The 57,671-nt window shown below is 43.7% G+C and carries 55 protein-coding genes, 2 tRNA genes and 1 pseudogene (2 of these 58 cut by a window edge); 18 read left to right on the top strand and 40 right to left on the bottom strand.

Features of this window, described 5'->3' with window-relative positions:
• The 11 genes from rbfA to rlmE form a co-directional block, all read right to left on the bottom strand.
• Positions 1-376 carry the 5' portion of a 30S ribosome-binding factor RbfA gene (gene rbfA, locus QS795_RS15800; protein WP_036949056.1) on the bottom strand. It extends 35 nt beyond the left edge of the window, so the window shows 376 of its 411 coding nt (coding positions 1-376); the start codon lies at positions 374-376; its stop codon lies off the left edge, out of view.
• Positions 377-461: 85 nt separating this feature from the next.
• Complete coding sequence (infB, locus tag QS795_RS15805; RefSeq protein WP_132496363.1) at positions 462-3,200, bottom strand: translation initiation factor IF-2; 2,739 nt, start codon at positions 3,198-3,200, stop codon at positions 462-464.
• Between the two features lie 23 nt (positions 3,201-3,223).
• Positions 3,224-4,732 carry a transcription termination factor NusA gene (nusA, locus tag QS795_RS15810; protein WP_154603024.1) on the bottom strand — a complete coding sequence of 503 codons (1,509 nt, stop codon included), beginning with the start codon at positions 4,730-4,732 and terminating at the stop codon, positions 3,224-3,226.
• Between the two features lie 23 nt (positions 4,733-4,755).
• Entirely contained in the window at positions 4,756-5,208 is a 453-nt protein-coding gene (gene rimP, locus QS795_RS15815; protein WP_006662411.1) for a ribosome maturation factor RimP, read from the bottom strand.
• A gap of 213 nt (positions 5,209-5,421) precedes the next feature.
• Positions 5,422-5,498: transfer RNA gene (locus QS795_RS15820), tRNA-Met, on the bottom strand.
• 57 nt (positions 5,499-5,555) lie between these two features.
• A tRNA-Leu gene (locus QS795_RS15825) sits at positions 5,556-5,645 on the bottom strand.
• Positions 5,646-5,751: 106 nt separating this feature from the next.
• Positions 5,752-6,096 (bottom strand): preprotein translocase subunit SecG, encoded by a 345-nt coding sequence (gene secG / locus QS795_RS15830; protein WP_286269949.1) that lies wholly within the window; start codon positions 6,094-6,096, stop codon positions 5,752-5,754.
• A 246-nt stretch (positions 6,097-6,342) separates the two neighbouring features.
• Positions 6,343-7,680, bottom strand: coding sequence for a phosphoglucosamine mutase (gene glmM, locus QS795_RS15835; RefSeq protein WP_036949046.1), 1,338 nt, complete (start codon positions 7,678-7,680; stop codon positions 6,343-6,345).
• Entirely contained in the window at positions 7,673-8,521 is an 849-nt protein-coding gene (gene folP, locus QS795_RS15840; protein ID WP_286269951.1) for a dihydropteroate synthase, read from the bottom strand. Before folP ends, glmM begins: the two co-directional genes overlap by 8 nt.
• 70 nt (positions 8,522-8,591) lie before the next feature.
• The gene (gene ftsH / locus QS795_RS15845) at positions 8,592-10,559 is read right to left on the bottom strand and encodes an ATP-dependent zinc metalloprotease FtsH (RefSeq protein ID WP_286269953.1); all 1,968 of its coding nucleotides are present in this window, start codon (positions 10,557-10,559) and stop codon (positions 8,592-8,594) included.
• A gap of 57 nt (positions 10,560-10,616) precedes the next feature.
• Positions 10,617-11,246 carry a 23S rRNA (uridine(2552)-2'-O)-methyltransferase RlmE gene (gene rlmE, locus QS795_RS15850; RefSeq protein WP_036949039.1) on the bottom strand — a complete coding sequence of 210 codons (630 nt, stop codon included), beginning with the start codon at positions 11,244-11,246 and terminating at the stop codon, positions 10,617-10,619.
• Positions 11,247-11,505: 259 nt separating this feature from the next.
• Between rlmE and yhbY the strand changes: the two genes are divergently transcribed.
• The gene (yhbY, locus tag QS795_RS15855; protein ID WP_154603026.1) at positions 11,506-11,799 is read left to right on the top strand and encodes a ribosome assembly RNA-binding protein YhbY; all 294 of its coding nucleotides are present in this window, start codon (positions 11,506-11,508) and stop codon (positions 11,797-11,799) included.
• Positions 11,800-11,917: 118 nt separating this feature from the next.
• Here the strand turns inward: yhbY and greA are convergent, their stop codons facing one another.
• On the bottom strand, positions 11,918-12,394 hold the full coding sequence (gene greA / locus QS795_RS15860) for a transcription elongation factor GreA (RefSeq protein WP_154628829.1): 477 nt from the start codon (positions 12,392-12,394) through the stop codon (positions 11,918-11,920).
• Positions 12,395-12,649: 255 nt separating this feature from the next.
• Here greA and dacB point away from each other — a divergent pair, with 255 nt between their 5' ends.
• Complete coding sequence (gene dacB / locus QS795_RS15865) at positions 12,650-14,098, top strand: serine-type D-Ala-D-Ala carboxypeptidase (protein ID WP_132496361.1); 1,449 nt, start codon at positions 12,650-12,652, stop codon at positions 14,096-14,098.
• Positions 14,099-14,182: 84 nt separating this feature from the next.
• On the opposite strand, the gene cgtA is transcribed toward dacB, so the two are convergent.
• From cgtA to rplU, 3 genes are all read right to left on the bottom strand, one after another.
• Positions 14,183-15,358 carry an Obg family GTPase CgtA gene (cgtA, locus tag QS795_RS15870; protein WP_154628831.1) on the bottom strand — a complete coding sequence of 392 codons (1,176 nt, stop codon included), beginning with the start codon at positions 15,356-15,358 and terminating at the stop codon, positions 14,183-14,185.
• Positions 15,359-15,490: 132 nt separating this feature from the next.
• A complete protein-coding gene (gene rpmA / locus QS795_RS15875) occupies positions 15,491-15,748 on the bottom strand; it encodes a 50S ribosomal protein L27 (protein ID WP_004905922.1) in 258 nt (85 codons plus the stop codon).
• Between the two features lie 19 nt (positions 15,749-15,767).
• The gene (rplU, locus tag QS795_RS15880) at positions 15,768-16,076 is read right to left on the bottom strand and encodes a 50S ribosomal protein L21 (protein ID WP_006658010.1); all 309 of its coding nucleotides are present in this window, start codon (positions 16,074-16,076) and stop codon (positions 15,768-15,770) included.
• A 334-nt stretch (positions 16,077-16,410) separates the two neighbouring features.
• Here rplU and ispB point away from each other — a divergent pair, with 334 nt between their 5' ends.
• Positions 16,411-17,382, top strand: a complete 972-nt coding sequence (ispB, locus tag QS795_RS15885; protein ID WP_036949027.1) for an octaprenyl diphosphate synthase — start codon at positions 16,411-16,413, stop codon at positions 17,380-17,382.
• 62 nt (positions 17,383-17,444) lie between these two features.
• On the opposite strand, the gene QS795_RS15890 is transcribed toward ispB, so the two are convergent.
• A complete protein-coding gene (locus QS795_RS15890) occupies positions 17,445-17,804 on the bottom strand; it encodes a DNA-binding protein (RefSeq protein ID WP_154603030.1) in 360 nt (119 codons plus the stop codon).
• Between the two features lie 100 nt (positions 17,805-17,904).
• Positions 17,905-18,261 carry a DNA-binding protein gene (locus QS795_RS15895; RefSeq protein WP_154603031.1) on the bottom strand — a complete coding sequence of 119 codons (357 nt, stop codon included), beginning with the start codon at positions 18,259-18,261 and terminating at the stop codon, positions 17,905-17,907.
• 556 nt (positions 18,262-18,817) lie between these two features.
• On the opposite strand from QS795_RS15895, the pseudogene QS795_RS15900 reads away from it, so the two are divergent.
• Positions 18,818-19,072 (top strand): annotated as a pseudogene (locus QS795_RS15900) (helix-turn-helix domain-containing protein); the annotation flags it as partial.
• 262 nt (positions 19,073-19,334) lie between these two features.
• On the opposite strand, the gene mdh reads toward QS795_RS15900, so the two are convergent.
• On the bottom strand, positions 19,335-20,273 hold the full coding sequence (gene mdh, locus QS795_RS15905) for a malate dehydrogenase (RefSeq protein WP_154603033.1): 939 nt from the start codon (positions 20,271-20,273) through the stop codon (positions 19,335-19,337).
• A 470-nt stretch (positions 20,274-20,743) separates the two neighbouring features.
• On the opposite strand from mdh, the gene argR reads away from it, so the two are divergent.
• On the top strand, positions 20,744-21,214 hold the full coding sequence (gene argR / locus QS795_RS15910; protein WP_036949013.1) for a transcriptional regulator ArgR: 471 nt from the start codon (positions 20,744-20,746) through the stop codon (positions 21,212-21,214).
• Positions 21,215-21,321: 107 nt separating this feature from the next.
• Positions 21,322-21,732: a DUF6122 family protein gene (locus QS795_RS15915; RefSeq protein WP_286269966.1), complete on the top strand. Its 411-nt coding sequence runs from the start codon at positions 21,322-21,324 to the stop codon at positions 21,730-21,732.
• Positions 21,733-21,796: 64 nt separating this feature from the next.
• Here the strand turns inward: QS795_RS15915 and mpl are convergent, their stop codons facing one another.
• Positions 21,797-23,176: a UDP-N-acetylmuramate:L-alanyl-gamma-D-glutamyl-meso-diaminopimelate ligase gene (gene mpl, locus QS795_RS15920; protein ID WP_154603034.1), complete on the bottom strand. Its 1,380-nt coding sequence runs from the start codon at positions 23,174-23,176 to the stop codon at positions 21,797-21,799.
• 163 nt (positions 23,177-23,339) lie between these two features.
• Between mpl and fbp the strand changes: the two genes are divergently transcribed.
• From fbp to QS795_RS15935, 3 genes are all read left to right on the top strand, one after another.
• Positions 23,340-24,347, top strand: coding sequence for a class 1 fructose-bisphosphatase (fbp, locus tag QS795_RS15925; protein WP_036949007.1), 1,008 nt, complete (start codon positions 23,340-23,342; stop codon positions 24,345-24,347).
• A 138-nt stretch (positions 24,348-24,485) separates the two neighbouring features.
• Positions 24,486-25,016 (top strand): inorganic diphosphatase, encoded by a 531-nt coding sequence (gene ppa / locus QS795_RS15930; RefSeq protein WP_006658000.1) that lies wholly within the window; start codon positions 24,486-24,488, stop codon positions 25,014-25,016.
• 450 nt (positions 25,017-25,466) lie between these two features.
• Complete coding sequence (locus tag QS795_RS15935) at positions 25,467-27,176, top strand: pyridoxal phosphate-dependent decarboxylase family protein (protein ID WP_286269969.1); 1,710 nt, start codon at positions 25,467-25,469, stop codon at positions 27,174-27,176.
• A gap of 78 nt (positions 27,177-27,254) precedes the next feature.
• Here the strand turns inward: QS795_RS15935 and QS795_RS15940 are convergent, their stop codons facing one another.
• Genes QS795_RS15940 through tamA form a run of 3 tightly spaced genes read right to left on the bottom strand, consistent with a single transcriptional unit; the run spans position 27,255 to position 33,115 of the window.
• Positions 27,255-27,602: a gamma-glutamylcyclotransferase family protein gene (locus QS795_RS15940; protein ID WP_154603036.1), complete on the bottom strand. Its 348-nt coding sequence runs from the start codon at positions 27,600-27,602 to the stop codon at positions 27,255-27,257.
• A 3-nt stretch (positions 27,603-27,605) separates the two neighbouring features.
• A complete protein-coding gene (gene tamB, locus QS795_RS15945; protein WP_286269972.1) occupies positions 27,606-31,376 on the bottom strand; it encodes an autotransporter assembly complex protein TamB in 3,771 nt (1,256 codons plus the stop codon).
• On the bottom strand, positions 31,373-33,115 hold the full coding sequence (tamA, locus tag QS795_RS15950) for an autotransporter assembly complex protein TamA (RefSeq protein ID WP_318626630.1): 1,743 nt from the start codon (positions 33,113-33,115) through the stop codon (positions 31,373-31,375). The genes tamB and tamA overlap by 4 nt, the downstream gene beginning before the upstream one ends.
• A 133-nt stretch (positions 33,116-33,248) precedes the next feature.
• Here tamA and msrA point away from each other — a divergent pair, with 133 nt between their 5' ends.
• Positions 33,249-33,878, top strand: a complete 630-nt coding sequence (gene msrA, locus QS795_RS15955; RefSeq protein ID WP_154603039.1) for a peptide-methionine (S)-S-oxide reductase MsrA — start codon at positions 33,249-33,251, stop codon at positions 33,876-33,878.
• A gap of 168 nt (positions 33,879-34,046) precedes the next feature.
• Positions 34,047-35,390, top strand: coding sequence for a polyamine export protein PaeA (gene paeA, locus QS795_RS15960; RefSeq protein ID WP_286269977.1), 1,344 nt, complete (start codon positions 34,047-34,049; stop codon positions 35,388-35,390).
• Between the two features lie 72 nt (positions 35,391-35,462).
• Here the strand turns inward: paeA and QS795_RS15965 are convergent, their stop codons facing one another.
• Positions 35,463-35,669 carry a DUF1107 domain-containing protein gene (locus QS795_RS15965; protein ID WP_224059459.1) on the bottom strand — a complete coding sequence of 69 codons (207 nt, stop codon included), beginning with the start codon at positions 35,667-35,669 and terminating at the stop codon, positions 35,463-35,465.
• Positions 35,670-35,959: 290 nt separating this feature from the next.
• Here QS795_RS15965 and QS795_RS15970 point away from each other — a divergent pair, with 290 nt between their 5' ends.
• Positions 35,960-36,523: a YtfJ family protein gene (locus tag QS795_RS15970; RefSeq protein ID WP_286269979.1), complete on the top strand. Its 564-nt coding sequence runs from the start codon at positions 35,960-35,962 to the stop codon at positions 36,521-36,523.
• 242 nt (positions 36,524-36,765) lie between these two features.
• Here the strand turns inward: QS795_RS15970 and qseC are convergent, their stop codons facing one another.
• Positions 36,766-38,118, bottom strand: coding sequence for a quorum sensing histidine kinase QseC (qseC, locus tag QS795_RS15975; RefSeq protein WP_154603043.1), 1,353 nt, complete (start codon positions 38,116-38,118; stop codon positions 36,766-36,768).
• Entirely contained in the window at positions 38,115-38,777 is a 663-nt protein-coding gene (gene qseB, locus QS795_RS15980) for a quorum sensing response regulator transcription factor QseB (protein ID WP_318626631.1), read from the bottom strand. Before qseB ends, qseC begins: the two co-directional genes overlap by 4 nt.
• A gap of 177 nt (positions 38,778-38,954) precedes the next feature.
• Here qseB and QS795_RS15985 point away from each other — a divergent pair, with 177 nt between their 5' ends.
• The 4 genes from QS795_RS15985 to mqo all read left to right on the top strand — a co-directional run bounded on the left by QS795_RS15985 (position 38,955) and on the right by mqo (position 42,476).
• Positions 38,955-39,368, top strand: coding sequence for a YgiW/YdeI family stress tolerance OB fold protein (locus QS795_RS15985; protein WP_036948980.1), 414 nt, complete (start codon positions 38,955-38,957; stop codon positions 39,366-39,368).
• A gap of 133 nt (positions 39,369-39,501) precedes the next feature.
• Positions 39,502-40,095: an NUDIX domain-containing protein gene (locus QS795_RS15990; RefSeq protein WP_154603044.1), complete on the top strand. Its 594-nt coding sequence runs from the start codon at positions 39,502-39,504 to the stop codon at positions 40,093-40,095.
• 489 nt (positions 40,096-40,584) lie between these two features.
• Entirely contained in the window at positions 40,585-40,974 is a 390-nt protein-coding gene (locus QS795_RS15995) for a cupin domain-containing protein (RefSeq protein ID WP_036948974.1), read from the top strand.
• 8 nt (positions 40,975-40,982) lie between these two features.
• The gene (gene mqo, locus QS795_RS16000) at positions 40,983-42,476 is read left to right on the top strand and encodes a malate dehydrogenase (quinone) (protein WP_154603045.1); all 1,494 of its coding nucleotides are present in this window, start codon (positions 40,983-40,985) and stop codon (positions 42,474-42,476) included.
• Between the two features lie 79 nt (positions 42,477-42,555).
• Here mqo and cysQ read toward each other — a convergent pair whose 3' ends face one another.
• Together cysQ and QS795_RS16010 are read right to left on the bottom strand one after the other, a co-directional pair.
• A complete protein-coding gene (gene cysQ, locus QS795_RS16005; protein ID WP_286269986.1) occupies positions 42,556-43,290 on the bottom strand; it encodes a 3'(2'),5'-bisphosphate nucleotidase CysQ in 735 nt (244 codons plus the stop codon).
• 151 nt (positions 43,291-43,441) lie between these two features.
• Positions 43,442-44,062, bottom strand: a complete 621-nt coding sequence (locus QS795_RS16010) for a peptidylprolyl isomerase (protein ID WP_036949262.1) — start codon at positions 44,060-44,062, stop codon at positions 43,442-43,444.
• A 208-nt stretch (positions 44,063-44,270) separates the two neighbouring features.
• Between QS795_RS16010 and QS795_RS16015 the strand changes: the two genes are divergently transcribed.
• Positions 44,271-44,873: a LysM-like peptidoglycan-binding domain-containing protein gene (locus QS795_RS16015; protein ID WP_286269988.1), complete on the top strand. Its 603-nt coding sequence runs from the start codon at positions 44,271-44,273 to the stop codon at positions 44,871-44,873.
• Between the two features lie 169 nt (positions 44,874-45,042).
• Positions 45,043-45,807 carry a CDP-diacylglycerol diphosphatase gene (locus QS795_RS16020; protein ID WP_286269990.1) on the top strand — a complete coding sequence of 255 codons (765 nt, stop codon included), beginning with the start codon at positions 45,043-45,045 and terminating at the stop codon, positions 45,805-45,807.
• A gap of 93 nt (positions 45,808-45,900) precedes the next feature.
• Here QS795_RS16020 and rplI read toward each other — a convergent pair whose 3' ends face one another.
• From rplI to miaA, 13 genes are all read right to left on the bottom strand, one after another.
• Positions 45,901-46,350 (bottom strand): 50S ribosomal protein L9, encoded by a 450-nt coding sequence (gene rplI, locus QS795_RS16025; RefSeq protein ID WP_036948960.1) that lies wholly within the window; start codon positions 46,348-46,350, stop codon positions 45,901-45,903.
• A gap of 38 nt (positions 46,351-46,388) precedes the next feature.
• Positions 46,389-46,616: a 30S ribosomal protein S18 gene (rpsR, locus tag QS795_RS16030; RefSeq protein WP_000135199.1), complete on the bottom strand. Its 228-nt coding sequence runs from the start codon at positions 46,614-46,616 to the stop codon at positions 46,389-46,391.
• 4 nt (positions 46,617-46,620) lie between these two features.
• The gene (gene priB, locus QS795_RS16035; protein ID WP_036948958.1) at positions 46,621-46,938 is read right to left on the bottom strand and encodes a primosomal replication protein N; all 318 of its coding nucleotides are present in this window, start codon (positions 46,936-46,938) and stop codon (positions 46,621-46,623) included.
• A gap of 8 nt (positions 46,939-46,946) precedes the next feature.
• Positions 46,947-47,342, bottom strand: a complete 396-nt coding sequence (gene rpsF / locus QS795_RS16040) for a 30S ribosomal protein S6 (protein WP_154603049.1) — start codon at positions 47,340-47,342, stop codon at positions 46,947-46,949.
• Positions 47,343-47,507: 165 nt separating this feature from the next.
• Positions 47,508-48,245 (bottom strand): 23S rRNA (guanosine(2251)-2'-O)-methyltransferase RlmB, encoded by a 738-nt coding sequence (rlmB, locus tag QS795_RS16045; protein WP_154603050.1) that lies wholly within the window; start codon positions 48,243-48,245, stop codon positions 47,508-47,510.
• A gap of 83 nt (positions 48,246-48,328) precedes the next feature.
• The gene (rnr, locus tag QS795_RS16050) at positions 48,329-50,809 is read right to left on the bottom strand and encodes a ribonuclease R (RefSeq protein WP_286269993.1); all 2,481 of its coding nucleotides are present in this window, start codon (positions 50,807-50,809) and stop codon (positions 48,329-48,331) included.
• A gap of 41 nt (positions 50,810-50,850) precedes the next feature.
• The gene (gene nsrR / locus QS795_RS16055; RefSeq protein WP_036948950.1) at positions 50,851-51,273 is read right to left on the bottom strand and encodes a nitric oxide-sensing transcriptional repressor NsrR; all 423 of its coding nucleotides are present in this window, start codon (positions 51,271-51,273) and stop codon (positions 50,851-50,853) included.
• A 293-nt stretch (positions 51,274-51,566) separates the two neighbouring features.
• Positions 51,567-52,868 carry an adenylosuccinate synthase gene (locus tag QS795_RS16060; protein WP_286269996.1) on the bottom strand — a complete coding sequence of 434 codons (1,302 nt, stop codon included), beginning with the start codon at positions 52,866-52,868 and terminating at the stop codon, positions 51,567-51,569.
• Between the two features lie 285 nt (positions 52,869-53,153).
• Positions 53,154-54,155, bottom strand: coding sequence for a protease modulator HflC (gene hflC, locus QS795_RS16065; protein WP_154603053.1), 1,002 nt, complete (start codon positions 54,153-54,155; stop codon positions 53,154-53,156).
• Between the two features lie 2 nt (positions 54,156-54,157).
• Complete coding sequence (gene hflK / locus QS795_RS16070) at positions 54,158-55,366, bottom strand: FtsH protease activity modulator HflK (RefSeq protein ID WP_154628847.1); 1,209 nt, start codon at positions 55,364-55,366, stop codon at positions 54,158-54,160.
• 173 nt (positions 55,367-55,539) lie between these two features.
• Entirely contained in the window at positions 55,540-56,820 is a 1,281-nt protein-coding gene (hflX, locus tag QS795_RS16075) for a ribosome rescue GTPase HflX (protein WP_154603055.1), read from the bottom strand.
• A 91-nt stretch (positions 56,821-56,911) separates the two neighbouring features.
• Entirely contained in the window at positions 56,912-57,208 is a 297-nt protein-coding gene (hfq, locus tag QS795_RS16080; protein WP_006662385.1) for an RNA chaperone Hfq, read from the bottom strand.
• A 107-nt stretch (positions 57,209-57,315) separates the two neighbouring features.
• Positions 57,316-57,671, bottom strand: partial view of a tRNA (adenosine(37)-N6)-dimethylallyltransferase MiaA gene (gene miaA / locus QS795_RS16085; RefSeq protein WP_286269998.1) — the final stretch only. It continues 586 nt past the right edge of the window; 356 of the gene's 942 nt are visible here — the last part of the coding sequence; its start codon lies beyond the right edge, outside the window — the gene reads right to left on this strand; it ends in the stop codon at positions 57,316-57,318.

The following is a 57,671-nucleotide window of genomic DNA, read 5'->3' on the forward strand; positions in this document are numbered from 1 at the left end:
GCTCTTCGTCATTACGAATCACGTTCGATACTAAGTTAGACATACGCATACCATCAACTAGTGAGTTGTCATATTCAAACGTTAACTCAGGAATAATACGTAAACGCATTGCTTTCCCCAGTAATGAACGAATGAAACCTGACGCTTCATTTAATGCTTTAATGCCGTCTGCAACCATCTCTTCTTCACTTTTTTCATTCGCAAAGTTGAAGAAAGTGACGAAGACTTTACCGTATGCCAGATCCCGTGACAGCTCTACACCAGAAACGGTTGCCATGCCAATACGGGGATCTTTGATTTCGCGCTGCAAGATAATCGCAATTTCTTTTTGCATTTCTTGAGCTACGCGCTGAGAACGACTGAATTCTTTTGCCATCGTTAATCTCCTGACAATAAAGGGGGCAATAGCCCCCTCATTAATACTATTTTGTCACCACGATACTTCGTGGGTACTCACAAAATTAACCGTCGATTGAACGTTTAACTTCGATAACTTCAAAGACTTCGATCATATCGCCGACACGGACATCGTTGTAGTTCTTAACACCGATACCACATTCCATACCGTTACGAACTTCGCTAACGTCATCTTTAAAGCGACGCAGTGATTCCAGCTCACCTTCGTAGATAACCACGTTATCACGCAGAACGCGGATTGGGTTATTACGCTTGATGGTACCTTCAGTAACCATACAACCAGCAACTGCACCAAATTTCGGTGATTTGAACACATCACGGACTTCTGCAAGACCCATGATTTGCTGTTTGTATTCAGGTGCCAACATACCGCTCATCGCTTGTTTGATTTCATCAATCAGGCTATAGATGACGGAGTAGTAACGTAAATCAACGCTTTCGCTTTCAACTACGCGACGAGCAGATGCATCGGCACGGACGTTAAAGCCAAGAATGATCGCATTAGAAGCTGCAGCCAGAGTTGCATCAGTTTCAGTGATACCACCCACGCCAGAACCGATGATTTTGATTTTAACTTCATCAGTTGACAGTTTCATCAGAGAGTCAGTGATAGCTTCACAGGTACCTTGAACGTCAGTTTTCAGTACGATATTCAGTTCAGAAACTTTACCTTCTTCCATGTTAGCAAACATGTTTTCCAGTTTAGATTTCTGCTGACGAGCTAATTTCACATCACGGAATTTACCTTGACGATACAGGGCAACTTCACGCGCTTTTTTCTCATCACGAACAACTGTCGCTTCATCACCCGCTGAAGGAACGCTGGACAGACCCAGGATCTCAACTGGCATTGAAGGGCCGGCAGACAGAACTTCTTTACCTAATTCGTTGCGCATTGCACGAATACGGCCGTATTCAAATCCACACAGTACGATGTCGCCTTTGTTCAATGTACCTTCTTGAACTAAGATAGTTGCCACTGGGCCACGACCTTTGTCTAGGTAAGATTCAACAACCACACCGCTTGCCATGCCTGCATATACCGCTTTCAGTTCTAAAACTTCAGCTTGCAGCAAGATAGCATCTAACAGTTCATCGATACCGGTACCCACTTTCGCAGACACACCGATAAACTGAGTGTCACCGCCCCACTCTTCAGAAATAACGCCGTACTGAGACAGCTCATTTCTGACGCGATCTGGGTCAGCTTCTGGTTTATCCATTTTGTTGACCGCCACAACGATTGGCACACCTGCTGCTTTCGCATGCTGGATAGCTTCGATTGTTTGTGGCATAACACCATCATCTGCAGCAACAACCAGAACAACGATATCCGTTGCCTGAGCACCACGAGCACGCATTGATGTAAACGCGGCGTGACCTGGGGTGTCTAAGAAGGTGATCATACCTTTGTCAGTTTGAACGTGGTATGCACCGATGTGCTGAGTAATACCACCTGCTTCGCCTGATGCTACTTTCGTTGAACGAATGTAGTCCAGTAAAGAGGTTTTACCGTGGTCAACGTGACCCATGATGGTAACAACTGGCGCGCGAGCTTCTTTAACTGCTGAGCCAGTGTCACGGTCGTTCATTACCGATTCTTCTAACTCATTCTCACGACGCAGAATAACTTTGTGACCCATTTCTTCTGCAACTAATTGTGCAGTTTCTTGGTCAATCACTTGGTTGATGGTTGCCATTGCACCCATTTTCATCATCGTTTTGATGACTTGGGAGCCTTTAACTGCCATCTTGTTAGCTAATTCGCCAACAGTGATAGTTTCGCCGATAACAACGTCACGGTTTACCGCTGCAACTGGTTTGGTGAAGCTTTGTTGTAAAGAGCTTCCTTTACGTTGCTTACCTTTAGTGCGACCTGAGCGGCCAGCAGCGCGTTCTTCTTCGCGATCCGCTTTTTCAGAAAGTTTGTTGCCTTTCTTCTGGCGAGGTGCTTTAGCAGAACGGTTACGTGAACGACGACCTTCTTCTTTCTCATCACTTTCATCTTCCGCCGCACGAGCGTGGGTAGATGTTGTTGTGTGATAGTCGCTATCATCTTCAGATTTGCTATCTGAGTTCCAGTCTTCGCCTTTTTCTTCAGCCATTTTACGGGCTTCTTCAGCAACACGGCGCGCATCAGCTTCAACTTTACGTTGAGTTTCTTCTTCCGCTTTGCGTTTCAGTTCAGCAGCTTCGGCTTCAAGGCGCTGTTTGTCAGCGTTACTTTCAGTTGCCGCTTTGCTTGGTTTTTGATTTTCGCTTTGTTTCACTTTTTCTCTTTCCGCTACTTCGCGCGTAGCTTTATCAGCTGCTTCACGTTTTGCTTTCTCTTCGGCTTCACGTTTTGCGTTAGCTTCTGCGTCACGTTTTGCAGCGTCTTCTGCTGCACGTTTCGCTTCTGCTTCACGTTTTGCCAGTTCCTCAGCTTCGCGCTGTGCTTGCTCTTCCGCTTCACGCTGCGCCTGCTCTTCCGCTTGCGCTTCTTCAGCGTCGCGGTTCACATAAGTGCGTTTTTTGCGGACTTCAACATTTACCGATTTGCTTTTGCCACCGGTGACTGGAACACTCAGCGTACTACGAGTTTTACGCTGCAATGTTAACTTACTTGGCTGCCCCGCTGCTCCGCCTTGTTCACGGTTTAAGTGGTTCAGTAAAGTTTCTTTCTCAGTCTGGCTAACAGAGTCATTCGCACCTTTCGTGATCCCTGCTTCAGCAAATTGCTGTACCAGGCGTTCAACTGTGGTTTGAATTTCCGTTGCCAGTGATTTTACAGTTTCTGTCATGCCGTTCCTTCCTGCTACAGTGTTTACGCATCGTTTCCGAACCAGCAAATATTACGTGCTGCCATAATGAGTTCGCCTGCTTTCTCATTATTCAGACCTTCGATATCAATCAGGTCGTCGATGCCCTGCTCAGCAAGATCTTCCAGTGTACAGATACCGTGAGTAGCCAAATTATAGGCCAGAGTACGATCCATACCATCAAGATTCAACAAATCTTCTGCTGGCTGATTATCACCCAAGCTCTCTTTTTGAGCTAGTTCAATTGTGGTGAGGGCAGCTTTTGCTCTTTCACGTAGAACTTCAACGGTTTCTTCATCAAGACCGTCAATTTCCAGAAGTTCTTTAATAGGCACGTAAGCCAGTTCTTCTAATGTAGAGAAGCCTTCTTCAACAAGTGTTGTAGCAAACTCTTCATCAATATCTAGATGCTTAGTGAATGTTTCAATAGAAGCATGTGCTTCTGCCTGATGTTTTGCATTCAGCTCTTCCGCAGTCATGACATTCAGTTCCCACTTGTCATCACCACGATGGATTTTCAGTAACTGAGCCGCTAAGCGAACGTTTTGTCCATTACGTCCAATTGCTTGGGCTAAGTTGCTGCTTTCAACGGCAACATCCATCGTACAGTTGTCTTCATCAACCACAATAGATGCCACATCAGCCGGAGCCATAGCATTAATAACGAATTGCGCTGGGTTATCATCCCATAACACAATGTCGATTCTCTCGCCGCCTAACTCACTAGAGACAGCTTGAACACGAGCCCCGCGCATACCAACACAAGCACCAACTGGGTCGATACGTTTGTCGTTAGTTTTTACTGCGATTTTTGCACGAGAACCTGGATCGCGAGCTGCTGCTTTAATCTCGATGATCTCTTCGCCAATTTCTGGTACTTCGATGCGGAATAATTCAACCAGCATCTCTGGACGAGAACGGGTAACAAAAAGCTGTGCACCGCGTGCTTCAGGACGAACATCATACAGTACGCCGCGAATACGGTCACCTGGACGGAAGTTTTCGCGTGGTAGCATATCTTCGCGCAGGATCACAGCTTCTGCGTTATTACCTAAATCTAAGGTAATGTTTTCACGGTTAACTTTTTTAACCTGAGCAGTGATGATTTCACCTTGTTGCTCACGGAATTGGTCAACCACCATCGCACGCTCGGCTTCACGTACTTTTTGTACGATAACTTGCTTCGCGGTTTGCGTGGTAATACGGTCAAATACAACAGATTCGATTTGGTCTTCGACGTATTCGCCTAACTGCAATTCAGGATCTTCGAATTGTGCAGCTTCCAGTGTAATTTCACGAGTTGGCATTGTGACTTCGTCAACAATCACCCAACGACGGAAAGTATCAAAATCACCGGATTTACGGTCGATTTCTACGCGAACATCAATCTCTTGCTCATATTTCTTTTTGGTTGCTGTCGCCAGCGCAGTTTCCAGAGCCTCGAAGATTTTTTCACGAGGGAGGGATTTTTCGTTAGAAACCGCTTCAACAACAGCCAGAATTTCTTTGTTCATCCTAGTTGCCTCATTGAACTTAATTAAAAGTGTGGTACCAAGTTAGCTTTCTGGATGTTGCCGAGGGCGAACACCTCATCCTTACCATCTACAGTAACCGTAATCATTTCACCATCAACGGCTTTGATAATACCTTGCCATCTACGACGGTTCTGCATCGCGATACGCAGTGACAGAGCCACCTCCTCACCCATGAAACGCTCATAATGAGCGATGGTGAACAGTGGACGTTCCATACCCGGTGACGATATTTCAAGGTTATAAATCACAGAAATTGGATCTTCGACATCCAATACTGCACTTACTTGATGGCTGACATCAGCACAGTCATCAACAGTGATGCCTTCTTCACTATCAATGAAAATACGCAGTGTCGACGTGCGCCCGCGAACAAATTCTAAGCCTACAAATTCAAAGCCTAGTGCTTCCACTGGTGCAGAAACCATCTCTGTTAATTTTTGCTCTAATGTGGACAAGCCCACCCCCAGACATAAAAAAAGGGCATAAAGCCCAGTTAATTCGATTGTCAAATAACAAAAAACCCCGAAATTCGGGGCTTTTGTAACTGGACCCATAGTACATGGGTTTACCGTGCTCTTAGTATACCTTGAAAATCTAGATAAATCGATGAGAAATTACGATAACGATATCTGATATTGTTGCGACAAGATATGTATGGCTAAGAGAAATGGTTGCGGGAGCTGGATTTGAACCAACGACCTTCGGGTTATGAGCCCGACGAGCTACCATGCTGCTCCATCCCGCGTTCGAAACGTGACTATTTTACACCGACTATTGTGAGTTCACAAGTCGTCTAAAATAATGGTGCCGAGGACGGGACTTGAACCCGTACGCCCGTTTTGTAGGCACTACCACCTCAAGGTAGCGTGTATACCAATTTCACCACCTCGGCACTGAGGCGAGGTTACTAATTTAATAATCAATAACCTCAAATTTTTAACTTCTTACTGCTTTACTACTAATGAAGACATAAAGTCGTCATTCGGAATCTGTCACACTTAACGAGGAATATCGCTCGTTGGTGTTGCTGGTGCTGCCGGAACGTCTGTTGGTTGCTCGACTTTTGCCGGTTCGCTAATGTTTTCCCACTTACTACCTGAACCAGTTCCATATTTATTGGCAGTCATGTTGCCAAGAATTAAACTGATGATGAAAAACACAGCAGCCAAGATTCCAGTCATACGGGTCATGAAGTTACCTGAGCCCGATGAACCAAACAGTGTTGCAGAAGCGCCCGCACCGAATGATGCACCCATGTCAGCACCTTTACCTTGCTGTAACATGACCAGACCAATTAGGCCGATAGCCGCGAGCAAGAAAACAACTAAAAGAGCTATATACATTTGAGTTACCTATTCAGTTACAGCGCATAGCCTATGCTATGACCCTTATACTGCACACCTACTCAAAACATTATTACAGAATTGAGCAGGTGCGAATACTAACCAAAGCTGAGCCGACAAGCAAGTCTATTTTGATTTCATTTAACTATTTGAAGAAAAAAACAGCAAACTATCGAAATAATGCTCAACTCAGTGATTCGCCTCCCTCCAGCGGATTTTTATCCACTAAAGGGAGAATGTAAGACATTAACCCGCTGCTTTAACTGCATCAGCAATACGGTTCGCCATTTCGGTGACAGTTTCTTCGTTCTCACCTTCAACCATGACACGAATCAGCGGTTCAGTACCTGATTTTCTCAGCAATACACGACCTTTACCGGCTAACTCTTTTTCCACTTGCTCATTTGCCGCAATAACAGCATCACTTTGCAGAGGATCGTGTTTGCCTTTAAAGCGTACGTTGACCAGAATTTGAGGTAGAAGCTTCATTCCGCTGCATAAATCATGCAGGCTCATATGGTTACGCACCATGGCACTCAATACTTGCAGACCCGCAACAATACCGTCGCCTGTTGTGGTTTTATCTAATAAAATCACATGACCTGAGTTTTCAGCCCCCATGCGCCAGCCTTTTTCTTGGAGTTTTTCCAGAACATAGCGGTCGCCCACTTTTGCTCGTTCAAATGGAATACCCAGCTGTTTCAGCGCAATTTCTAACCCCATATTGCTCATCAGTGTACCGACAACACCACCTTTTAACTGGCCTTGGCGAAGCGCTTCACGAGCGATGATATACAGAATTTGGTCACCATCGACTTTGTTACCTTGATGGTCAACCATGATAATGCGGTCGCCGTCACCATCAAATGCTAAACCTACATCCGCTTTTTCAGCCAAAACACGCTCTTGCAGCTTACGAACGTCGGTTGCACCACACTCTTCGTTGATGTTGATCCCATTAGGATCGCAACCCATAGTGATGACTTGAGCGCCTAATTCACTAAAGACGTTAGGTGCGATGTGGTAAGTTGCACCGTTAGCACAGTCTAAAACAACTTTGAGGCTATTTAAGCTTTGCTCATTCGGGAAAGTCCCTTTGCAGAATTCAATGTAACGTCCTGCGGCATCGACGATGCGGTTCGCACGACCCAGCTCCGCAGATTCAACGCAAGTGATTGGTTTTTCCATTTCCGCTTCAATGGCTTCTTCAACTTCGTCAGGCAGTTTAGTCCCGTCGATGGAGAAGAATTTGATCCCATTATCATAGTAAGGGTTGTGGGAAGCTGAAATGACGATCCCAGCTTCTGCGCGGAAAGTGCGAGTCAAATAAGCCACTGCTGGCGTTGGCATTGGGCCAGTGAAGGAAGCAGATAACCCTGCGGCAGCTAAGCCAGCTTCTAATGAAGATTCCAGCATGTAGCCAGAAATACGCGTATCTTTACCAATGATAATTTTACGTGAGCCGTGACGAGCCAGTACTTTACCTGCAGCCCAGCCTAATTTTAAAACAAAATCAGGTGTAATTGGGCTATCGCCCACTTTGCCACGGATACCATCAGTACCAAAATATTTACGGTTACTCATACGCTAATTTTTCCTTTTCTGACAGAGTCATCTGAACGACTTGCATTGCTTGTACTGTCTCTTTCACATCATGAACTCGGATAATTTGCGCTCCTTGCATTGCCGCAATAGTGGCACACGCTAAGCTACCCGCTAGACGTTCTTGAGGTGGAACATTTAATAATTGTCCAATCATAGATTTTCGTGACATCCCTGCCAAGAGCGGTAGTCCGAAATCATGAAATTGATCTAAATGCGCTAGTAACTGGTAATTATGCGACAGGTTCTTACCAAAACCAAAGCCTGGATCGAGGATTATTTGCTGTTTATCAATTCCCGCCTTCATGCAGCGCTCAATTTCACGGGCAAGATACTCTTTAACTTCTTTTACTACATTCACATAATCGGGGGCATCTTGCATGGTTCTTGGTTGACCTTGCATGTGCATAATGCAGACGGGCAGCCCTAACTTTGCAGCGACTACAAGGGAGCCATCTTCATGTAACGAGCGAATATCATTGATGATATGCATCCCAGCTTTGGCTGCCTCATCCATTACTTGAGCTTTTGACGTGTCTACAGAGATCCAAACATCAAAACGTTTTGCAATCGCTTCCACAACAGGCACAACACGGTTAAGTTCTTCACTGATAGAAACCTCAGCCGCGCCCGGTCGGGTTGACTCGCCGCCAATATCAATAATCGTAGCCCCTTCTTGTACCATTTTAGCGACATGATCTAGAGCATCATGATAACGATTATGAGTGCCACCATCTGAGAATGAATCAGGAGTAACATTCAAAATCCCCATCACTTGAGGAGTGGATAAGTCAAGGAGGCGACCTCGGGCTTTAATATGCATGATTATTTTTCCTTAACGTAAAAAACCCCAGTGACCTGGGGTTTTTAATTATTCAACTTGTCACGATAGCTTACTGTGGCTTGCTATCATTATTATCGGATGAATTATTTTCATCAGATTTTTCAGTTGGCTCTTCTGGTTGAGTTTCAGCTGGCTTTGCTTCAGGTTTTGATGCGCTAGTTGCAGCACCAAATGAACCTGTCACATTGTTCACTTTTTTATCCTCATCCCAGCCTGCTGGCGCACGTACTGGACGGCGGTTCATCAGGTCGTCAATCATTGGCATATCGATAGTTTCATATTTCAATAATGCATCTTTCATCGCATGCAGAATATCCATATTGTCAGTTAAGGTTTTATGTGCAACCTCATAACCACGGTCGATAATTGCTTTAATTTCTTCATCAATGATGCGTGCAGTTTCATCTGAGTAAGTCGAGCTATGTCCTGAACGACCTAAGAATGCTGGGCCTTCTTCTTCAGAATATAACACTGGACCTAACTTGTCAGAGAAGCCCCACTGAGTCACCATTTTTCTCGCTGTGCTAGTTGCTTGCTGGATATCGCCTGATGCGCCGGTTGAGATCTTGTCATAACCGTAGATCAGTTCTTCCGCAATACGACCGCCGTATGTACTTGCGATATTACCTTCTAACTTCTGACGGCTTGCACTAATTTGGTCGCCTTCAGGTAAGTAGAAAGTTACACCTAATGCACGACCGCGAGGAATAATAGTCACTTTATGAACAGGATCATGCTCTGGCATCAAATAACCGACGATTGCGTGTCCAGCTTCATGATAAGCAGTAGATTCTTTCTGCTCTTCAGTCATCATCAGTGAGCGGTGCTCTGCACCCAGCCACACTTTGTCACGCGCTCTTTCGAATTCCTCCATCGTTACAACGCGTTTATTTTCGCGCGCTGCAAACAGTGCCGCTTCGTTCACTAAGTTAGCCAATTCCGCACCGGAGAAACCAGGTGTTGCACGAGCCAAGATAGTTGTATCAACCGCAGGGTCGATAGGCACACGACGCATATGAACTTTTAAGATTTGCTCACGACCACGAACATCAGGTAAGCCAACCACAACTTGACGGTCAAAACGACCCGGACGCAATAATGCAGGGTCCAGAACGTCAGCACGGTTAGTTGCCGCGATCACGATAATACCTTCGTTACCTTCGAAACCATCCATCTCAACCAGCATCTGGTTCAGTGTCTGCTCACGTTCATCGTGACCACCACCTAAACCGGCACCACGTTGACGACCAACAGCATCGATTTCATCGATAAAGATAATACAAGGCGCCGCTTTTTTTGCTTGCTCGAACATATCACGAACACGTGAAGCACCCACACCCACAAACATTTCCACGAAGTCTGAACCGGAAATGGTAAAGAATGGTACTTTCGCTTCACCAGCAATCGCTTTAGCCAGTAATGTTTTACCTGTACCCGGCGGTCCTACCATCAGGACACCTTTAGGGATTTTACCACCGAGTTTTTGGAAACGAGCAGGTTCACGTAGGAAGTCTACGATCTCCCCCACTTCCTCTTTCGCTTCATCGCAACCCGCAACATCAGCAAATGTTGTTTTGATCTGATCTTCTGTCAGCATACGGGCTTTGCTTTTACCGAATGACATCGCCCCTTTACCGCCACCACCTTGCATTTGGCGCATAAAGAAGATCCAGACACCAATCAACAGCAGCATTGGGAACCAGGAAATGAAAATAGATGTCAGTAAGCTAGGTTCTTCTGGTGGTTCACCGACGACAGTAACATTCTTGTTTAACAAGGTGTCTAACAACTTCTCATCCTGCATAGGAAGATAAGTTGTATAGCGGCTATTATCCGCTTTTCTGACGTTCAATTCACGACCTGTGATACGAACTTCACGTACCTGATCCTGGGCTAACTCATTGATAAACGTTGAATAATCAACTCTGCGACTATTCGAATCGCTTGGGCCAAAACTCTGGAACAAGGACATCAGAACAACTGCGATGACTAACCAGAGAATTAGGTTTTTCGCCATGTCACTCAAGGGATTAACCTCACCTTACAACTGTGTTAACAAATAACGCTCAGGGTACTATAGTTTTAGTCCTGTCGCTACAATGTATACTTCACGCGATCGTGCCCGCGAAGATTCGGGTTTACGAACTTTCACCTTCGTAAACAGGGAGCGGATATCCCTAAGGTATTCGTCAAAGCCTTCTCCCTGAAACACTTTAACGATAAAACTTCCCCCGGGAGCCAATACCGCACGGCACATATCCAATGCTAGTTCAACCAGATACATAGAGCGGGGAATATCCACTGCTGGTGTTCCGCTCATATTTGGGGCCATGTCAGACATAACCACTTGTACTTTTTTATCGCCAACTCGCTCTAACAAAGCAGCCAGTACAGCTTCGTCACGAAAATCCCCTTGGAGGAAATCCACGCCAACGATTGGGTCCATTGGTAATAGGTCACAAGCAATAATACGACCATTGTGACCGATTTGGCCGACAACATATTGCGACCACCCACCAGGAGCAGCCCCTAAATCAACAACGGTCATACCTGGTTTAAAAATCTTATCACTTTGCTGGATTTCATCCAGTTTAAACCATGCACGCGAGCGGAGCCCTTTCTTTTGTGCTTGCTGAACATATTTATCACTAAAATGTTCTTGCAACCAACGACTGGAGCTTGCCGAACGTTTTTTATTGGCCATTGCACTTTCCAACTATACTAATAGAAATACATTTCCCGACATTCTTCAAGTTACAGAGAGTTAGCTTCATTTTTTCTACCCAAGTCACATAAATCGAGCTGTTTATCGGGAAAGAGTTAACGCGCTGCCTACTGGTCACTGGATTACTTTCGGGTAATCATTAGCTGCTTCTTTACCATCGAGTAAGATTAATAGATGGTGATAGTTAACAGATGGCGGTAGAATATGCCATTTTCAATACTAACCAAGCAAAAAATCGATGAATCTTAACAAAAAACAAATTCAACACCTAAAAAGCCTCGCTCATCACTTAAACCCTGTTGTTATGATTGGCAACAATGGTTTAACTGAGGGTGTTTTGGCTGAAATCGAAGTCTCATTAACACATCATGAGCTTATCAAAGTCAAAATCGCTGGCGAAGATCGTGAAACTAAAAATTTGATCGCTGAAGCGATTGTTCGCGAAACAGGTGCAGCAAATGTTCAAGTTATCGGTAAAATTCTTGTCCTCTACCGTCCAACGGCTGAGCGCAAAATTAGTTTACCTAAATAATAACTGCTCATTTATATAAAAATGCCATTGAAAGCATGTTTTATATGACGAAAAAGGCCGCCTGCGGCCTTTCTCTCTAAATCAGTAAAATAATATAACCAATTCAGGGAAATAGGAATCAGATATACTCAACTTTAAGAATTTCGAACTCAACATCTCCGCCCGGCGTCTTAATCATTACGACATCATCAACTTCTTTACCCACTAATCCGCGTGCAATCGGTGAATTCACTGAAATTAAGTTCACTTTAATATCAGCTTCATCATCACCTACGATGCGGTAGGTTAACTCTTCATCGGTATCCAAATTCAATACGGAAACCGTCGCACCAAAGATCACTCGGCCATTATTTGCCATTTTGGTAACGTCAATCACTTGAGAGTGAGAAAGTTTAGATTCAATTTCTTGAATACGACCTTCACAAAAGCCTTGCTGCTCACGCGCAGCATGATATTCAGCGTTTTCTTTTAAATCGCCATGTTCACGAGCTTCTGCAATAGAAGCAATAATTTCAGGACGACGGACAGATTTCAGATACTCGAGCTCTTCTCTTAGCTTGTTAGCACCAAATACCGTCATTGGAATCTGTTTCATTTGATAAATACCTCTAATTCAATCCTATCTAAAAATAAGTATCTTCCTGATTTTGTAACAACAGTACACCGAACACCATGATATGTAGGGGGTGTTCAAAAACTTAAGGTGTCAATAACTCAATCAGACCAACTTGCGCCTTATCTTATCATACTGTTCGCTATTTTAACTGAGAGTTAATAGCGGATCATCGTTTACTTTATTGGGCATTACACTTTAGTATGTGCAGTATGTCTACCCTAATGCGTGAAATATATGTCGCTACTAACATCAACCAGAAAATTAATCTTCACTTTAGGACTTGCATTCATTACTTCGCAAGCATCTGCCATCCCTATCGATGATTATAAGCAGTATCTCCCTGACGGCACTAACCTTGCTCTGGTTGCGCAGAAAGTAGGAAGTAATACCCCTCTTATTGATTATAACGCTCAGCAAATGGCTCTGCCTGCCAGTACGCAGAAAGTCGTCACCGCCCTCGCTGCATTATTACAGCTAGGTCCGGACTACCGTTTCGTCACTAACTTCGAGACAAACGGAAAGCTCAATAACAACACGTTATCCGGCGACTTGGTGATCCGCTTTAGTGGCGACCCTACGTTAACACGTCAGCAAATTCGCAATATGGTCAATGCATTAAAGCAGATTGGCATTCATAAAGTCGATGGTGATCTTATTGTCGATATTTCTGCTTTTGCGAGCCATGACAAAGCACCGGGCTGGGTATGGAATGATATGACCCAGTGCTTCAGTGCTCCACCGGCTGCTGCCATCATTGATAGAAACTGTTTCTCAGTTTCCCTTTATCCATCAGATAAAGCGGGAGAAATGGCGTATATCAAAACAGCCAGCTTCTACCCTGTAAATATGTTTAGTGAAGTCAAAACTCTCGCTAAAGGCTCACCAGAAGCTCGCTACTGCGAGCTAGATGTCGTTCCTGGTGAATTGAACCGCTACACATTAACAGGCTGCTTAACCCAGCGTAGTGAGCCATTACCGCTCGCATTTGCAGTACAAAATGGGGCAAGCTACTCCGGCGCTATCGTCAAAAATGAGTTGCAGGTCGCAGGTATTGAATTATCCGGCTCAGTTAAAAAACGCACCCAGCAGACGCCACAATCTCAAGTACTCGTCAAAACTGAGTCAAAGCCGCTGCATGACCTCTTAAAAATCATGCTGAAAAAGTCAGATAACATGATAGCGGATACGGTATTTAGAACGATTGGGCGTGATTATTACGGCGTTCCAGGTACCTGGCGATCAGGCTCTGATGCAGTAAGGCAAGTCCTCAAGCAAAAAGCCGGTATTGATTTAGGTAACACCGTGATGGTGGATGGCTCTGGCTTATCTCGCCATAACTTGATAACTCCAGCGACCATGATGCAAGTTTTGCAATTTATCGCTAAAAATGACCAACAGCTCGATTACATTTCGATGCTACCACTCGCAGGGCACGATGGGACACTTCGTTACCGTGGTGGTTTAGATGAGGCAGGAGTCAATGGCAAGGTGTCAGCGAAAACGGGTGCATTACAAGGGGTTTATAACCTTGCGGGCTTTATTACTACCGCAAGCGGTGAAAAAGTGGCATTCGTCCAGTTTATTTCCGCTTATGCCGTTCCACAGAGCCAATATAATAGCCGCCGTGTACCATTAGTTCGCTTTGAAAGCCGCCTCTATCGCGATCTTTACCAAAAGAACTGATCCCCTAAAGATCCTTTTAAGATCTTTATAATAAAAAAGGCACAACCTTCGCAAGTTGTGCCTTTTTATATGACTCAAAGATAATTATTTTTGGTAGATGAATTCGACACCTTCGTCGTCATCTTCATCCCAATCATCATCCCAATCGTCATCAAGATCTTCTGCACCAGACAGCTGTTCTTTGTGGTAATCATCCCACATAAATTCAACTTTCTCTGGTTGGCTGTTTTCATCTTCAACGGCCATATCACGCGGCTGGGTATTCATGAACTCCATGATATCCCAACACAGTGCTTTCACACCTTCGTGGTTCACGGCAGAAATCATATAATACTTATCTTCCCAGCCCATACCTTTAGCAATTTCAGCTGCACGTTTTGCAGACTCTTCTTCGCCTAAGATATCCACTTTGTTGAAGACTAACCAGCGTGGTTTCTGAGCCAGTTTTTCGCTGTATTTCTCTAACTCACCGACGATGATCTTGGCGTTTTCCACCGGATCAGATTCATCGATTGGGCAAATGTCGATAAGATGCAGCAATACGCGACAACGCTCTAAGTGCTTCAGGAATTGGATCCCAAGTCCTGCACCTTCTGCAGCGCCTTCGATCAATCCTGGAATATCTGCAACCACAAAGCTCTGCTCGTTATCCATACGTACCACGCCGAGGCTTGGAACCAAGGTTGTAAATGGATAGTCGGCAACTTTTGGCTTCGCTGCTGATACTGAACGAATAAATGTAGATTTACCGGCATTTGGCATACCTAGCATTCCCACATCAGCCAGTAACATCAGCTCTAATAAGATTTCGCGCGTTTCACCTTTCGTTCCCATGGTACGCTGACGCGGTGCACGGTTAACGGAAGATTTAAAACGAGTGTTACCAAGCCCATGGAAACCACCTTTAGCGACCATATGGCGTTGATCGTGACGAGTCATGTCACAGAGTACTTCATTGGTGCCAAGATCGCGTACACGCGTTCCTACAGGGACTTTAACCGTGATGTCTTCACCACGCTTACCTGTACACTCACGGCTTTGACCATTTTGACCACGTTCTGCACGAAATGATTTTTCAAAACGATAGTCAATCAGTGTGTTGAGGTTTTCGTCTGCCTGTAAATAGACATCACCACCGTCACCACCGTCACCACCGTCAGGTCCACCTTTCGGGATATATTTTTCACGGCGGAAGCTGACACAACCATTGCCACCATCTCCTGCCACGACCAAAATTTTGGCTTCATCTACAAATTTCATAATTCTTTCTCCGTCTGCTGGCCATTATAGTGCCTGATGGCGGTATTACCCAGAGATGGCATATTCTGAATATAAAAAGCCCCGCAAAAGGTTTTTGCAGGGCTTTAATTCAAAAATTAAAAGTCAGAAAACTTATTCAGCTTCGATGCTGATAAATTTACGATTGTTAGGACCTTTAACTTCAAATTTAACTTTACCGTCCGCTAATGCGAACAGAGTGTGGTCACGGCCACAACCAACGTTGTTACCTGCGTGGAACTTAGTACCACGTTGACGAACGATGATGCTACCTGCTAATACAGCTTCACCACCAAAACGTTTAACACCTAAACGTTTTGCTTCTGAGTCACGACCGTTACGAGTCGAACCACCAGCCTTTTTATGTGCCATTAATCTGCTCTCCTAAATCTTAAGCGATGACAGTGATCTTAACATCAGTGAACCACTGACGGTGACCTTGCTGCTTACGGCTGTGTTTACGACGACGGAACTTAACGATTTTAACTTTATCGCCACGACCGTGTGCAACCACTTCCGCTTTCACTTTAACGCCTTCAACGATAGGAGCACCGATTTGGATCTCATCGCCATTAGCAACCATCAGAACGTGATCAAATTCAACAGTTTCACCTGTTGCGATGTCCAGCTTTTCTAAGCGAACAGTTTGACCTTCGCTAACTCGGTGTTGTTTACCACCACTTTGGAAAACCGCGTACATATTAACTCCGCTTTCCGCGTACTCGCTAAATATTTCAATTCCAGAGTACGCTATAAAATATTCACAATAGGGCGCGAATTCTACGCAAAAAAGCAGCAGAACACAAGCCTATAATGCAGTTAGATTACAAAAAATACGACTTTTTTATCGGCCCTATCTTTTTCCGGCTGATTTCTTAGGAATATCTTGAATTGTTACTTATTTAAACATTTTTTGCATTTCACCCGATAATCTTATTATTAATAGTGTTATGCTTACGCCATTACTGTGATATCGGTTTTCCCATTTTTGACTTAGGGAATGCCCCAAAAACTAATAATATGAATATATTACAATGAATTTAGAATCTATCGTTGAACTGACAGCCGAGGATATGTCAGCAGTAAATGAAGCGATCCTCAGCCAATTAAACTCAGACGTAGCATTAATTAATCAATTAGGTTATTACATCGTTAGCGGGGGCGGAAAAAGGATCCGTCCAATGATCGCGATCCTCGCAGGACGATCCCTTGGCTATTCTGAACACAAACATATTCAAGTTGCTGCATTAATCGAATTCATCCATACCGCCACTTTATTACACGATGATGTGGTCGATGAATCTGATATGCGTCGTGGAAAACAGACAGCTAACGCCGTATTTGGTAACGCGGCAAGCGTATTAGTCGGCGACTTTATTTATACTCGATCCTTCCAAATGATGACGGATCTGGATTCAATGCGTGTTTTAAAACTGATGTCTGAAGCCACTAACGTGATCGCTGAAGGTGAAGTTTTACAATTAATGAACTGCAACGATCCTGACATTACTGAAGAGAGCTACATGCAAGTGATCTACAGTAAAACCGCCCGTCTGTTTGAAGCGGCTTCTCATGCATCCGCTATCTTAGCCAATGCCACGCCTGAGCAAGAAAAAGCGCTGCAAGATTATGGTCGCTATATTGGGACCGCATTCCAGTTAGTTGACGATCTTCTAGATTATGATGCAGATAATACCCAGTTAGGTAAAAACACTGGCGATGATCTTGATGAAGGGAAACCAACATTACCACTACTGCACGCAATGCAGCATGGGAATGCGGAAGAGTCTGCGCTAATTAGGCAAGCGATTGAGCAAGGAAATGGTCGCCATCTCTTAGATACCGTCCTTGGCACAATGAAACGCTGCGGTTCATTAGAATACACTTACCAACGCGCGCAGGAAGAAGCTCAAAAAGCCATTGATGCTTTAAATGCTCTGGAAGACTCCGTGTATAAAGAAGCGTTAATTGGTTTAGCGCACGTTGCTATTCAGCGCCATTCATAATTACGATAGAGCTCGAAACCAATATTAAAAAGGGTGAAACCAATTTCACCCTTTTTTCATGGTTATTCATCTTCTGGTTCAGGCTCGATTTTTGCCAATAGCGATGATAAGCCGTGACGCAGAATGTATTTCACAAACATTTTGCGCTCATCTTCCGTCAGTTGGTAATAAGCCTCAGACCAAATTTGCAGTGCATCAATACGTTGCACTTGATACGGTGTCGATGGCTCATGAAGTGACAGCTGACCTTGGATCTCATTCGGCAAGCTTTCCATATAGTATTCAACGGCCTTCCCCTGAACACCTCTTTTACGACGATTTTTCCAGCCTTCCCTTCTCGCCATTAAGTTAATTCCCTGAGGTGAAGATGGAAGGCCTTCTAATCCTGCTAATTCTTTCGCAGTGAACCACAATTTTTTCATAATATCACTTTTACGCTTAGCTTATATTTTGCAACCTGCTTTTGTCGCTATACCAAAGTTATTTTTCTAAAAATTTATTCGATTCAATACTGTATGTAATCTATGTATGGCTATTTTGATTAATAAGGTGAATTAAAGCTAAAGCACCTTTACGCATAATAAACGATAAGATCTTCACGCGTTCATCATGGGAAAGCTGGTTATAAGCTTCTTGCCAAATATGCGCATGTTCATCACGCTTCATTTGATAACCTACCGAAGTTTCATACATCACAGTGAACTCTTCGAAATCAATGGGAACCGAGCTAATATGGTATTCCAATGCTTTTCCTTGAATACCTCTTCGCTTTCGACTCAACCACTTTTCTCGCCTCGCCATGGCATTAATGCCTTGGGTACTTGTCGGAAGCCCTTGGCGTCCAACGAGCTCTTTTGCTGTTAACCATTCCTTGTTCATTATCGACGCTCCTTGTCATTATGATGACAACTTCGATTAACTATAAACTTTCTTTATTTTCTTAATCGTTTCAATATCCATTTTTAATATTTAAATATAATAGTTAATAAATTATATCGATATAGATGCTTTTTATTGTATATCCGCTAGTTATACCAATAACTTTGTATCAACTATTTTATATTGATGGATTTATAGTGCTGATTCAGAAACCCATTCTTTTCAAATAATTCAATACATTATTAAGAAATATAAATCTTCGCGATAAACAGAATAAATATAAGAAAATATAAAAAACAGAGAGCTAACTAAAATGAGTTATTTTTATTTTCAAAGTGTTAGCTAAATTCACAATAATCATCTGAACCTTTCCGTTATTTTCATAAAAACAACGATAGTTTCATAAAAATAAACTTTTAGAAAAAATCAGAAATTATTATTGGGAAATTCTGTTATTTTATTTCCAATAACAGAACGATTGCACTGAATGTATCACAATACTCTGTTAGATGTACCACTAACTCTACATGATTCTGAGTGAAAAAAGGATTAAAAAATGATGTTACGGAAATCAAACTGGCACCCAGCAGATATCATTGCGGCTTTACGCAAACGTGGAACAACCCTAGCGGCGATTTCTCGCGAAGCAGGGCTGAGCTCATCAACACTCGCGAATGCGCTATCGAGACCTTGGCCTAAAGGTGAATGGATCATCGCAAACTTTTTAGGTATACATCCATCAGAAATCTGGCCTAGTCGCTATTATGATCCAATGACAGGTGATTTATTAGAAAGAAAAGTTCGTGAAAAGCCAAAGAAAATCCAGGAGACGGGTGAATTAGAAAACAAGGAACTAGAAGAGGAAAAAGATCTAAAATCAGTCGCTATTTTTGATCAGAACTGAAAGACAAGACGCCTAACCATTTTCTTGAAAAACGGCAAGATTCATTCATTGTACCTTCAAGGGGCTTCCCCTTATTTTGATAAGTGAAAACTTACCAAGTATAAAAATAAAGGGCGGAATCGCATGACAGCAATTCCGCCCTTATTTAAGCGCTAAATCTTAATTGGCATTAGCCATTAATGAATTTTTCACCTAATTCGATATCTGCTTTCAGTACGCTTAACATATCTTTCAGTGCTTTCTCTTCAAATGCACTTAATTTACCAATTGGTAAATGTTTTTCGATACCGTTTTTGCCTAATACAACAGGTTGTGCGAAGAAACGAGCGTGTTCACCTTCGCCTTCAGTGTATACACACTCAACCACATTGCTTTCGCCTTGCAGACCACGGATCAAAGATAAGCCCAGACGCGCTGCCGCTTGGCCCATAGACAGTGTTGCTGATCCGCCACCCGCTTTAGCTTCAACCACTTCAGTACCTGCGTTTTGAATACGCTTAGTCAGTGCTGCGATTTCTTCATCAGTGAAGCTAACACCAGGAATTTGAGACAGTAATGGCAGGATTGTCACGCCTGAGTGACCACCAATAACTGGCACTTCAACTTCGTGAGTTTTCTTGCCTTTTAATTCAGCAACGAAAGTATTTGAACGGATGATATCCAGTGTCGTTACACCGAACAGACGGTTTTTATCATACACGCCAGCTTTCTTCAGTACTTCGGCCGCGATAGCAACGGTGGTGTTCACTGGGTTAGTGATAATACCGATCAGCGCTTTCGGGCAGGTAACCGCGATTTGCTGAACAAGGTTACGTACAATGCCTGCGTTTACATTGAACAGGTCAGAGCGATCCATACCTGGCTTACGTGCGACACCTGCAGAAATTAATACTACATCCGCACCTTTCAGTGCTGGGGTTGCATCTTCACCCGCAAAACCAACCACTTTAACGTCGGTAGGGATGTGGCTTAAGTCAGCGGCAACACCTGGAGTTACTGGCGCGATGTCGTAGAGGGAGAGTTCTGAACCTGCTGGGAGCTGGTTTTTGAGAAGAAGGGCGAGAGCCTGACCGATACCACCTGCTGCACCTAGGACTGCAACTTTCATTCTAAAACTCCTTAATTGTACTTTAAAATATATGAATTCATCTGACTACGCACTAAACACATTACTTATAAAAAACAATTCTTTAACAGTTAGAGAGAAGTGTTAACGCGAGATAAATCACCAACACAATAGTTCTATTCTAAACAAATTCCTTATCTGTTAATGAGATAACGGACACTTTTTTAACAAATAGTTTTTATTGCTATTGCATTTAACATTAAACCTAATTTTATTTGACGATTTATTCAGCACCGCTTGATTATTTAACAAATTTTTTACAGTAACTTATTGTTAAATCAATTCATTTTTAAGTTAAATTTCGAACCAATAATTTAAGATAAACCCCTTATTACTACCAGAAAAGCCTTATCTTAAATCGCTCATTAAACACTCAAAAATCAATTTTCTTGCATAAAAATGCACTTTTCAACATAATACAACTCAGTTTAATACCAAAAGATGGGTTAATTATGCGCACTATGTCGAAACAAGAAGACTTGGTAAAAGCCTTTAAGGCACTCCTTAAAGAAGAAAAATTCAGTTCACAAGCCGAAATTGTGATCGCTCTTCAAGAACAAGGCTTCGAAAACATTAATCAATCTAAAATTTCCAGAATGTTGACAAAGTTTGGTGCTGTACGTACCCGCAACGCAAAAATGGAAATGGTGTATTGCTTACCAACTGAGCCTGGTGTCCCTACTGCCACCAGCCCACTGAAAAACTTAGTTCTGGATGTTGACTACAACCACTCTGTTGTTGTGATCCGTACCAGCCCAGGAGCTGCACAGTTAATTGCTCGCCTACTAGACTCCTTAGGCAAAGCTGAAGGCATCTTAGGCAGCATCGCTGGCGATGATACAATTTTCTCAACGCCAACCAACGATTTCACAACTCGTGAACTGTACGAAGCCATTTTGGTACTTTTCGAGCAAGAACTTTAGTCCTTTCGAAAAATTTTAGATATCGAAAAAGAGGGAACCCAGTTCCCTCTTTGTATTTTTAGCTCTATAGTGACGCGTCTTCCACTGATTCATATCGAGATAAGCCCGTGTTATTTGAGATCTTACGGAACATCGTTCACTACGGTTTCCATTTTTTAGTGCCCTTTTTATTTGGCTATTTATTTTGGCGAAAAAACTGGAAGCTAGCCGGGCTCTTAATGGTTTCCACCATGGTTATCGACCTCGATCACCTTCTCGCCGATCCTATTTTCGATCCTGACCGTTGCGGCGTAGGCTTCCACCCTATGCACACCATTTGGGCTGCCATCGCTTATGTCGTCTTATTTTTCTTCCCTTCATGGAAATTCAAAGCCATCGCCGTCGGCTGCCTGTTCCACTTATTTACAGACTCGGTGGATTGTTATCTTGGAAGCGTTAAAAAAGAGATGCAAGGCACTGTGTTAAGCTGCTCCGGATTACCAGAACGCACAAACATCGAACTTCCTCAGCAACTATAACGAAAAAGCCCTAACTTAGGTTAGGGCTCTGATTCACGATAGCGCTTATAGACTATTCGTCATATTACTCGTCAGATTTTGCTTCAGCTTTATGCTTTAGCCCTGCCAGCAGTTTTTCATGAATACCACCAAAGCCGCCATTACTCATCACCAGAATATGGTCACCGGGCTGAGCCGTCTCCACTACCATATTAGCGAGAGTATCAATATCTGCGTGCCAGCGCGCAGGCTGCACACAATGCTCTGCAATTTCTGTGACCATCCACGGAATATTGCTAGGTTGGAATAAGAAGACTTCATCCGCACGACCTAAAGCGGGTGCGATATCATTTTTACTGATCCCCATTTTCATGGTATTTGAACGAGGTTCCAGTACAGCAATAATACGAGAAGTACCGCCAACTTTGCTACGTAATGCTTCTAACGTCGCTAAAATTGCCGTTGGATGATGAGCGAAGTCATCATAAACACTGACCTCATTTTCAACACCACGTAACTCAAGACGGCGACGGGCGTTAATAAATTTATCCAATGCTAAACAAGCTTCTTTCGCAGGTACGCCAACATGGTGTGCAGCAGCAATCGCCATCAAGCCATTTTGGATATTGTGATTACCGACTTGGGACCAATTCACTTCGCCCACTTTTTCTTGTTGGTAATACACCTCAAACTGGCTGCCATCATGATTAAGTTTTACGGCATGCCACTCACCGTTTTCTCCCACCAACTCTTGTTCGCTCCAACACCCCATATTCATCACTTGCTTGAGGTTATTGTCGTTACTCGGCATAAAGATTTTGCCGCTACTTGGCACAATACGCACCAAGTGATGGAATTGCTTTTGAATCGCTTCGAGATTTTCAAAAATATCCGCGTGATCGAATTCGAGGTTATTCAAAATCAGCGTTTTAGGGCTGTAATGTACGAATTTGGATCGCTTATCAAAGAATGCGCAATCATACTCATCTGCTTCAATAACAAAGAAAGGACTTTTACCAATCTGAGACGAAACATCAAAGTTCCCTGGCACACCACCAATCAGAAAGCCAGGCTCATAGCCACAATCTTGCAGGATCCACGCCAGCATTCCCGCAGTTGTTGTTTTACCGTGAGTCCCTGCAACTGCCAATACCCAGCGCTCAGGAAGAACATGATCATGAAGCCACTGTGGACCAGAGGTATAAGGTAAACCACGCTCTAATACGGCTTCAACACATGGATTTCCACGGGTCATCGCATTCCCAATCACCACCATATCAGGGGTTGGCTCTAACTGCGCAGGGTCGAATCCTTGAATTAGTTCAATGCCTTGCTTTTCAAGCAATGTACTCATCGGTGGGTAGACGTTTGCGTCGGACCCAGTCACTTTGTGCCCTAACGAACGAGCTAAAATAGCTAAGCTGCCCATGAAGGTTCCGCATATGCCTAAAATATGTATGTGCATTCTTTTCCATCCAATAGCATGAGGTTTGTCACTATTCTACTCATCAATCACAGGTTTATAAATGTATTAGCCTATTAATCTTTTCTTTATTTAGATAAACTCTCCGCCCGAGGGTACAATAAAGACCCGCAAATTTCTGTCAATTTTATTCAGGACCTTCGTCATGAAAACATTAGGCGAATTCATCGTCGAAAAGCAACAAGATTTTCCTCATGCAACAGGTGAGCTGACTGCATTACTGTCAGCAATCAAACTGGGCGCTAAAATTATCCATCGTGATATTAACAAAGCTGGACTCGTTGACATTCTCGGCACAAGCGGTGTTTCGAATGTTCAAGGTGAAGTTCAGATGAAGCTTGACCTGTATGCAAACGAAAAACTGAAAGCGGCTTTGAAAGCGCGCGGAGAAGTCGCCGGTATCGCCTCAGAAGAAGAAGATGAAATCGTCATTTTCGAAGGTGACCGTGCAGAAAACGCGAAATATGTCGTTTTAATGGACCCTCTGGATGGTTCTTCGAATATCGATGTAAACGTTTCCGTTGGAACAATCTTCTCTATCTACCACCGTATTACCCCAATTGGTCAACCGGTTACAGAAGCTGACTTCTTACAACCAGGTAATCGCCAAGTTGCTGCGGGCTATGTGGTTTACGGTTCATCAACCATGCTGGTATACACCACTGGTTTCGGCGTTCATGCCTTCACCTACGACCCATCATTAGGTGTATTCTGTCTGTCTCATGAAAAAGTCATGTTCCCAGCAGAAGGTAAAATGTATTCCATTAACGAAGGTAACTACATCAAGTTCCCTATGGGCGTTAAGAAATATATTAAATACTGTCAGGAAGAAGACAAAGCGACAAACCGCCCATATACCACGCGTTATATCGGCTCTTTAGTGGCGGACTTCCACCGTAACTTACTCAAAGGCGGTATTTACATTTACCCTAGCACAGCTAGCCACCCAACAGGTAAACTGCGCCTTCTGTACGAATGCAACCCAATTTCATTCTTAGCAGAACAAGCAGGCGGTAAAGCAAGTGATGGTACTAACCGCGTGTTAGACATCATCCCAACCAAGCTGCATCAACGTGTGCCGTTCTTTGTGGGAACGAAAGCCATGGTTGAGAAGGCGGAATCCTTTATGCGTGAGTACCCTGACGCAGAATAATCAAACATTCCGTTTGACCTGAAGGCGAGGCTCTCTCGCCTTTTTTGACTGAATTTCTCTCCAACTAGTGAGTTTTACCTCTCTTTGCGGCTATAATGTCCCCCACGTTATTTTAAGCACTCATAAGGATACATTTTAATGGGCCTGAACAATGTACCGGCAGGTAAAGAACTGCCTGAAGATATCTACGTAATCATCGAAATCCCAGCTAACGCTGATCCAATCAAATATGAAGTTGATAAAGAATCTGGCGCACTGTTTGTAGACCGTTTCATGTCTACTGCGATGTTCTATCCGTGCAACTACGGTTACATCAACAACACCCTGTCTTTAGATGGTGACCCAGTTGACGTTTTAGTACCAACTCCATACCCATTACAACCAGGTTCAGTTATCCGTTGCCGTCCAGTTGGCGTACTGAAAATGACTGACGAATCTGGTGAAGATGCGAAATTAGTTGCAGTACCGCACACTAAACTGAGCAAAGAATACGATCACATCAAAGATGTGAACGACATTCCTGAACTGCTGCGTGCGCAAATCACTCACTTCTTTGAGCATTACAAAGATTTAGAAAAAGGCAAGTGGGTTAAAGTTGACGGTTGGGAGAATGCAGAAGCAGCTAAAGCTGAAATCATCGCTTCTTTCGAACGTGCTGCAAAAAAATAATTAATCCCTTCTGTGGATAGAAAAGCGCTGGTTTTGACCAGTGCTTTTTTTTGCCTATATCTTCCCCTCTCAATATTAGTGTTTTTTCACAATTTCATAATATTCAGTGATATATATCGGCGGTTATACAGCCCGAAACTCCAATCAGAACTAACCCACCGAACATTTAACTATTATTGGATTAATTATCTGCTTTTAACAAAAAACTCAAAATAATAACAATTAAAAATAAATATTTATTAGATTATAAATCTGTGATTGACATATCAATATAGGAATATATTTCCTTAGTAAAAAACGGCCGGATTAACTTTAATCTCTTTATTATCACAAAGTTAAATTAACAACCCAGCCAAATTAGTCAATTTGATATTATTTAAATCAATATAGATTCAGGTGTAGAGTATTTACATAAATCATTAATTGTATAAATGTAAATGGGAGTCTAGCGTGAATCAATCAGAGCTTCTTGCTCGCCAAAGTGCGAACCTACTCACACCCGAATTCGAACAGCAGTACCATAATATTGTGGCGAACTTTTTTAGCCGCGATCCGAATAAATGGCCTATATTTAATGACCCAAAAATCCAAGCTATCACCCAATTTCGTAAAACCACACTCGCAGACAGTCAGCTAATCAATCAATATCCAAATGGTGCTCAGTGGTTCAATCAGCTGGCGCAGCAATCCCACGTCCAACAACAGATTAATTTACCGGGAGATCAACAAGATACCCTGCTAGCCTTTGCTTCCGCATTATGTAAAAACTGGGAAAACCCATTATCTGTCGAAAACGTGATTGCGATGCCTTCAGACCCTGCATTATACGGCTCTATGCTTGGTCTTTTAGGCAACCCCAACATGGTCTATTGCGAATATTCTGGCGTCGCCGACTCCATGGAAAAAACAGTGATTAGACAAGTCGCTAACTTAATTGGTTATGATGAAAACCAAGCGTCTGGATTATTCACTCAAGGCGGAACCATGTGTAATTTATATGGTTACCTATTTGGCATTCGTAAAACATTAAAAGATTCTCGCCAGCTGGGTATGTCTGTGGATCAAGACTATCGGATCATCAACTCCCAAGGTGGCCACTACTCCAACATGACTAACCTGTCATTACTGGGTGTGGATATTCAAAACAAAACCATTCGTATCAAAGTCTCCTCGGATAACACCATCGACTTACATGACTTAGAGCAGCAGATCCGTGCTTGTTATACCGTCCACTGCAAGATCCCCGTGATCTTATTAACCGCAGGTACCACAGATACCTTTGGTGTCGATGAAATAAAACAGGTTTATGAATTGCGAAACCGTCTGTGTGAAGAATTCGAAGTGACAGAAAAACCGCATATTCACGTGGATGCTGCGGTCGGCTGGCCAATTATTTTCTTCATTAATTATGATTTTAATACCAACCCGCTCGCTATCAACGAAGCCACACTGTTTGGATTACGCCACACCGTCGAAAAATTCAAACAACTTAAATATGCTGATTCCATCACTATCGACTTCCATAAATGGGGCTACGTTCCTTACACCTCGAGCTTAGTGATGGTACGTGATGGCAATGATTTCAAAGCGCTTGAAAACTCACCTGAAAACTTCACGTACTTTGAACACGATTTAGAAGGGCAAACTCACCTGCAATCCACCATTGAGTGTAGTCGCAGTGGGGTTGGGATTTTTGGCGCCTATGCAGGGCTACATTATCTCGGTATTGAAGGGTACCAAACTATCATTGCTCACTGCCTACAAAATGCTAACTACATGCGCAACCAGTTGATTGAAATGGAAAATGCGGCGATTATGGTGCCTCAAAATCAGGGGCCTAGTGTCGGATTTCGTCTTTATTCCCCTAAATTGAATGCGGATCCACAGGACATTTTTAACTATGAATTAAGTTGCGCTAGCGATAAAGCCGCTTATGAAACCATGATTAGAAATAGCAAATGGCACCGCAATCTGTTCTTAACACGCGGTAAAGCTGGGCTATTCACCAATTGGGTGGATTCCATCGCCTGCTCAACTTATGCCGAACATAACCGTTTTGTGTACATTCCAGGCGAAAAAGCGGTCTTTATGAACCCAACCACAGAACGCCATCATATTGATGAGTTTGTGAAAATGCTCCAAGCAATGAGCCGCGCTTAACATTTATAAAAAACGCCGACCACTGAATTTTCAATGCTCGGCGTTTTTCTTGATGACTCATTACAGATAAACTACTGATTACTCTTCTTCATGGCGCTTCAGCCAATCACCACTTTTAATGTGAGGCAGGCCTTCAACTGAGTGTTTATAGAGATAAATCCACGCATTACCGTAAGGTGTTGGAATTAACTCACGCTCATAATCTTGTGAATTTTTCTTCAGTTCGTCTAACTCAGTCAGAATAGACGGATTGATACGATAAACTTCGCATTCAATCGTGCCATTCCCTCTGATAACCGCTGGATAATATCCAAGGTCATACAGTTCATAACCTTCTAGCTTATGCTCACCTAGCAGCTGAGCATAAGTCATCCAGTGATGATTCCCTTGCTTGCGCCTTAAACTGCCATAAACAATGATACGCATATATTAAAACTCGAATTGATAAAGCAGGTCCAAAGCCTGATTAACGCCAGAAACAGCTTCTAAAAACAGTTTCGGCATGACCCTATAGCGTAAAGTGAGCGTCGCTAAAGAATCAAATATGCCAACTCCATACTTAACTTGCAAGTCGTTCGTAATTTTCCCACTCACAACCACTTTCGAACTGTCACCCACACCTTGCGTATCGACGGCTAAATCTGACACTCCAAATGTTTCACCAATTTTACCTACCAATTGACCACTTTGAGCAACCCCCAACCCGATCAACATCGAGGTCATTTGTGACCCATTCGCATCACCGCTATCGAGCCCTTCCCCTCTTAACAGATAGGAAAGTGTCTCTTGCTGGGTTTTTGCGGGCTCAGAAAATATCTCAACTTTTGGTTTATCGGCAAGCCCTGTTACCTTCACACCGGCAATCACATCATCGGCCGTGTTTTCAGGATTACGAATTGCTTCTAAATTTAAGAACGGCTGATCAGCAGGTCCCGAGAATTGAATCAGCCCTTTACGCACAATCAAATCTTGCCCATAAGCGCGGAAACGTCCTGATGGAATATCTACCTGGCCATTTAAGCTTAACCCTTGTTTATCCTGAGCGACTTTTAATAAACCAGTTAACCGAGCTTTTAATCCGAATGCATCCAGACGTACATCGTTGCCAATATTAATATTCAAATTGGTTTGGATTGGTATCGATTGCTGTTTCGGATTGATCGGTTTTAGCTGGTCATCCAGCATGACCACATCCGAAGACGCACTCACCGCAGACTCAGGTAATTCTTGCACCGTAATACGCGCCCATGGAATATTGACGCTACCATTTAAGGTCAGCAATTTCGGTGACGCTTCCAGAATCAAGTCAGGCTGCACATCAATTTTGATCATTGGCGGCAGAGAAACTCGTAAGTTATTCCCTCTCGCCAGCACTTTCGCTCGCCATGCATCAATGTTGCGCCAATCCGCATCACCATCGATATTTAGGTAACCCTCTGGCGTTTTGATCTGCCCAGTCATCACTGAACTGGTGCCATTAAAGTTAATCGCTAATTGGCTATTTTGAATATCAAACGGGATCAACCCGGACTTCACTTCTAATCCAGATAACGTGACATTACCGTTCATTAGCGGGTTATGCGCCGAGCCACCGACACGTAGATTTGCATTCAGGTTTCCATTCGCAATGTCTTTTTCGCCAAGTAACGGTTTAATTAAACCTAATGTAATGGCGTTAATTTCAATATTGCCGGAGAGTAAACGCTTTCTTTCGAGGTCAGAAATTTGCACATTACCTTTAAATTGACCATTGTCTGCAATCTTCAACAACCAATTCAAATCCGCACGACCGTTCTTAATACCCGCATTTAATGTCAACGTATCAAACGCGATAGGCAAACGCGCGCCATCAACAAACTGCACGACTTTGACCCCATCACCGCTCAAGTCAACTTTCACTTGCGGCAGGCTACCATCCGCTTTCCAGATGGCATTTGCACGCCCTGTGAACACCCCATTCACTCGGGTATCACTTGGCATAAATGGTTTGATCATCGCAAGATCAAAACGTTCTAATACAATATCAGCGCTACCACTTTTACCCGCTTTAACTGGCTTCGGCACACACACGCGAGCATTCGGGTTTACCCAGCAATGGCTACCAATAACAACTTCTTGCGTGGTGTTATTGTAGTTCAAGGACATGGCTTGATTCAGACGCCACTCCCCAACCTCAGTATCAAATAAAGTATTGCTTAAATTCCCTTTCCACACTTCCGTCTGGCGATCAAATCCCCCTGCCAGTGCGAGCTGTCCTGAAACGGGTTTCCCTGTCACATTCAGTTTTAACGTATGCTGTTTTTCAGTCCCTTTGGCATCTAGCGTTAGGTTACTAATGGCTAAATCTGCTTGGCGTAGTCCGCGCACCACCACAGATAAGTCACCTTTGATTTGGTCACCTGTTGCCACATTGCCTTTAACGGTGGTGGTCTCAACCGTCAAATCTTGCCATCTCACGCCACGCGCCGTTAAATCCGCCAGCGCTTGTGGTGCTTGTAAATCACCGCGAAGTTTTAAATCCCCGATGATCACGCCACCTAGCCCAGGCACTAATCCATTCAACGCTGGGGCATTAATTTTGGCATCAAGGTTCCATTTATCCGCTAAAGAGCCCTTCACATTCACGCTGTTTTTACCCAGCAAGAGGTTAAAATCTGGAATATTCCATTGCCCTGCGGCATTCCCTTTGGCTTGTCCTCGCGCCTTTAATATGTGCTGTTTAACATTACCATCTAAGGTGATTTCAGGGATTTCTAACTGCCAGCTTCCACCATATAAGCTGCCTCGCGTGGCAATTTTCCCTTCAACTTTCGCTGGCCATTCTGGGTATTGCTTCGCCGTATTAATGCCCGATAACGTCAAAACCATATTCCAGCTAATGGCTTTACTCCAATCCGCCACCCCTGATAGGTCTGCATTACCTTGCAATGCAGATAAGCGTAAACGGGTTAAATCAATTTTTTCCTCATTCCCTTTTGCATCTAATAATAACTTAGATGGCGGTAGGTCTTGCCCCGTGATGGCGGAACGCAATGAAAGGTCATAGCTAGAAGGGCGGCCATTTAAGCGCAAGCGAGTGTCATCAAGCTTATATTGGCTTTCACCCACCAGCGGCCAAGTTAATTTTTTGCTTTCTAAAGTCAACTCAATCGGAAAATCTGCCTGCGCTAAATCGGTCTGAGCTTCTAGTGTCGCCGTAATTGGACCATTCAGATTCAATGCCAGCATCAGCTCATCCATCAGCCCACCTTTAAGCGTTAAATCGACTTTCTGCCCATTTAAATCTTCAAGACGGCTTTCACCAATAACGGATAGTGCGACTGGCCATTTCTCTTGTAAGGAGATCGATCCAGAAACCGCAACATTTCCTTGAGGCGCATCGACTTTTAGCTGCTTCAATAAAACATTCTGCCCTGCATTTTCTAACTTCAAATTCAGGCTATTAATCGTAATTTCCGTGTCGCCTTTTAATTGGAAATTAGAGGCATTGATCCCCTCAACATTCAGGTCAACCGGTAGAATAATTTCAGGAAGATCCGCTAATAGCGGCTTAGAAAATAACGTTTTAAGCTGATCACCAAGGGAAGGCTGCTCACCTTCAGGCACAACGGGTTCAACCGGTTTTGTCGCCTCAGTCGGCTCGCTAGGCGGTAAGCTTATAGCAAGGTTAATAATATCGGTTGGCGTGATCTCGATAGCTCTTTTTTGCCATGTGATCCCCGTGGTGAATTTGTCGAGATCAATCACAGTGCCATCGACATTAACATGGGTATCAACCAACGCTAATTGGGCTAAACGAATGGTTAGTGGGGCATTCAGTTCTGTTAGCGGCTCAGAAGGTGGTGTCTCTTCAGACGGTGGGAATTGGCTAGTATCCACATTCACCATCACGCTTTCTGTTGATAAATCATCAATACATACTTCACGGCTGGTCAGGCACTTTAAACGTAACGCAAGGTGGATTTTCTTCGCATCCACATCCACACCCGGCATTTGGTACTTCACGCCAGAGAGCGTTAAATCGTTAATGTCACCATCAATGGAGCCAATGGTCAGTTCAGGTACAAAACGTGTGGCCGAGTTCAACGCAAAATGCAGACCCGATTTGGTACCTAACACCCAATACAGCGCACCAACAACCAGAACTAACAATAGTAAAATGGTGATTGCAATCCACTTTAGCCATTTCATCCATTTCATAGTTCTGTCCCCAATCCGATGTAAAACTGAATTTTGTTATTATCTGGATCGCCAATAGGTTTGGCTAAATCAAATTTAATCGGTCCAACCGGAGAAACCCAGCGGATCCCCACACCAGCGCCCGTTTTAAAATCACTATTTTTGAAATCGTCTACCGCTTCACCACTATCAATAAAGGTGGCTCCCCACCAGTTGCCCGTGAAATTATATTGATACTCGACGGATCCAACCGCCAGCTTAGATGCCCCGGTGAGCTTGCCGCTACTATCTTCTGGGGAGATTTTTTGATAACCATAACCGCGGACACTACCGTCACCCCCTGCGAAGAAACGTAAGTCTGGCGGAACTTTGTCAAAGTTATTGGTTTCAATCCAACCAAGGTTTCCACGTACGACAAATCGATGTCCTTCCCATGGAGTACGGATCCACACATTCTTGGCTTGCAATACTAAGAAATCGATATCCGAGCCCCATATTTTATTCGAGTAATCGATAGAATAGCGCTGGCTATCACCCCAGGTTGGCATCACACCACCTCTTTGGCGAATTCGGCTGACGTTTGCCCCCGGATACAGCAACATCGTCGTGTTGGTCACATCCGCTTGGGTAAAGTTACTCAACATCCAGCGCATATTCACGCCATACTGCCAGCCGGTTGAATAGTCCCAATTACGAGACACGTTTAGCGTGGTGGTATTCGCTTGAGTATCGTTCAAATCCGTACGTTTAAACCCACCTTGAATCGCATAATATTGCTCTAGAGGGTTCGCTTTGAGTGGAATTTTATAGCTGGCATCGATCAGCTGTTCCGGCTGAGAGAGGCTAATGCTGGAGGTTAAACTTTGTCCCCGTGAGTTAATCCACGGCTTATTCCATATCGCTTTTACGCGGGGCCCCACATCGGTCGCGTAACCACCACCCAGCTCAAGGAAGTTTTGCGCTCTAGGGATCATGACCCCTTCCATGGGTAATAGATCTGTATGCTCTTCACGAGCTTTTTGAATATTCGGCGTGACTAGCGCAGAGTTGAACCACCCTGTTGATGCCAAACGTTGGTTATATTCTGCGAGCTGTTCTGACGTGTAATATTCCCCTTCCTTAAAAGGAGAGAGGTTTTCGAGGTAGTCCTCGCGAATTTGTGAGCCTTCAAAGGTTAATTTACCAAAGCGGTAGCGCTCACCACTGTTAAAATCAAAATCCCAATAGGCAGCATGATGATCAACAGAAATGCCTAGCTGGCTTTTTTCCATCATGGCATCGAAATACCCTTTACGGATAGCTAGGCTGCTAAATTTACCTTTGAAGTCTTCATAGTCACTATCATTTTGGATGATGCCATATTTCGGCGTGTTTTTTTTCAGCATCTTGGCGTAATCAGGGTCTGTTTTCGCTCCCCCTTCTAACACCACATTGACACCTTGTAGAAGAATAGGCTCCCCCGGAGAAACCTTGGCCGTCAAAATGGAACGGGCTGGCGGGGTTTTCTCTTCATAACTAAATTCTACCGTAGGTTCATAATATCCCAGCGGTTTTAACCCTTCACGAATCGCTTTTTCTACTCGAGCACGAAAACGTCCATTTGCAACGACTTCATCTTGTGAAATATTAGAAAGCTGAATACGGACATTCTGGTTGAGTTGCCCTTCAAGCCCTTCAATATTAAGGCGTAGATTCGCAGCAAATACCGCTGGTACCGCCGTTGTTAGGCATACTGCACAAAGGGTAAGATATTTCGACACGCCTGCTCCTAGGGTGATAGACAATTTGGCTTATTATTCAACAACGACTTATTTTGAGTAAAATAGACCACTGACACAAGTTTTTATCCCAATTTTTACTTTATTTCTATACTGATTGTATTTAGGAATCGTTATGACTTTTAATCAATTTCAGTCCGATAATGAATTTCAAGCACTTCCGGGCCGCCACACATCAATGGCGTTGTCACCTTACCATGCAGTGACCCATCATTCGATTGAGATTATTCCTAAGAATATGGAAATTGCTTATTTTGCAATGGGTTGCTTCTGGGGTGTGGAACGATTATTTTGGCAACAAACAGGAATTTATACGACATCCGCAGGTTACAGCGGTGGACTCACTCCTAACCCAACCTATGAAGAAGTGTGTACCGGATTAACCGGACATACTGAAGTCGTTCGCGTGGTTTTTGACCCTGAAATCATTTCATTTGCTCAGCTGCTAACACTATTTTGGGAAAACCACGACCCAGCCCAAGGTATGCGCCAAGGTAATGATATTGGTACCCAATATCGCTCAGCAATTTACACCGTGTCAGATGAACAGTATCAACTAGCGATGCAAACCCGTGAAGCTTACCAACTGGCGATGGCTGAAAAACAAGATAATCGCCCGATCACCACCGAAATTCGACCACTCGAAAGCTTCTATTTTGCAGAGGATTATCACCAGCAATATCTGTATAAAAATCCCAACGGCTATTGTGGGCTTGGCGGCATTGGAGTCTGCCTTCCTTCTTGAATAATTTTATAATGACGAATATATAGCCAGATAAAATAGGCTAGTGCTATACTTAGCGCGATACCCCCACCGCGCTAAGGCGCTAATTAATATTGAAATGGAATACCCTTACATTGCCTTTAGGATTTCAAGAAGTGACAATTCACTACCTAGAGGGTTGGATAATTTATGCTAAACAGTTTACTTATCGTTCTTTTATTATGTGCAATCAGCGCATTTTTTTCGCTGTCCGAAATTTCATTGGCAGCTTCTCGCCGTATTAAATTGAAGTTAATGGCCGACGAAGGCAACATTAACGCCGCTCGGGTTCTCAAATTACAAGAAATGCCGGGCATGTTCTTCACCGTTGTACAAATTGGCTTAAACGCCGTGGCGATTTTAGCCGGTATTGTAGGTGAATCTGCATTCTCTCCTGCACTGCAAGAGCTATTCATTAAATTCTTATCCCCAGCATGGGCACAGCAAGCTGCTTCCATTGTGTCATTTACCATCGTCACCAGCTTATTTATTCTCGTGGCTGACTTAACGCCAAAACGTATTGGAATGGTAAAACCTGAAGCTATCGCTATACGCATCGTTAACCCAATGCGTTTCTGCTTAGTGGTGTTAAGCCCACTCGTATGGTTCTTTAATGGCTTAGCGAACTTAATTTTTAAACTCTTCAAATTACCCACTGCGCGTAATGAAGACATTACTTCTGATGATATCTTTGCTGTTGTTGAAGCGGGCGCTGTCGCTGGGGTGTTGCGCAAACAAGAGCACGAACTGATTGAAAACGTGTTTGAACTTGAGTCCCGTACCGTTCCATCGGCGATGACACCACGAGAAAACATCATTTTCTTTGATAAAGACGAATCTGAAGAGAGCATCAAACACAAAATCTCCACTCAGCCACATTCGAAATTTTTAGTTTGTGCAGGAGATATCGACCATGTGATTGGTTATGTGGATTCCAAAGAGCTACTTAACCGCGTATTGAATGGTCAAAGCCTGAGCTTACGTGACGGTGTACATATCCAGAATACCTTAATGCTTCCGGATACTTTATCCCTGTCTGATACCTTAGAAGCCTTTAAAAATAGTGGCGTCGATTTTGCCGTTATCCTGAACGAATATGCCTTAGTGATGGGTGTTATTACCATCAATGATGTGATGATCACCTTAATGGGTGACTTGATCGGGCCGGGACAAGAAGAGCAAATTATTACCCGTGATGAGAATTCATGGCTGGTTGATGGGGGCACGCCAATCGAGGATGTTCAACGTATCCTCGATATCGACGAATTCCCAGATTTCAGCAACTACGAAACCATCGCAGGCTTTATGATGTATCGCTTAAGAAAGATGCCGAAACGCACTGATTATGTGAAATATGCGGGCTACAAATTTGAAGTGGTCGATATTGATAACTACAAGATTGATCAGCTGCTAGTCACGCGTATCACAAACACACCGTCCGCAGTTGTGGTTCAGCCAGGTACTGCGGGTAGTGAAGATACGTCAAAAACCTAAAATAACCACTGATAGCTAATATGAACACGCCACTGTATGTGGCGTTGTTATTCTTAAGGAGCTTGAAGGTTGTTAGCCCAACTCAGCTCGCAGTAATACCACTTGTTTGTTCACTTCATTCATCACATTGTAATGAATTTTATCGGTCACTTTTGGTGGTAAAATCTTCCCATTATTGAATTCGAAAGCCCCAAAATCCTTAATGTAGAGCCTACCTCTGAATAGTGTTTTCACGTATAGAGCAATTTTCGATGGGTTATAATGCTTAAAAATTTTCATTAGAACTGATCTCCATGTTGTTCTGACGATACCTCATTGCATATCGCTCAATAATCATAGACTAGAAAATTTTGTTTTGGTTCGGAAATTGCAATTTTATTCAAAACACTGACACAAAATGACATTGACAATATACTGTTAAATTACATTTAAACCTCGTATTTATGCTGAATTTTACCAATTTGTTAATTTTCATCTTGCCACTCATCCGATGAGCTATGCTATAACTAGCAGCACCAGAAATCCTCACCCTATACACAACAATGACAATGATTTCTAAAGGTACCTTTATGATAAAAAAACTGCTTTTATTAACCTGCTTGCTAGCTTTATCTTCAACGGGATTTGCCATTAATATTCAATTAAATCAACCTGTACCCGCCGTTACCGTCACAGATAAAGGCGAATTACAGTTAGATAATGCGGGGAAATTCAATTACCAACCGTGGAAAAGCCAGCAACTTGCCGGTAAGGTTCGCACCATTCAACACATCGCAGGGCGCTCTTCGGCCAAAGAGCTTAATGCTCCGCTCATCGAAGCGATTAAACAAGCCAAATTCCCTCACGACAAATACCAAACTACCAGCATTATCAACACGGATGATTCAATTTTTGGTACTGGTGTATTTGTAAAAAACAGCGTGGAAGACAGCAAGAAAGAGTTTCCTTACTCTCAATTTATTGTTGATAGTGATGGTGTGGTGAAGAATGCATGGAGCCTTGCGCCAGAGAGTTCTGCCATTATCATTCTCAACAAGCAAGGTAATGTTTTATTTTATAAAGATGGCGCGCTAACGCCTCAAGAGATTAATAAAGCCATTAGCGTGATTGTCGCCGAGTTAGAAAAGCCGTAATTAACAAGATCAGAGTTAACAAGACCAACATTAAAACAAGTAAGAAAAGAGCCATTCCGGCTCTCATTCTCATAAATATAGGCCGTTTTCCTGAGCGTCGACGGCTGTTGACGCTCAGGAATTTGTTTTACCATCCTGAGATCCTGCTGAACATAACCGTAAAAACACATCCCAATAAGATGCAAATCCAGCTGATTATTCTGCAACGACCTCATTCAATATTGTGCATAAAATAGACTAAGTTATGCATTCCAACGAACAGTGACACAAAAGCCCCCTTCCGTGACATTAGTAAACGTCACGTTGAGATGGTGTAACTGAGCCACGCGTTTAACAATTGATAGTCCTAATCCGCTACCTGTTTTTTCTTGCCCCGGTGGTCGGTAGAAACGCTCCCCTAAACGCGCTAATACTTCAGGGGAAACACCATCACCATCATCTTTCACCTCCAGATAGTGGCGATACAAATTGACTTCAACCTTACCGGCGGCCTTACCATAGCGGATAGCATTGTGAAGAAGGTTTCTTAAGAGTACGGACAATAAAAGTTTTTGCCCCTTAAAAGACGGCGGCGTTTCAACAATCGATATTTTCAACGTTACCTGATTTTGCCGAGCTTCCAGCTCGCTCTCTTTAACGGCTTGCTCAATTAATTCCTGCCAACTCACTTCACTTACATCATCTAACTGATTAGAAGACTCCAAGCGGGATAACGTTAATAACTGATCCACCAGCCGAGTTGCACGATCAATTCCCTCGGAAAGATTAGCCACTGCATGTTGGCGAATTGCCTCGTCACTTCCAGCAATCTGCACCACTTCAGTTTGGACTTTCAGTGCGGCAAGTGGACTACGCAGTTCATGGGCAGCATCAGAGGTAAATTGCCGTTCACGCACAAACATGTGGTTTATTTTGTCGAATAATCCGTTCAGAGAATCTAGGATTGGCTTAGCCTCACTAGGGATCGTGGGCACCACCACTGGGCTCAGTTCCTCCGGCTTCCTCTCTCGCAACTGCTTAGCTACATCCCGCAGGGGTTTTAATGCTCGAGTGAGTAACCATAAAAATACGATTAACATTATCGGCAGCGCCACCAGCCACGGTATGAGCTGAGAAAACATAATGCTGTTAGCCATACTTTGGCGGTATTCCCACTCTTGCCCTACTGCAATAATATATTGATTATCAATAGATTTTAGCCAAACAAAGCGCCACTCATCATCACTACCTTTCAACTTGCCTTCACTGAATCCTTCACGATCAAATTGAAATTCAATTTTGCGCCCGTTATCACCATCATTTAGCACCATTTCGCCACTCGGCGTAAAAATCGCAAACGCCAATGCGTCATCGTCTTGGCTTCCCCGATTTTTCCGCAATAACTTTTTGGTTTTACTCAATGATGCTTGAGGCAAGTCGATATCCGTCGGTAACACCGATAAGCGCTTTGCAAATACCATTTGTTGAGTATCAAACAATTCGTTAATGGTTTTATAGGTTTGATACCATGCCAATGAGCTAGCAATTCCCCACGTCATTACAGCGAGGAGCAATAACATCAAAGTCAGTTTGAGCCTTAAGCTGAATGTTTTCATGCTTCATCACCCAGTCGATAACCAACACCATGAACAGTTTGAATAAACTTACTGCCTAATTTGCGGCGTAAATGGTGAATGTGAACTTCAACCGAATTACTGGAGACCTCTTCATCCCAGTTATACAACTTTTCTTCTATCGCACTACGAGACAGCACTTTTTTCGGGTTGTGCAAAAATAATGATAATAGTGCCAGCTCTTTACCCTTTAACTGCACAGAATTTCCTTGGTAAGTGACCGTCATCGCTAAAGGATCCATCTCCACGTCACCATGTACCAACGTGGGTGATAGCTGCCCACTGCGCCGACGGATCAATGCTTGCAAACGCGCCGCAACCTCCGCAAGCGCAAACGGCTTACACAGATAATCATCAGCCCCTTGCTGTAGCCCATTTACCCGTTGTTCAAGGGCATCTCGCGCCGTCAAAATCAAAACAGGCTCATCTCGCCCTTGCTTACGCCAGAACTTCAAAATATCCATACCATCAATATGCGGAAGTGATAAATCCAGCACGACAGCATCATAAGGGGCATCAAACAAAGCCTGTTGACCTTGTTTACCATCCATAAACCAATCAAGGGTAAACCCCAATTGTGTTAGCCCTACTTTTAAGCCATCGCCAATTAACCTGTCATCTTCTATTAATAAAATACGCATATTCAACCTCCGCATCGAATATTGTTATATTTATCTTATTAAATTCATGATGACCAGTGGTGATTGTCCAAATTAAAAATATATTTAATTAATTTGAGTTCTTAAGATCCTGTTAAGATTTACTTGGTTAAATACATCCCATAGACCAAATTTCTGGTTACTTGTGGAGAAACAAAAATGAAAAAATTACCTTTAATCACCTTAATCGCTGCCCTTGCTACCGCCCCTGTTTTTGCTGCTACTGGTGGTTTTTCAGGTCCAGGTGAAGTCGCCAACACCACGAACACTGAAACCATGAAAACCCAAGAAGGTGGTTTTAACGGTCCAAATGCAAGTGAAACAACGGTTGCGAAAGCCCTTGAATTATCTGACAACAGCTGGGTTGTTTTACGCGGTAATCTCGTTAAACAACTGGACAAAAAACATTACGAATTCACCGATGGCACAGGCACCATCACCGTTGAAATTAGCCAAAAACGTTTCAATGGAGTGAACGTCACGCCAAAAGATAAAATCGAAATTCGTGGTGAAGTTGATAAAGACTGGAACTCTAAAGAGATCGACGTTAAACAACTGCAAATCATCAAATAATTAATTTCGACCAAAGGCCAGCAGATTGCCCATTGCTGGCCTTTGGCTATTTAAGTCTGTTCCCTGCCCCCTATTTCCCCTCTCAATTTATAGTGCTAGATTATGCCTACCTTATCTCTTCTCGTACTTATTTATGAAACAGCCTCAAGTTAGGAATATCAGCGAAAAATTACTGTCCGATAACTGGTACATTCTCAAAAAATATACTTATGAATTACAGCGACACGACGGCTCTTGGCAAAAACAAGAGCGAGAAGTGTATGACCGTGGCGATGGCGCTGTCATTTTGCTGTATAACACATCCAAAAATAGCATTATCTTGATCCGTCAATTCCGGATGCCAATGTACGTTTCTGGATATAAACAGTTGCTGATTGAAGCTGCCGCTGGACTACTTGAAGGTTCTTCCCCTGAAGCGAGAATTATTGCTGAAGCCGAAGAAGAAACTGGCTATAAAATCGATAATATTGAAAAGGTGTTTGAAGCCTTTATGAGCCCAGGCTCCGTCACTGAAAAGCTGCATTTTTACATTGCCCAATACAGTGATAAGGACCGCCAAAGTGATGGTGGTGGGCTCGCTGATGAAGGTGAAGATATTGAGGTTATGGAATGGTCATTCCCTGATGCGCTTGCTGCTATCAAAAACGGGGAGATCATGGATGGTAAAACCATTATGCTTATTCAACATCTTGCCTTAAACGGAATTTTAAACCCCAAAAATAGTTAATTTTTAAAGGGTGAAAATAGCATTTTTGCCCTTCCACTCTTAATCCGTTCTATATAATCATCATTAAACGATTTCTTTGCTCTTTATTTTTTCTACTCTCTTTTATTTTTCATATTTTATTTAATCATGTTTGATAAATTACATTTTATTACACTTTCCATTACCGAGCATCTAAACTCGATAATAAAAAGAATAAAATAGAGTTTATTCCATCAAAAAAGAATTATCTTTTATCGCTTTGATTTAAATTAAAAAACCACCAAATAAACCCATCTAAAAACAATCATCAATAAAATTAAAAAGCCTATTTTTTCAATGAAATACTTTCATTTAAAAATATTAACTTTGACCTTGTCACTAAAAAACTTTAGATTTAAAGATAACCTACTTTCTGAATTTCACTATTTTTTCGTTAAGGTAAAAATCGAAACACTGAATATTATCTTAGTTATTAAGCAATATTATTCTTAAGTTAAGGAGCTAAATAAGATGATCCGTTGTATTCGTATGTGGACAGGTGAAGACGGTAACTCTCTGTTTGAAGAAGGCACCATTGAACTGAATGGTGTTGCTCGTGGAGATGACCAAAGCCCTGTCATTGCCGTCAGTGAACTCACCTTTCGCGAAACCGTTTCAGGTGGCTCTTGGGATTGGCACAAAGATCCCGTTCCACGCTATGTTATCACCCTCACCGGTACCTTAGAGTTCGAAACCAAAGATGGCTCCACATTTATTATCAAGCCAGGTGACATTCTGCTTGCTCAAGACAATACAGGAACAGGACATAAATGGCGTTTGATTGGTGATGAACCTTGGAGACGCGCTTATGTGGTGTATCAAGACGGTACAGACTTGTGTTTCACTCCGAATAAAAAATAGGGATTTCCATGACTAAACCCATTGCAGAAAATGTTGATATCGCGCTGATCGGTGCGGGGATCATGAGCGCCACGCTCGGCACATTTCTTAAAGAGCTGGAGCCAAATCTCACTATCGCGATATTCGAAAGATTAAATGATTGTGCCCAAGAGAGTTCCCACCCATGGAATAACGCGGGGACAGGTCACGCGGCAAACTGTGAAATGAACTATACCCCGCCAAACCCTGATGGCACGGTAGATATCAGCAAAGCCCTTGAAGTAAACACTGAATTTGACCTGTCTCGTCAGCTATGGTCTTACTTAGTCACCAAAGGCAAAATCAAAAATCCACGGGACTTTATCCACCCTTGCCCGCACATGAGCTTTGTTTCTGGTGCAGACAACATCAAGTTTTTACAACAACGTTTCCGCCAAATGTCTGCCCATCACTGTTACCACAATATGGAATACAGCGATGACCTAAAACAGATTGATGAGTGGGCGCCATTAGTGGTTGAAGGCCGTGATCCTAATGAAAAAATTGCGGTTACCCGTGTTGTGACTGGGGCTGATGTGGATTACGGTGCCTTAACCCACTTACTAATGGCACAACTGAGCGAGCAGAGTGGATTTTCTCTTCACTATAAACATGAAGTGATTGATGTGACACAGACGCCTGATGGGCGCTGGAATGTGGAAGTGAAGAACCTTCTGACTCACGAAAAAACCATCACGTCCGCAAAATTTGTATTTGTAGGAGCCGGTGGTCGCGCCATTGAGTTACTGCAAAAATCCGGTATTCCTGAAGGTAAAGGCTATGGCGGATTCCCTGTGAGTGGAATTTGGCTACGCTGTGACGATGAAAAAGTGGCGGCTCGCCACCACGCCAAAGTTTACGGAAAAGCCGATAAGGGCTCACCACCGATGTCTGTACCGCATTTAGATACCCGCATCATCGGCGGAAAACGCTCTTTACTGTTTGGACCGTATGCTGGTTTCTCGAGTAAGTTCCTAAAACATGGATCTTATCTGGATCTGTTTGATTCCATCAGACTGAACAATATTGAACCGATGCTTGCCATCGCGAAAGATGATTGGTCATTGGCTGAATATCTTGTGGGACAAGTGCTGCAAACGTCTGCACATCAATTCTCTATGCTGCAAAAATTCTATCCTGATGCGCAGCGTGAAGATTGGAAAGAAGTGGTCGCAGGTCAACGCGTTCAGATCATTAAACCGGATCCGGTGAAAAAAGGCGTATTGGAGTTCGGTACTGAGCTGATTACGAGTGCAGATAAATCGTTCACCGTATTAATGGGCGCATCACCGGGTGCATCGACAGCTGCGTTTATCGCCCTCAACGTACTGAAAACCTGCTTTGCAGATCAACTCTCTGCGGATGGTTGGGAAGCTCGCCTGAAGACTATCATTCCAACTTATGGAATTGATTTAAAACAGGATGCAAAAGCGTGTTTAGATATTCGTACTGCAACGGCTAAAGTGCTGCAATTAGATAACTAAACATTAAGTCATGTTGTTCAAGTCGGGTAAGTGAATCATTAGCTACCCGACTTTTTATTATCTTGCTATTTTCGCTGTCTTAGCGACATTCAAAACCGGGGTTCAAAAAAGACTCTCTCGGTGAATAATCCAGTGTATTTCCCTGCCAATCCACCACGCTCGCCCCTGCCCCTAATGCCACTGCATGTCCCGCTGCTGTATCCCAGATATTAGTCGGTCCAAAACGAGGGTATAACTGCGCGCTGCCTTCCGCTACTAAACAGAATTTTAGCGATGAACCTATCTCCGCTGTGCGATGCACTGGAAGCTTCGCGAGATACGCCATCAATTGGGGGTCTTGATGAGAACGGCTGATCACCACCACAGGCGGCGTCTCAGCTTTAACGTGAATGCGCTGAATTTCCCCGTGCTCTTCTTTCCACGCTTGAGAGCCTTCGGCGTAATACATCAACCCTTTAGCTGGCGCAAAAACCACTCCCATGACTGGAATGCCATTTTCAATTAACGCAATATTGACGGTGAAATCACCATTACGATTAATAAATTCTTTAGTTCCATCCAACGGGTCAATAAGCCAGTAACGTTGCCAGTCACGACGTACAGGCCATTCTGGAGGATCTTCTTCCGAAAGTTGAGGGATATCAGGTGATAAACGTGAAAGCCCCTCTTTGATGATTTGATGGGCCGCAATATCCGCAGCCGTGACAGGGTAATCATCTTGCTTATGTTCAACCTGCAATGGCGCATGCCCATTGTAGATTTTCATGATGGCATCACCCGCCTCTCGGGCAAGTGTACAAAGTTGTTGGCGCATTTTATTTCCCCTAATGACACGAAGCCTTTAAGAGTAACAAGAGCAGAATATTTACGCTAATAAAAAAGCCTCATTAGCTATATCGAAATGGCAAATGACCAAAATGACAAGCTAATAAGGCTATTATTCTTTTCTGTAAGTCAGTCAGAAATTACAAAATTTCCAGTAACTCAACTTCGAAAACAAGAGTGCTGAATGGAGGGATAGATGCACCTGCACCGCGCTCACCGTAAGCTAATTCATGAGGAATGTATAATTCCCATTTTGAACCCACAGGCATTAATGTCAGCGCTTCAATCCAACCTGGGATCACGCCACTCACTGGGAATTCTGCTGGTTGACCGCGCTGTACGGAGCTGTCGAACACAGTACCGTCAATTAAACGGCCTGTATAATGAACGCGAACGCGATCAGAACGCGCTGGGATTGCGCCTTCACCTTGGTTGATCACAGAGAACTGCAAACCAGACTCAGTAGTCGATACGCCGTCTTTCTTCTGGTTCTCATCTAAGAATTTTTGACCTTCTGCAGCCAGTTCTTTTTGACGCTCTTGGCGAACTGCATCTGCACGTTCGTGCATTTCACGCAGTGCTTTATGCAGCGCTTCAACTGGAACTGATGGCATGTTGCCTTCTAAAGAATCAGTCAGACCCGCTAAAATTGCGTCTGGAACTAAGCCTTCTAGTCCTGATTCTAATAATTGCTGTCCAATTTGTAGACCAATGCCATAGCTCGCTTGAGCTTCTACTGAATCAAAGTTTTGGTTTGCCATGAAAATACCCATTTCATTTTTTGAGAAAAACCAAGGATAGCAGCCCCTTTCCTATGGGTAAACCTAAACCCGATCACGGAAGAATAAAACTGTCTAAATTATTCAGTGTTCTCCTAAATTAGCCTTCAACTTGTTAATTTACGCGTAAATAGTGCTAGTATGCGTTAAAACGTCTGTGATTAATTATTCCTCAAATATAGGAGGGGTCATGTTGAGACTATCCACTTTTCATCGCTATGGAATTGCTATTCTAGCGCTGGTCGTTATTGCTGCCTTATTTTGGCCATCTAGCGATAAGCCGAATACCGCGCAGAATAATACGGGCAATATACCGAATCAGCCAATAGTGATCCCACCAACTGCACAGCCAAATCCAATCCCTGATACGGTATTATCGCAGCCAGAACAACCGACAACCAACATCCCAGATACATCACCGACATTGCCAAGTGAGCCGGAAGTTATTCAAGAGCCGCAAACGTCTCAACCGACACAGCAGCCAAGTACTAGTGCGCCATCACAGCCGTCAACCACTCGCCCTTCAGCTAATGAATGGCAGAATTATCGCGTTCAAAAAGGGAAAACATTGGCGCAGCTATTTCGTGATAATAACTTGCAGGCGAATGATGCATTTATCATGGCAAAAGTTGAAGGCTCAGAAAAACCCCTTAGTAACTTGCAACAAGGGCAGAAAATCCGATTAAAAGCCAATGGTAAAGGTGAAGTTCAACAGCTGGAAATCACAGCAACCAACGGCCAAACCTATGGCTTTACGCGCTTAAGCGATGGTAGCTATTATCGAACACCTTAGTTTGTCTTTTAACGCCGGGTATTTCATACAATAACCCGACTTTTCTTTTATTTTCAGAATAAAAATTCAATGGAGACGTTATTTGATGACGTCTCTCACCATAAACTACGTATAATCACTGTTCTTTATTACACTTAATGGTTAAACAGGGAAAAGAACAGGAAAATCTATGCAGAAAAACAACAATACCTGCAAAAAGAAGCTCATTAAAATTATTGCGGCCGTAATTTTACTCCTACTGCTCAGTGTTATTGGCTATATTTCATGGATTAAATACCATGCGGATGGGCTGTGGAATATCATTAGCCAGCAGTGCATTGCTATCAATGATCCCGACCAGCGTAATCCATCTTGCTTGAAAGTGGATTTAGACAATCGCTATGTACTATTTAAAGATAAAAAAGGCCCGGTTCATAATTTGGTACTACCGACCGATAAAGTCAGTGGTATCGAATCCCCTTTATTACTTGAAGATAATAGTCCTGATTACTTTACGCTTGCCTGGAATGAGCGAGAGAGCGTTAGCCCCGCGGGCCAACCCGCTATTAGCGATGATAAACTCGCCTTAGCGATTAATTCACAATATGGGCGTTCACAAGATCAACTTCATATCCATATTGCTTGCCTAAAACCACAAGTTATTGAGCTAGTTAACCAACATGCGGATGCGATTAAATCTGAATGGCATGTTTTTCCTGTGCCGTTAGAAGGTCATGAATATTGGGTGAAAAAGTTAGATAGCCAACAGAGTCCTTTCAAGCAGTTAAATGAGTATGTTCAAGCACATAATGACAGCATGGGGAACTATGGACTGGCTGTGACGGAGCTGAAAGATGGTTCGATGGTATTATTAGCGAATCGTACGGATGTTTGGCAGTTTAATTTAGGTAGTGCGGGAGAATTGCTGGATTACCAATGTTCAGTTAATCAGTAAGTTTTCCATACCCTAGAAATAAAAAAACACCGGATCCCCGGTGTTTTTTTATTGTGCCACCGAGTTAACAGTGGCAACTATCATCATTATTGATTACTCAGCAACGATGATAACGTTCAGCTCTGCGAAAACATCGCTGTGTAACTGGAAGTGAACTTCGTGGTCACCAGTAGTACGCAGAACGCCGTTTGGCAGGCGAACTTCGCTTTTCGCAACTTTAACGCCAGCCGCAGTGATTGCGTCAGCGATGTCACGAGTACCGATTGAACCGAACAGTTTACCTTCGTCACCAGCTTTAGAAGCCAGAGTAACAGAACCCAGCGCAGTAACAGCTGCTGCACGAGCCTGTGCTGCTGCCAGAACGTCAGCTAATTTAGCTTCCAGTTCAGCACGGCGAGCTTCGAAGAATTCAACGTTTTTCTTAGTTGCAGGAACAGCTTTGCCCTGTGGTACTAAGAAGTTACGAGCGTAGCCCGATTTAACGTTAACTTGGTCACCCAGGCTACCTAGGTTAGCTACTTTATCAAGCAGAATAACTTGCATTACCTTATCCTCTATTAGTCGTTAATGGACTGTACCAATTACTGATGACGATCAGTGTATGGTAACAGAGACAGGTAGCGAGCGCGCTTGATAGCACGAGCGAGCTGGCGTTGATATTTTGCACGAGTACCGGTGATACGGCTTGGTACAATTTTACCACTTTCAGTGATATAGTTTTTCAGCGTTGCGATATCTTTATAGTCGATCTCTTGAACGCCTTCCGCTGTGAAACGGCAGAACTTGCGACGACGGAAATAACGTGCCATATGGCTAGTCTCCAGAATCTATCAAATCAATCTGCTCGGCATGTAAGACTAATTTACTGATTCCATTACGTCCCTGATGGGTGCTAATGAAACCTGTAACAGTAATCAGACTGCCGACCGTTATACTGTGAGTATGGGTTTGTAAGGCTTGTCCGCTGGCAATGACGGGCATTCTGCACCATGCTTGCCGTGACATTCCAGCTTCCTGTTGTCCAGAACGATGTTCTAAAACAAACTGGCAATGTGGAATGCCGGACGGACTCACTTTTCGAATCAATGCTTTACAGACTGTGCCTGTCAACACTAGACGATTAGTGATCACCTGAGCAATTACTCTTCAGAATCCCCAGTTTCTTCTGCTTCTTCGTCTTGATATTCATCAGACATGTCACGGCCGCGACGTTCGTCTTTGGCTTTGACCATTGGAGAAGCTTCTGTTACTGCGTGTTTTAAGCGCATAACCATGCTGCGGATAACGGCATCGTTGAAGCGGAAGTTAGTTTCCAGCTCATCAATCGCTTCCTGTGGAGCTTCTACGTTCAGCAGAACATAGTGAGCTTTGTGCAGTTTGTTGATTGGGTAAGCCAGTTGACGACGGCCCCAGTCTTCCAGACGGTGAATCTGACCTTGTGCGTTAGTGATAACAGCACTGTAACGCTCGATCATGCCCGGAACCTGTTCGCTTTGGTCAGGATGGACCATAAAAACGATTTCGTAATGACGCATTAGTAGTTGCTCCTTACGGATTATTAGCCTCCTGTCTGGGTTAACCGCGGCCCGCGGAGGCAAGGAACTTGTTGAGTGCGGCTAAAAAATTGACGCGTAACTATACCCATCCCAGATAAAAAACTCAAGAGATGGGGACAAATTAAGCAAAAATTATTTTATGATTTATTTGGCAATGCGTTGGCGAACTGCTTCAAACAGACAAACGCCCGTTGCTACAGAGACGTTCAGTGATGAAACTGAGCCCGCCATTGGAATACTAATCAACTCGTCGCAATGTTCACGAGTCAAACGACGCATACCTTCACCTTCCGCGCCCATCACTAATGCGATAGAGCCAGTCAGCTTACTTTGATACAAGTTATGGTCAGCTTCACCGGCGGTGCCAACAATCCACACATTGTATTCTTGCAGTAAACGTAAGGTTCTTGCCAAGTTAGTCACGCGGATCAACGGAACGTTTTCCGCTGCGCCACAGGCGACTTTCTTCGCGGTTGCATTCAACTGTGCAGATTTGTCTTTCGGGACAATCACCGCATGAACACCAGCTGCGTCTGCGCTACGTAAACACGCGCCTAAGTTGTGTGGGTCAGTCACGCCATCGAGGATCAGTAAAAATGGCGATTCGGTGCTTTCCAGTAAATCCGGGAGATCCCCTTCTTGATACTGCTTGCCGGCTAGCACATTGGCGATAATCCCTTGGTGTACCGCACCTTCAGTTTGTGCGTCCATCCATTGGCGATTTGCCACTTGCACCACAATGCCCAACGCTTCGATTTCATGAACGATAGGCATCAGGCGGCGGTCTTCACGACCTTTTAAAATATAGACTTCTTTAATACGTTGCGGTGAACGCTCAAGCAGGGCTTTCACTGCGTGAATGCCGTAAATAATTTCGCTCATAAATATCTTTTAGGTTGAGAACATTAAATAGGTGGAAAATCAAAAGGTGGCGATTTCCCGCCACCTTGTATCATGAAACGCGCTTATCCCTCTTGTTTTTGGGATTTTTTCGCCACGCGTTTTGCTTTTAACTTGGCACTGATTTTTTTGGTTTTATCGGATGGCTTTTTGCTTTTCGCTTTACCGTTTCCTTTACCTTCAGGTTTTGCGTCCTTGCTGTCTTTCTTGCCTTTTTTCTCTGAACGACGAAATGCAGAATCAGGTTCGAAGTTTTTCTCTTTGCTCACATCGCCTTTTCGACGGGCTGAACGTGTCGCATTTTTAACTTCTTTCTTCATCTTATCCCGTGTGGTTTTACCCGGATTTTTCGCTTTTCGTGTCGTTGAAATTAAAGCAAAATCAATGGTGCGCTCATCCATATGTACCGCTTCTACACGGATTTCCACTTCATCGCCAAGACGATAAGTTGTACCGGAAGATTCACCAATTAAGCGCTGTCCAACCGCATCATAACGATAATAGTCGTTATCAAGAGTCGAAATATGCACTAAGCCATCAATAAACAGGTCATTTAAGCGAACAAAGAAACCAAAACCTGTCACGCTAGTGATAAGTCCAGTAAACACTTGGCCCACTTGGTCTTGCATGAAGTCACATTTTAACCAATCTGCGACGTCACGGGTAGCTTCATCTGCACGACGCTCAGTCAGTGAGCAGTGCTCGCCCAATTGCAGCATGCTGTCCATATCGGAGTGCCATCCACCCGTTTCCGTCCAGCGCTTATCTCCATGACCATGCTCTTTTGCCAGTAAGTATTTAATACCACGATGCAAAGTTAAGTCAGGATAACGACGAATTGGCGAGGTAAAGTGGGCATATGATTTCAGACCTAAACCAAAGTGACCGCGGTTTTCTGGATCATAAATCGCTTGCTTCATGGAGCGTAAAATCATGGTCTGTAACAGCTCATGGTCTGGGCGCTCAGCCACTTCGTTCATTACTTGGGCGTAATCTTTTGGCTCTGGCTTCATGCCACCCGGCAGCGTCAAACCTAACTCGCTGAATACTGAGCGTAAGTTCATAACGCTCTCTTCTTTCGGACGGTCATGCACGCGGTATAGGGCAGGCTCTTCGTTTTTCTCAACAAATCGCGCCGCCGCAATATTAGCTAAAATCATGCACTCTTCAATTAATTTGTGTGCATCATTACGTTCTACAGGCTCAATACGCTCAATACGGCGTTCCGCATTGAAGATAAATTTGGCTTCTTCAGATTCAAACGAGATAGCGCCACGCTCAATACGCGCTGCATCTAACGCTTTGTATAATTGGTGTAAATGCTCGATATGAGGCACTAACGCTTTGTAGTGCTCGCGTAGCTCTTCATCCCCTTGCAGCATTTTCCACACTTTGGTGTAAGTTAAACGCGCGTGGGAGCTCATCACCGCTTCATAGAATTTATATGAAGAGAGTTTTCCGGATGCCGAAACCGTCATTTCACACACCATACACAGACGATCTACGCCTGGGTTGAGTGAACATAATCCGTTAGACAGCACTTCCGGTAGCATTGGAACAACTTGGGATGGGAAGTAGACCGAGTTACCACGACTATGGGCTTCCGTATCCAGTGCAGTTTGTGGGCGAACATAATAGCTCACATCGGCAATCGCCACCCATAAACGCCAGCCGCCACCTTTTTTCGGTGCACAGTAAACGGCGTCATCGAAGTCACGAGCATCTTCGCCATCGATGGTAACGAGTGGAAGATCGCGAAGATCCACACGCCCTTTCTTCGCAGCTTCAGGAACTGTTTCACTGTAATCAGCCACTTGCTTTGTCACTTGTGGCGGCCAAGAGTGCGGAATTTCATGAGTACGTAATGCGATTTCTACCGCCATGCCCGTACCCATGGTTTCACCGAGTACTTCGACAATATTCCCAACAGCTTGAGAGCGGCGTTGTGGGCGAGTTTCTAATTCAACCACCACCACGTTACCCATACGGGCGCCACATTGCTTGTCTTTAGGAATTAAAATATCGAAACTTAAACGACCATCATCAGGAACGACAAACCCCATTCCCGCTTCAATAAAATAGCGCCCAACAATTTGGTTATTGCGCGGCTCTAATACACGTACAACACGCACTTCGGTGCGTCCTTTACGGTCTTGACCATAAGGTTGAGCCAAAATCACATCACCATGTAAAGCGCGCTTCATCTCATCTTGAGATAAGTAGTAATCTTCTTTTTTACCTTCGACACGCAAGAAACCATAGCCATCACGGTGGCCAATAACTTTACCTTTTAATAGGTCAATACGTTCTGGTAATGCATAACATTTGCGGCGAGTGAAAACTAACTGTCCATCACGTTCCATCGCACGTAAGCGACGACGCAATGCTTCCAATTCATCTTCCGTAGAGAGGTTGAGTAACTGTGCAATTTCTTCACGGTTTGCAGGGGCTGTGCGCTTAGATAAGAGATCTAAAATAAACTCTCTACTCGGAATTGGGGATTCGTATTTTTCTGCTTCTCTTTCCTGAAAAGGATCGTTTGACATTGTTACCTCCATTGTCATCAGAGTGATAAATTACTGAGACATTAATCGAGCAGTAATTGATACAGCGGACTATTATCTTTGACCATGTCCGCTAGCGTATATTGGTCTAGTTCTTGTAAAAATTGTTGTATCGCCTTTTGTAGCACACCTTTTAGGCGGCAGGCTGGCGTAATATGGCAAAATTCGCCACTACAATTGACTAGAGTGAGTGGTTCTAATGCGCGAACGACATCACCGATCCGGATTGATTCCGCCGGTTGACCCAGTGCGATCCCGCCATTTTTACCACGAGTGGCTTTTACATAGCCAAGGTGACTTAGCTGATTGATAATTTTAACCATGTGATTACGAGAAACACCATACACCTCAGTAACTTGTGTAATGCTCGTCATCTGCCCTTTTTCTAGGGCGGCTAAGTAGATTAGGGCTCGTAACCCATAGTCAGTAAAACTTGTCAGCTGCACAATCACCTCAAAAATTTTTTGGCGCTACAAATATGTCATGAAATACTTATCTGCCATTTTCGTTATATTTGTTTTCTGGCTACCATCTAAAGTACATTTTGAACGATTTTCTACAGTATATCGCCTTAGTTTTAGTCTAGCCCATCCTTGCATGTAAAGATGCTTGTAATGGCACATAATGTTCAACTTGATGGATATTATCTGAAAATTTTAGCGTTTTATCAAAAAGGAATTCATCGGAAGGAAAATGGGAGAGATAAAAAAACAGCGCTCAGTGAGCGCTGTTCTGTCTATTACTCAACATCAAACGGATCACGCAGGATCATCGTTTCTGAACGGTCTGGGCCAGTTGAAATAATATCAACAGGGATACCAGTCAGTTCTTCAATACGTTGGATGTAATCTAAAGCTGCTTGTGGCAGTAGCGCTCTTTCTTTAACGCCGAAAGTCGTTTCGCTCCAACCAGGCATGACTTCATACACTGGCTCTAAGCCTTCCCACTCATCAGCGGCTAAAGGTGTAGTTTCTAACACGGTGCCATCTTTACGACGATAACCTACACAGATTTTTACTTCTTTTAAGCCATCTAAAACGTCCAGCTTAGTTAAGCAGAAACCTGACAGAGAGTTAATTTGTACAGCACGGTTAATAGCTACGATGTCTAACCAACCAGTACGACGCTTACGACCCGTGGTTGCGCCGAATTCTTGGCCTTTCTCACGCAGGAATTCACCCGTTTCATCGAACAGTTCAGTTGGGAATGGACCCGCACCAACACGTGTTGAATAAGCCTTGATGATCCCCAGCACGTAGTTCACGTAACGTGGACCTAAGCCAGAACCTGTTGCAACACCACCCGCTGTTGTGTTTGAGGAGGTTACATACGGATAAGTACCGTGGTCGATATCCAGCAGAGTACCTTGCGCACCTTCAAACATGACTAATTCATTCTTCTGATGTGCTTTATAGAGCAAATCAGAAACATCAATTACCATGCTAGTCAGAAGATCTGAAACAGACATGATGTAATCTAATGTTTCTTGGTAATCAACCGCAGGCTCTTTGTAATAGTTAACCAGTTGGAAGTTATGGTATTCGATGATTTCTTTTAATTTTTCAGCGAAAGTTGCTTTATCGAATAAGTCACCAACACGCAGACCACGACGTGCAACTTTATCTTCGTATGCAGGACCGATACCACGACCAGTTGTACCGATAGCTTTTGCTCCACGCGCTTTTTCACGCGCATTGTCTAATGCGATGTGGTAAGGCAGGATCAGTGGGCATGCTTCAGAGATACGTAAACGCTCACGAACAGGAACACCGCGATCTTCCAGTTCTTTCATCTCTTTCATTAAAGCATCAGGCGCAAGAACAACACCATTAGCAATGATGCTGATGACATTTTCACGAAGAATACCGGATGGAATTAAGTGGAGAACGGTTTTTTCACCGTTTACAACAAGAGTATGGCCAGCATTATGGCCGCCCTGATAGCGAACTACATATTTAGCTCGTTCTGTCAGCAAGTCAACGATCTTGCCCTTCCCTTCGTCACCCCATTGGGTGCCCAGTACGACAACGTTCTTACCCATTTCGAAATACACTCGGTTGCTTAAAAATGAATTCTACCATCAAAAATGAACTGTTCCAGTGATATTTTGGCATTACAAAAATTTTTTTCTAGAAAGCAAGTAAAATGGTAGTTTTATTTCTGTCGTAGACTCAAAGTGAATTTTCTCAACCTGAGCAGCTCAAATTTTCCCTGAAAAATCCATCACTTAAAACGACAGGCGAAAAAAAGCCCACCGAAGCGGGCTTTTCTTTATTAGATTAACAGTAATTTAAGCTCGTTGCACGTAACTTAAGCTGTTTATCATTTAATCCGTTGAACGCAGCTGAGTTGGTGCCTTCATAAAGCGGAAGAAATCTGTATCTGGGCTAAGCACCATTACGTCATCACCACTTTTGAAGCTTTGCTCATAAGCACGCAGGCTACGAATAAAGGCATAGAACTCTGGGTCTTGGTTGAATGCATCAGCAAACAGTTTCGTTGCCATTGCATCACCTTCACCTCGCAGGGTCAGTGCTGTACGCTCTGATTCTGCCAGTGTTTCTGTTACCGTCTTATCCGCTACCGCACGAATCTTGGTTGCTTCTTCTTGACCTTGTGAACGGTGCTGACGCGCTACCGCTTCACGCTCTGCACGCATACGCGCATAGATGGCTTCAGAAACTTCGTTTGGTAATTCAATACGTTTGATACGCACGTCAACCACTTCGATACCTAACGCCGCCATACTGTTTGCATTTACAACCAGTGGCTTCAGGTTGGTTTCTTTTTCAACGCGAGCCGCTGCATCTGCAATTGCAGCATCAGCGTCTTTAGTTGCTTCGTCGGTTGCGGTACCTTTGTTCAGTGCATCACGAACATCAACAGTTAAGCGACCACGAGAGTCAGTGATGATGTCTTTAACACTTAAACGACCAAACTCAGAACGTAAACGGTCACTGAACTTACGTTTTAACAGGGTTTCCGCTTGGAATGGGTTACCGCCGCCAGTCGCTACATAGTAACGACTGAAGTCAGTGACACGCCATTTCAGGTATGAATCCACCATTAAGTCTTTGTTTTCGCTAGTCAGGTAACGGTCAGCTTGAATTTCTAACGTCTGAATACGTGCATCTAGCATTTTCACAGTTTCAATAAATGGAACTTTGAAATGTAGACCTGGTTCATAAACGATAGGTTTATTCTCAGAATCACGTAAAACCTTACCAAAGCGTAATACAATACCGCGCTCAGTTTGAGGAACAATAAAGATTGATGCGTAGGCAACAGCTAAAACAGCAATCACTACAAAAATAAATGACTTACGCATGATTATTGTCTCCCTACTCTAACTGCATCACCACGCACAGGATTGTTTGGCTGCGCAGGTGCTGAACTCGTAGAAGATGAATTGTTCGTTGAGTTCGTCATTCTTGCTGACTGATTCACTTTTGGTGCTGCAGTCGTATTGCCCGTCGCACCACGCATGATTTGATCCAACGGCAGTACTAACATGCTGTTGCTCTTATCGTTAGCAATCACTTTACGTGTATTTGCTAATACGCGTTCCATCGTTTCGATGTACAAACGTTCGCGGGTAATTTCTGGTGCAGCACGATATTCAGGTAGCATTTTTGCAAAGCTTGCGACCTCACCCTCTGCTTTGAAGACGACGCTCGCCTTGTAAGCTTCAGCTTCTTCGATCATACGTTGTGCGTTACCTTTCGCGAGAGGCAGAACTTCGTTTCGGTAAGCGTGCGCTTCACGAATCGTTTTTTGTTCTTCTTCCCTTGCGGAAATTACATCATCAAACGCCGCTTTAACATCTTCAGGCGGACGAGCCGCTTGGAAGTTGACGTCCAGCAGGGTAATACCCATTTTGTATGGTGCAATCGTTGCTTCTAGCTCTTTTTGCGTAACATCACGGATAAAGGCGCGATTCGTAGTCAACACTTGCTCCATGGCAGATTGACCAATAACACCACGCACCGCACTATCCAGCGCTTGACGCAGACTATTATCAGGATTAGTCACGCTAAACAGGTATTGAGCAGGATCAGTAACACGGTACTGAACGTTCATTTCAACGCGGATAACGTTTTCATCTGATGTCAACATCATACCGTTAGTCGCTTGTTCGCGAACAGTTTCAACGTTCACAGGAACAACTTGATCAATAAACGTTGGTTTCCAGTTCAGACCAGGGCCAACAACACCACTATATTCACCAAAACGTAAGACTACGCCACGGTCACTTTCTTTAATGGTATAGAAGCCTGAGCCCGCCCAAACTACGACAACCGCAGCAAGTGCTAACATACCTAAACGGCCACTCAGTTGTGATGGCTGTTTATTATTGCCTTCACCACCGCCTTTATTACCACCGCCGCCAAGCTTGCTGCCTATTTTACGAAAGAGATCGTCGAGATCATAAGCCCCAGGTTTCCGACCACCTTTGTTCCCGCCAGAGTTGCTGCCTTTATTGCCGCTTCCCCACGGATCGCGGTCTTGTCCGTCATTACCGGGCTGATTCCACGCCATGTTTTAGCTCCATTCTTTATGATTGATTTTTAGGGCTAAGAGCGATATTTCTCATCATTCATTTCACCCATGGGTGTCTTGAATCAAGTCGAGGATATTGGGCTCTTAATATCAATTCCATTGCCTAACTGTGTTGCGGTTAACTCAGCCAACTGACTGTTTTAACATCATTTTTAAACAACATAGTTAGGTAATTGTTGCTCCTGCTTGCATAAACGTCGCCAATCCACCATTGGCATACGCACCTCAAGTCCAATGGTGCCGTCTTCTTCTTGCCATTCACGTTCGATGGATTGAAGTTGATAAAAACGACTCCGTAAGCGACCTTCATTCGGTGGTAAACGCAATTCAAAATGTGCGATCTCACCTGAAAGGCGTTCCGTTAATGCTTGAAGCAACAAAGGGATACCTTCACCTGTTTGCGCTGAAACCCAGACACGAACTGGCTTGTTATCCTCATCTCTGTCAATACGCGGGACAAAATCGTCGAGCATATCAACTTTGTTCATCACTAAAAGTGTTGGGATTTCATTTGCTTCGATTTCTTCCAGCACACTGTCAACCGCTTGGATATTTTCATCCAGTCGGACATCAACTGCATCAATCACATGGAGCAGTAAAGTGGCTTCACGCGTTTCTTGCAGAGTTGCTTTAAATGCAGCAACCAGATCATGTGGAAGGTGGCGAATAAAACCCACGGTGTCCGCTAAAACGACAGTGCCTACATCATCAACATCGATACGACGTAAAGTAGGATCTAACGTAGCAAACAGTTGGTCTGCTGCGTAAACATCTGCCGATGTCATCCGATTAAATAAACTGGATTTTCCGGCGTTGGTGTAGCCCACCAAGGAAACAGTTGGAATATCTGCTTTACTTCTTGATTGACGACCTTGCTCACGCTGTTTTTCGACTCGTCCAAGACGAGATAAAATCTGTTTGATTTTATCTCTGAGTAATCGACGGTCAGTTTCAAGCTGTGTCTCGCCGGGACCACGTAAACCAATCCCGCCTTTTTGGCGCTCAAGGTGCGTCCATCCTCTCACTAAGCGAGTGGATAAATGCCGTAATTGAGCTAATTCAACTTGAAGTTTACCTTCATGCGTACGCGCACGTTGTGCAAATATATCTAAAATTACCCCTGTACGATCAACGACCTTACATTGGCAAACCCGTTCGAGATTACGTTCTTGAGCAGGGCTAAGTGTGTGGTTAAATAGCACCACATCCGCACCACTAGCTTCGACGGCTTCAGCGATTTCTTCAGCTTTCCCTTCCCCAACGAAAAATTTTGGGTGGGGCGCCTTACGGCTGCCAGTCACTATTTGTACAGGTTTAACGCCAGCAGACGTCACTAGGGACTCAAATTCTGCTAAATTATCAACGTCTTTTTCTTGATCAAAAAAGACATGGACCAGTACAGCTAGTTCACCGCCTTCATACCTATCAAACAAGGTGTAACCTCTTAGGCTAAACAATAATTGCAAAGGAAAGACACAGGTATAGTCTCCCTACCCATGCTTTCCTTGTTTTTAGCGTACAGTCTTACTCAGCTGATTCGCCATCTTGCCCAGCAGAAGCACCACCGTGGTAGTTGCCATTGCCAGCGCCAGCAGTACCAGTACCGCTATGATGAGAAACAGGGCGTGCTGGAACCACAGTAGAGATAGCGTGTTTATAAACCATCTGGCTAACTGTGTTTTTCAGCAAAATAACAAATTGGTCAAAAGATTCGATTTGACCCTGCAATTTAATACCATTAACTAAATAAATAGAGACCGGAACCCTTTCACGACGTAATGCGTTCAGGAACGGATCTTGCAAAGATTGCCCCTTAGCCATTCTATGTTTTCCTTATTTTGTTGTTTTTTAAATGAGAATCTTTCGATTCCTAAAAATTACTACTCAAAAATTACGCTTAACGCTTTAATTGTACACAAAGAATAGCCCTATGCACTAATAACCTGTATAACGGTGTCAAGCGCTTGCTGAGGTTGTTCACTATCTAACCGATGAACATTGTCCCAGCTTCTCAACCAAGTGATCTGCCGTTTAGCCAATTGGCGCGTCGCGCAAATCCCTCGATAAACCATTTCATCATAATCTATTTCACCATCGAGATAAGACCACATTTGCCGATAACCTACGCAACGAATGGAAGGTAAATCAACATGGAGATCGCCTCGTTGGTATAGCGCTTTCACTTCGTCTTCAAACCCTGCTTCTAGCATTAAACGAAAACGTCGTTCGATACGCTCATGTAAAATTTTACGATCTTGTGGCTCAATAGCAAACTGAAACACAT

Source organism: Providencia zhijiangensis (assembly GCF_030315915.2).
Taxonomy (GTDB): Bacteria; Pseudomonadota; Gammaproteobacteria; order Enterobacterales; family Enterobacteriaceae; genus Providencia; species Providencia zhijiangensis.

What these genes read in the sequence shown, in the direction of transcription:
- infB (WP_132496363.1), bottom strand. Translation starts at nt 3,200, where the DNA reads ATGACAGAAACTGTAAAATCACTGGCAACGGAAATTCAAACCACAGTT.
- nusA (WP_154603024.1), bottom strand. Translation starts at nt 4,732, where the DNA reads ATGAACAAAGAAATTCTGGCTGTTGTTGAAGCGGTTTCTAACGAAAAA.
- secG (WP_286269949.1), bottom strand. Translation starts at nt 6,096, where the DNA reads ATGTATATAGCTCTTTTAGTTGTTTTCTTGCTCGCGGCTATCGGCCTA.
- glmM (WP_036949046.1), bottom strand. Translation starts at nt 7,680, where the DNA reads ATGAGTAACCGTAAATATTTTGGTACTGATGGTATCCGTGGCAAAGTG.
- folP (WP_286269951.1), bottom strand. Translation starts at nt 8,521, where the DNA reads ATGCATATTAAAGCCCGAGGTCGCCTCCTTGACTTATCCACTCCTCAA.
- ftsH (WP_286269953.1), bottom strand. Translation starts at nt 10,559, where the DNA reads ATGGCGAAAAACCTAATTCTCTGGTTAGTCATCGCAGTTGTTCTGATG.
- rlmE (WP_036949039.1), bottom strand. Translation starts at nt 11,246, where the DNA reads ATGGCCAATAAAAAACGTTCGGCAAGCTCCAGTCGTTGGTTGCAAGAA.
- yhbY (WP_154603026.1), top strand. Translation starts at nt 11,506, where the DNA reads ATGAATCTTAACAAAAAACAAATTCAACACCTAAAAAGCCTCGCTCAT.
- greA (WP_154628829.1), bottom strand. Translation starts at nt 12,394, where the DNA reads ATGAAACAGATTCCAATGACGGTATTTGGTGCTAACAAGCTAAGAGAA.
- dacB (WP_132496361.1), top strand. Translation starts at nt 12,650, where the DNA reads ATGTCGCTACTAACATCAACCAGAAAATTAATCTTCACTTTAGGACTT.
- cgtA (WP_154628831.1), bottom strand. Translation starts at nt 15,358, where the DNA reads ATGAAATTTGTAGATGAAGCCAAAATTTTGGTCGTGGCAGGAGATGGT.
- rpmA (WP_004905922.1), bottom strand. Translation starts at nt 15,748, where the DNA reads ATGGCACATAAAAAGGCTGGTGGTTCGACTCGTAACGGTCGTGACTCA.
- rplU (WP_006658010.1), bottom strand. Translation starts at nt 16,076, where the DNA reads ATGTACGCGGTTTTCCAAAGTGGTGGTAAACAACACCGAGTTAGCGAA.
- ispB (WP_036949027.1), top strand. Translation starts at nt 16,411, where the DNA reads ATGAATTTAGAATCTATCGTTGAACTGACAGCCGAGGATATGTCAGCA.
- QS795_RS15890 (WP_154603030.1), bottom strand. Translation starts at nt 17,804, where the DNA reads ATGAAAAAATTGTGGTTCACTGCGAAAGAATTAGCAGGATTAGAAGGC.
- QS795_RS15895 (WP_154603031.1), bottom strand. Translation starts at nt 18,261, where the DNA reads ATGAACAAGGAATGGTTAACAGCAAAAGAGCTCGTTGGACGCCAAGGG.
- mdh (WP_154603033.1), bottom strand. Translation starts at nt 20,273, where the DNA reads ATGAAAGTTGCAGTCCTAGGTGCAGCAGGTGGTATCGGTCAGGCTCTC.
- argR (WP_036949013.1), top strand. Translation starts at nt 20,744, where the DNA reads ATGCGCACTATGTCGAAACAAGAAGACTTGGTAAAAGCCTTTAAGGCA.
- mpl (WP_154603034.1), bottom strand. Translation starts at nt 23,176, where the DNA reads ATGCACATACATATTTTAGGCATATGCGGAACCTTCATGGGCAGCTTA.
- fbp (WP_036949007.1), top strand. Translation starts at nt 23,340, where the DNA reads ATGAAAACATTAGGCGAATTCATCGTCGAAAAGCAACAAGATTTTCCT.
- ppa (WP_006658000.1), top strand. Translation starts at nt 24,486, where the DNA reads ATGGGCCTGAACAATGTACCGGCAGGTAAAGAACTGCCTGAAGATATC.
- QS795_RS15940 (WP_154603036.1), bottom strand. Translation starts at nt 27,602, where the DNA reads ATGCGTATCATTGTTTATGGCAGTTTAAGGCGCAAGCAAGGGAATCAT.
- tamB (WP_286269972.1), bottom strand. Translation starts at nt 31,376, where the DNA reads ATGAAATGGATGAAATGGCTAAAGTGGATTGCAATCACCATTTTACTA.
- msrA (WP_154603039.1), top strand. Translation starts at nt 33,249, where the DNA reads ATGACTTTTAATCAATTTCAGTCCGATAATGAATTTCAAGCACTTCCG.
- paeA (WP_286269977.1), top strand. Translation starts at nt 34,047, where the DNA reads ATGCTAAACAGTTTACTTATCGTTCTTTTATTATGTGCAATCAGCGCA.
- QS795_RS15965 (WP_224059459.1), bottom strand. Translation starts at nt 35,669, where the DNA reads ATGAAAATTTTTAAGCATTATAACCCATCGAAAATTGCTCTATACGTG.
- QS795_RS15970 (WP_286269979.1), top strand. Translation starts at nt 35,960, where the DNA reads ATGATAAAAAAACTGCTTTTATTAACCTGCTTGCTAGCTTTATCTTCA.
- qseC (WP_154603043.1), bottom strand. Translation starts at nt 38,118, where the DNA reads ATGAAAACATTCAGCTTAAGGCTCAAACTGACTTTGATGTTATTGCTC.
- qseB (WP_318626631.1), bottom strand. Translation starts at nt 38,777, where the DNA reads ATGCGTATTTTATTAATAGAAGATGACAGGTTAATTGGCGATGGCTTA.
- QS795_RS15985 (WP_036948980.1), top strand. Translation starts at nt 38,955, where the DNA reads ATGAAAAAATTACCTTTAATCACCTTAATCGCTGCCCTTGCTACCGCC.
- QS795_RS15990 (WP_154603044.1), top strand. Translation starts at nt 39,502, where the DNA reads ATGAAACAGCCTCAAGTTAGGAATATCAGCGAAAAATTACTGTCCGAT.
- QS795_RS15995 (WP_036948974.1), top strand. Translation starts at nt 40,585, where the DNA reads ATGATCCGTTGTATTCGTATGTGGACAGGTGAAGACGGTAACTCTCTG.
- mqo (WP_154603045.1), top strand. Translation starts at nt 40,983, where the DNA reads ATGACTAAACCCATTGCAGAAAATGTTGATATCGCGCTGATCGGTGCG.
- cysQ (WP_286269986.1), bottom strand. Translation starts at nt 43,290, where the DNA reads ATGCGCCAACAACTTTGTACACTTGCCCGAGAGGCGGGTGATGCCATC.
- QS795_RS16010 (WP_036949262.1), bottom strand. Translation starts at nt 44,062, where the DNA reads ATGGCAAACCAAAACTTTGATTCAGTAGAAGCTCAAGCGAGCTATGGC.
- QS795_RS16015 (WP_286269988.1), top strand. Translation starts at nt 44,271, where the DNA reads ATGTTGAGACTATCCACTTTTCATCGCTATGGAATTGCTATTCTAGCG.
- QS795_RS16020 (WP_286269990.1), top strand. Translation starts at nt 45,043, where the DNA reads ATGCAGAAAAACAACAATACCTGCAAAAAGAAGCTCATTAAAATTATT.
- rplI (WP_036948960.1), bottom strand. Translation starts at nt 46,350, where the DNA reads ATGCAAGTTATTCTGCTTGATAAAGTAGCTAACCTAGGTAGCCTGGGT.
- rpsR (WP_000135199.1), bottom strand. Translation starts at nt 46,616, where the DNA reads ATGGCACGTTATTTCCGTCGTCGCAAGTTCTGCCGTTTCACAGCGGAA.
- rpsF (WP_154603049.1), bottom strand. Translation starts at nt 47,342, where the DNA reads ATGCGTCATTACGAAATCGTTTTTATGGTCCATCCTGACCAAAGCGAA.
- rlmB (WP_154603050.1), bottom strand. Translation starts at nt 48,245, where the DNA reads ATGAGCGAAATTATTTACGGCATTCACGCAGTGAAAGCCCTGCTTGAG.
- rnr (WP_286269993.1), bottom strand. Translation starts at nt 50,809, where the DNA reads ATGTCAAACGATCCTTTTCAGGAAAGAGAAGCAGAAAAATACGAATCC.
- QS795_RS16060 (WP_286269996.1), bottom strand. Translation starts at nt 52,868, where the DNA reads ATGGGTAAGAACGTTGTCGTACTGGGCACCCAATGGGGTGACGAAGGG.
- hflC (WP_154603053.1), bottom strand. Translation starts at nt 54,155, where the DNA reads ATGCGTAAGTCATTTATTTTTGTAGTGATTGCTGTTTTAGCTGTTGCC.
- hflK (WP_154628847.1), bottom strand. Translation starts at nt 55,366, where the DNA reads ATGGCGTGGAATCAGCCCGGTAATGACGGACAAGACCGCGATCCGTGG.
- hfq (WP_006662385.1), bottom strand. Translation starts at nt 57,208, where the DNA reads ATGGCTAAGGGGCAATCTTTGCAAGATCCGTTCCTGAACGCATTACGT.